Source organism: Exiguobacterium antarcticum DSM 14480 (assembly GCF_000685865.1).
Classification (GTDB): domain Bacteria; phylum Bacillota; class Bacilli; order Exiguobacteriales; family Exiguobacteriaceae; genus Exiguobacterium_A; species Exiguobacterium_A antarcticum.
The window spans coordinates 634,385-692,055 of sequence record NZ_JMKS01000005.1; the positions used below are offsets into that span (position 1 = coordinate 634,385).

56 protein-coding genes and 1 other annotated feature (1 of these 57 cut by a window edge) are annotated in these 57,671 nt (G+C 48.6%); of the genes, 39 read left to right on the plus strand and 17 right to left on the minus strand.

What is annotated here, in order from left to right:
- From P404_RS0114540 to nrdG, 10 genes are all read left to right on the plus strand, one after another.
- A protein-coding gene (locus P404_RS0114540; protein ID WP_026831122.1) for a DNA-3-methyladenine glycosylase family protein crosses the window boundary here: on the plus strand, positions 1-655 show its 3' portion. Its footprint begins 167 nt before the window's first position; 655 of the gene's 822 nt are visible here — the last part of the coding sequence; its start codon lies beyond the left edge, outside the window; it ends in the stop codon at positions 653-655.
- Between the two features lie 121 nt (positions 656-776).
- On the plus strand, positions 777-1,208 hold the full coding sequence (locus tag P404_RS0114545) for a YlbF/YmcA family competence regulator (RefSeq protein WP_014970020.1): 432 nt from the start codon (positions 777-779) through the stop codon (positions 1,206-1,208).
- A 66-nt stretch (positions 1,209-1,274) separates the two neighbouring features.
- A complete protein-coding gene (gene mutS, locus P404_RS0114550) occupies positions 1,275-3,806 on the plus strand; it encodes a DNA mismatch repair protein MutS (RefSeq protein ID WP_026831123.1) in 2,532 nt (843 codons plus the stop codon).
- Positions 3,807-3,820: 14 nt separating this feature from the next.
- Positions 3,821-5,644, plus strand: a complete 1,824-nt coding sequence (gene mutL / locus P404_RS0114555; RefSeq protein WP_026831124.1) for a DNA mismatch repair endonuclease MutL — start codon at positions 3,821-3,823, stop codon at positions 5,642-5,644.
- A 177-nt stretch (positions 5,645-5,821) separates the two neighbouring features.
- Positions 5,822-6,211: a CidA/LrgA family protein gene (locus P404_RS0114560; RefSeq protein ID WP_150111989.1), complete on the plus strand. Its 390-nt coding sequence runs from the start codon at positions 5,822-5,824 to the stop codon at positions 6,209-6,211.
- Positions 6,204-6,884: an LrgB family protein gene (locus tag P404_RS0114565; RefSeq protein WP_014970024.1), complete on the plus strand. Its 681-nt coding sequence runs from the start codon at positions 6,204-6,206 to the stop codon at positions 6,882-6,884. The genes P404_RS0114560 and P404_RS0114565 overlap by 8 nt, the downstream gene beginning before the upstream one ends.
- 44 nt (positions 6,885-6,928) lie before the next feature.
- Positions 6,929-7,444, plus strand: a complete 516-nt coding sequence (locus P404_RS0114570) for an AAA family ATPase (protein ID WP_026831126.1) — start codon at positions 6,929-6,931, stop codon at positions 7,442-7,444.
- Positions 7,445-7,567: 123 nt separating this feature from the next.
- A complete protein-coding gene (locus P404_RS0114575) occupies positions 7,568-9,607 on the plus strand; it encodes an ATP-binding protein (RefSeq protein WP_026831127.1) in 2,040 nt (679 codons plus the stop codon).
- 276 nt (positions 9,608-9,883) lie between these two features.
- A complete protein-coding gene (locus P404_RS0114580; protein ID WP_026831128.1) occupies positions 9,884-11,725 on the plus strand; it encodes an anaerobic ribonucleoside triphosphate reductase in 1,842 nt (613 codons plus the stop codon).
- Positions 11,700-12,158 (plus strand): anaerobic ribonucleoside-triphosphate reductase activating protein, encoded by a 459-nt coding sequence (gene nrdG, locus P404_RS0114585; protein ID WP_014970028.1) that lies wholly within the window; start codon positions 11,700-11,702, stop codon positions 12,156-12,158. The genes P404_RS0114580 and nrdG overlap by 26 nt, the downstream gene beginning before the upstream one ends.
- A 52-nt stretch (positions 12,159-12,210) precedes the next feature.
- Here the strand turns inward: nrdG and P404_RS0114590 are convergent, their stop codons facing one another.
- The gene (locus tag P404_RS0114590) at positions 12,211-13,686 is read right to left on the minus strand and encodes a DHA2 family efflux MFS transporter permease subunit (RefSeq protein ID WP_026831129.1); all 1,476 of its coding nucleotides are present in this window, start codon (positions 13,684-13,686) and stop codon (positions 12,211-12,213) included.
- Positions 13,687-13,998: 312 nt separating this feature from the next.
- Here P404_RS0114590 and P404_RS0114595 point away from each other — a divergent pair, with 312 nt between their 5' ends.
- The 9 genes from P404_RS0114595 (at position 13,999) to P404_RS0114635 (ending at position 25,037) form a co-directional block, all read left to right on the plus strand.
- Positions 13,999-14,907: a TetR/AcrR family transcriptional regulator gene (locus tag P404_RS0114595; RefSeq protein WP_026831130.1), complete on the plus strand. Its 909-nt coding sequence runs from the start codon at positions 13,999-14,001 to the stop codon at positions 14,905-14,907.
- A gap of 79 nt (positions 14,908-14,986) precedes the next feature.
- A complete protein-coding gene (locus P404_RS0114600) occupies positions 14,987-16,432 on the plus strand; it encodes a SulP family inorganic anion transporter (protein WP_026831131.1) in 1,446 nt (481 codons plus the stop codon).
- 102 nt (positions 16,433-16,534) lie between these two features.
- Positions 16,535-17,362 carry a fumarylacetoacetate hydrolase family protein gene (locus tag P404_RS0114605; RefSeq protein WP_026831132.1) on the plus strand — a complete coding sequence of 276 codons (828 nt, stop codon included), beginning with the start codon at positions 16,535-16,537 and terminating at the stop codon, positions 17,360-17,362.
- 232 nt (positions 17,363-17,594) lie between these two features.
- Positions 17,595-18,341: a DeoR/GlpR family DNA-binding transcription regulator gene (locus P404_RS0114610; RefSeq protein ID WP_014970033.1), complete on the plus strand. Its 747-nt coding sequence runs from the start codon at positions 17,595-17,597 to the stop codon at positions 18,339-18,341.
- Positions 18,338-19,258 carry a 1-phosphofructokinase gene (pfkB, locus tag P404_RS0114615; RefSeq protein WP_026831133.1) on the plus strand — a complete coding sequence of 307 codons (921 nt, stop codon included), beginning with the start codon at positions 18,338-18,340 and terminating at the stop codon, positions 19,256-19,258. Before P404_RS0114610 ends, pfkB begins: the two co-directional genes overlap by 4 nt.
- A gap of 17 nt (positions 19,259-19,275) precedes the next feature.
- A complete protein-coding gene (locus P404_RS0114620; RefSeq protein WP_014970035.1) occupies positions 19,276-21,210 on the plus strand; it encodes a PTS fructose transporter subunit IIABC in 1,935 nt (644 codons plus the stop codon).
- A gap of 117 nt (positions 21,211-21,327) precedes the next feature.
- Entirely contained in the window at positions 21,328-22,473 is a 1,146-nt protein-coding gene (locus P404_RS0114625) for an FUSC family protein (RefSeq protein WP_014970036.1), read from the plus strand.
- Positions 22,474-22,537: 64 nt separating this feature from the next.
- Positions 22,538-22,741, plus strand: a binding site (T-box leader).
- 60 nt (positions 22,742-22,801) lie between these two features.
- Entirely contained in the window at positions 22,802-24,448 is a 1,647-nt protein-coding gene (locus tag P404_RS0114630) for an aromatic amino acid hydroxylase (protein ID WP_026831134.1), read from the plus strand.
- A 67-nt stretch (positions 24,449-24,515) separates the two neighbouring features.
- Positions 24,516-25,037 (plus strand): pyrophosphohydrolase domain-containing protein, encoded by a 522-nt coding sequence (locus P404_RS0114635; protein WP_420864600.1) that lies wholly within the window; start codon positions 24,516-24,518, stop codon positions 25,035-25,037.
- A 36-nt stretch (positions 25,038-25,073) separates the two neighbouring features.
- Here the strand turns inward: P404_RS0114635 and P404_RS0114640 are convergent, their stop codons facing one another.
- The 4 genes from P404_RS0114640 to P404_RS0114655 form a co-directional block, all read right to left on the minus strand.
- Positions 25,074-26,228, minus strand: coding sequence for an ISL3 family transposase (locus P404_RS0114640; RefSeq protein WP_034774026.1), 1,155 nt, complete (start codon positions 26,226-26,228; stop codon positions 25,074-25,076).
- A 173-nt stretch (positions 26,229-26,401) separates the two neighbouring features.
- Positions 26,402-26,698, minus strand: a complete 297-nt coding sequence (locus P404_RS0114645; RefSeq protein ID WP_026831136.1) for an MGMT family protein — start codon at positions 26,696-26,698, stop codon at positions 26,402-26,404.
- Positions 26,695-27,666, minus strand: a complete 972-nt coding sequence (locus P404_RS0114650) for a cation diffusion facilitator family transporter (protein ID WP_026831137.1) — start codon at positions 27,664-27,666, stop codon at positions 26,695-26,697. Before P404_RS0114650 ends, P404_RS0114645 begins: the two co-directional genes overlap by 4 nt.
- 130 nt (positions 27,667-27,796) lie before the next feature.
- On the minus strand, positions 27,797-28,285 hold the full coding sequence (locus tag P404_RS0114655; RefSeq protein ID WP_026831138.1) for a pyridoxamine 5'-phosphate oxidase family protein: 489 nt from the start codon (positions 28,283-28,285) through the stop codon (positions 27,797-27,799).
- Between the two features lie 166 nt (positions 28,286-28,451).
- Between P404_RS0114655 and P404_RS0114660 the strand changes: the two genes are divergently transcribed.
- Positions 28,452-29,462 (plus strand): LLM class flavin-dependent oxidoreductase, encoded by a 1,011-nt coding sequence (locus P404_RS0114660; RefSeq protein WP_026831139.1) that lies wholly within the window; start codon positions 28,452-28,454, stop codon positions 29,460-29,462.
- 99 nt (positions 29,463-29,561) lie between these two features.
- Here the strand turns inward: P404_RS0114660 and P404_RS0114665 are convergent, their stop codons facing one another.
- Positions 29,562-30,992, minus strand: coding sequence for a C40 family peptidase (locus tag P404_RS0114665; protein ID WP_026831140.1), 1,431 nt, complete (start codon positions 30,990-30,992; stop codon positions 29,562-29,564).
- Between the two features lie 215 nt (positions 30,993-31,207).
- Between P404_RS0114665 and P404_RS0114670 the strand changes: the two genes are divergently transcribed.
- Both P404_RS0114670 and P404_RS0114675 read left to right on the plus strand, forming a co-directional pair.
- Positions 31,208-32,920 carry an ABC transporter ATP-binding protein gene (locus P404_RS0114670; RefSeq protein ID WP_026831141.1) on the plus strand — a complete coding sequence of 571 codons (1,713 nt, stop codon included), beginning with the start codon at positions 31,208-31,210 and terminating at the stop codon, positions 32,918-32,920.
- Between the two features lie 135 nt (positions 32,921-33,055).
- Complete coding sequence (locus tag P404_RS0114675; protein WP_026831142.1) at positions 33,056-33,919, plus strand: DUF4003 family protein; 864 nt, start codon at positions 33,056-33,058, stop codon at positions 33,917-33,919.
- 74 nt (positions 33,920-33,993) lie between these two features.
- On the opposite strand, the gene P404_RS0114680 is transcribed toward P404_RS0114675, so the two are convergent.
- The 3 genes from P404_RS0114680 to P404_RS0114690 all read right to left on the minus strand — a co-directional run bounded on the left by P404_RS0114680 (position 33,994) and on the right by P404_RS0114690 (position 37,659).
- Positions 33,994-35,241, minus strand: a complete 1,248-nt coding sequence (locus tag P404_RS0114680) for a lysine N(6)-hydroxylase/L-ornithine N(5)-oxygenase family protein (RefSeq protein ID WP_026831143.1) — start codon at positions 35,239-35,241, stop codon at positions 33,994-33,996.
- 77 nt (positions 35,242-35,318) lie between these two features.
- Positions 35,319-36,449, minus strand: a complete 1,131-nt coding sequence (locus P404_RS0114685; RefSeq protein ID WP_026831144.1) for a S1C family serine protease — start codon at positions 36,447-36,449, stop codon at positions 35,319-35,321.
- A 55-nt stretch (positions 36,450-36,504) separates the two neighbouring features.
- A complete protein-coding gene (locus P404_RS0114690; protein WP_034774026.1) occupies positions 36,505-37,659 on the minus strand; it encodes an ISL3 family transposase in 1,155 nt (384 codons plus the stop codon).
- A 320-nt stretch (positions 37,660-37,979) separates the two neighbouring features.
- Between P404_RS0114690 and P404_RS0114695 the strand changes: the two genes are divergently transcribed.
- Positions 37,980-38,336 carry a DoxX family protein gene (locus P404_RS0114695; protein WP_026831145.1) on the plus strand — a complete coding sequence of 119 codons (357 nt, stop codon included), beginning with the start codon at positions 37,980-37,982 and terminating at the stop codon, positions 38,334-38,336.
- 77 nt (positions 38,337-38,413) lie between these two features.
- Here the strand turns inward: P404_RS0114695 and P404_RS0114700 are convergent, their stop codons facing one another.
- Positions 38,414-39,178, minus strand: coding sequence for an SGNH/GDSL hydrolase family protein (locus P404_RS0114700; protein WP_026831146.1), 765 nt, complete (start codon positions 39,176-39,178; stop codon positions 38,414-38,416).
- 126 nt (positions 39,179-39,304) lie between these two features.
- Here P404_RS0114700 and P404_RS0114705 point away from each other — a divergent pair, with 126 nt between their 5' ends.
- The 4 genes from P404_RS0114705 (at position 39,305) to hfq (ending at position 42,894) form a co-directional block, all read left to right on the plus strand.
- Positions 39,305-40,225 carry an ABC transporter ATP-binding protein gene (locus tag P404_RS0114705; RefSeq protein WP_026831147.1) on the plus strand — a complete coding sequence of 307 codons (921 nt, stop codon included), beginning with the start codon at positions 39,305-39,307 and terminating at the stop codon, positions 40,223-40,225.
- Positions 40,218-41,216, plus strand: a complete 999-nt coding sequence (locus P404_RS0114710) for an ABC transporter permease (protein WP_014970054.1) — start codon at positions 40,218-40,220, stop codon at positions 41,214-41,216. Before P404_RS0114705 ends, P404_RS0114710 begins: the two co-directional genes overlap by 8 nt.
- Positions 41,217-41,666: 450 nt before the next feature.
- Positions 41,667-42,599 carry a tRNA (adenosine(37)-N6)-dimethylallyltransferase MiaA gene (miaA, locus tag P404_RS0114720; RefSeq protein WP_026831149.1) on the plus strand — a complete coding sequence of 311 codons (933 nt, stop codon included), beginning with the start codon at positions 41,667-41,669 and terminating at the stop codon, positions 42,597-42,599.
- A 43-nt stretch (positions 42,600-42,642) separates the two neighbouring features.
- Positions 42,643-42,894 (plus strand): RNA chaperone Hfq, encoded by a 252-nt coding sequence (gene hfq / locus P404_RS0114725; protein ID WP_014970056.1) that lies wholly within the window; start codon positions 42,643-42,645, stop codon positions 42,892-42,894.
- A gap of 64 nt (positions 42,895-42,958) precedes the next feature.
- On the opposite strand, the gene P404_RS0114730 is transcribed toward hfq, so the two are convergent.
- A complete protein-coding gene (locus tag P404_RS0114730; protein WP_026831150.1) occupies positions 42,959-43,933 on the minus strand; it encodes a tyrosine-type recombinase/integrase in 975 nt (324 codons plus the stop codon).
- Positions 43,934-44,068: 135 nt separating this feature from the next.
- Here P404_RS0114730 and hflX point away from each other — a divergent pair, with 135 nt between their 5' ends.
- The 6 genes from hflX to P404_RS0114760 all read left to right on the plus strand — a co-directional run bounded on the left by hflX (position 44,069) and on the right by P404_RS0114760 (position 49,103).
- Positions 44,069-45,310, plus strand: coding sequence for a GTPase HflX (hflX, locus tag P404_RS0114735; protein ID WP_026831151.1), 1,242 nt, complete (start codon positions 44,069-44,071; stop codon positions 45,308-45,310).
- Between the two features lie 7 nt (positions 45,311-45,317).
- The gene (locus tag P404_RS0114740) at positions 45,318-46,595 is read left to right on the plus strand and encodes a methionine gamma-lyase family protein (protein ID WP_014970059.1); all 1,278 of its coding nucleotides are present in this window, start codon (positions 45,318-45,320) and stop codon (positions 46,593-46,595) included.
- Positions 46,596-46,736: 141 nt separating this feature from the next.
- On the plus strand, positions 46,737-47,135 hold the full coding sequence (locus tag P404_RS0114745; protein ID WP_014970060.1) for a MerR family transcriptional regulator: 399 nt from the start codon (positions 46,737-46,739) through the stop codon (positions 47,133-47,135).
- Between the two features lie 45 nt (positions 47,136-47,180).
- On the plus strand, positions 47,181-48,527 hold the full coding sequence (gene glnA / locus P404_RS0114750) for a type I glutamate--ammonia ligase (protein ID WP_026831152.1): 1,347 nt from the start codon (positions 47,181-47,183) through the stop codon (positions 48,525-48,527).
- Positions 48,528-48,618: 91 nt separating this feature from the next.
- Positions 48,619-48,831, plus strand: a complete 213-nt coding sequence (locus tag P404_RS0114755; protein ID WP_026831153.1) for a (4Fe-4S)-binding protein — start codon at positions 48,619-48,621, stop codon at positions 48,829-48,831.
- Positions 48,831-49,103 (plus strand): GNAT family N-acetyltransferase, encoded by a 273-nt coding sequence (locus P404_RS0114760; protein ID WP_026831154.1) that lies wholly within the window; start codon positions 48,831-48,833, stop codon positions 49,101-49,103. The genes P404_RS0114755 and P404_RS0114760 overlap by 1 nt, the downstream gene beginning before the upstream one ends.
- A gap of 97 nt (positions 49,104-49,200) precedes the next feature.
- Here P404_RS0114760 and P404_RS0114765 read toward each other — a convergent pair whose 3' ends face one another.
- Together P404_RS0114765 and P404_RS0114770 are read right to left on the minus strand one after the other, a co-directional pair.
- Positions 49,201-49,527 (minus strand): AzlD domain-containing protein, encoded by a 327-nt coding sequence (locus P404_RS0114765; RefSeq protein ID WP_026831155.1) that lies wholly within the window; start codon positions 49,525-49,527, stop codon positions 49,201-49,203.
- Positions 49,512-50,207 (minus strand): AzlC family ABC transporter permease, encoded by a 696-nt coding sequence (locus P404_RS0114770; RefSeq protein WP_026831156.1) that lies wholly within the window; start codon positions 50,205-50,207, stop codon positions 49,512-49,514. The genes P404_RS0114765 and P404_RS0114770 overlap by 16 nt, the downstream gene beginning before the upstream one ends.
- A 167-nt stretch (positions 50,208-50,374) precedes the next feature.
- On the opposite strand from P404_RS0114770, the gene dhaK reads away from it, so the two are divergent.
- Genes dhaK through dhaM form a run of 3 tightly spaced genes read left to right on the plus strand, consistent with a single transcriptional unit; the run spans position 50,375 to position 52,323 of the window.
- Complete coding sequence (gene dhaK / locus P404_RS0114775; RefSeq protein ID WP_014970065.1) at positions 50,375-51,343, plus strand: dihydroxyacetone kinase subunit DhaK; 969 nt, start codon at positions 50,375-50,377, stop codon at positions 51,341-51,343.
- An 18-nt stretch (positions 51,344-51,361) separates the two neighbouring features.
- Complete coding sequence (dhaL, locus tag P404_RS0114780; RefSeq protein ID WP_026831157.1) at positions 51,362-51,961, plus strand: dihydroxyacetone kinase subunit DhaL; 600 nt, start codon at positions 51,362-51,364, stop codon at positions 51,959-51,961.
- Positions 51,958-52,323, plus strand: coding sequence for a dihydroxyacetone kinase phosphoryl donor subunit DhaM (dhaM, locus tag P404_RS0114785; RefSeq protein WP_014970067.1), 366 nt, complete (start codon positions 51,958-51,960; stop codon positions 52,321-52,323). The genes dhaL and dhaM overlap by 4 nt, the downstream gene beginning before the upstream one ends.
- 105 nt (positions 52,324-52,428) lie before the next feature.
- Here dhaM and glpK read toward each other — a convergent pair whose 3' ends face one another.
- From glpK to lexA, 4 genes are all read right to left on the minus strand, one after another.
- A complete protein-coding gene (gene glpK, locus P404_RS0114790; RefSeq protein WP_026831158.1) occupies positions 52,429-53,946 on the minus strand; it encodes a glycerol kinase GlpK in 1,518 nt (505 codons plus the stop codon).
- A 43-nt stretch (positions 53,947-53,989) separates the two neighbouring features.
- Positions 53,990-54,691 (minus strand): MIP/aquaporin family protein, encoded by a 702-nt coding sequence (locus tag P404_RS0114795; RefSeq protein WP_014970069.1) that lies wholly within the window; start codon positions 54,689-54,691, stop codon positions 53,990-53,992.
- A gap of 185 nt (positions 54,692-54,876) precedes the next feature.
- Entirely contained in the window at positions 54,877-55,347 is a 471-nt protein-coding gene (locus P404_RS0114800) for a metal-binding protein (protein ID WP_014970070.1), read from the minus strand.
- A gap of 30 nt (positions 55,348-55,377) precedes the next feature.
- A complete protein-coding gene (lexA, locus tag P404_RS0114805; RefSeq protein WP_014970071.1) occupies positions 55,378-55,992 on the minus strand; it encodes a transcriptional repressor LexA in 615 nt (204 codons plus the stop codon).
- 210 nt (positions 55,993-56,202) lie between these two features.
- On the opposite strand from lexA, the gene yneA reads away from it, so the two are divergent.
- The 3 genes from yneA to P404_RS0114820 all read left to right on the plus strand — a co-directional run bounded on the left by yneA (position 56,203) and on the right by P404_RS0114820 (position 57,538).
- Complete coding sequence (gene yneA, locus P404_RS0114810; RefSeq protein WP_014970072.1) at positions 56,203-56,490, plus strand: cell division suppressor protein YneA; 288 nt, start codon at positions 56,203-56,205, stop codon at positions 56,488-56,490.
- A 45-nt stretch (positions 56,491-56,535) separates the two neighbouring features.
- On the plus strand, positions 56,536-57,189 hold the full coding sequence (locus tag P404_RS0114815) for a YneB family resolvase-like protein (protein WP_014970073.1): 654 nt from the start codon (positions 56,536-56,538) through the stop codon (positions 57,187-57,189).
- Between the two features lie 112 nt (positions 57,190-57,301).
- A complete protein-coding gene (locus P404_RS0114820; RefSeq protein WP_014970074.1) occupies positions 57,302-57,538 on the plus strand; it encodes a DUF896 domain-containing protein in 237 nt (78 codons plus the stop codon).
- Positions 57,539-57,671 lie beyond the last annotated feature (133 nt).

The window sequence follows — 57,671 nt, forward strand, 5'->3', positions numbered from 1 at the left end:
ACTGCTGTTAGGTGGCGAAGGACCAAAGGAACCGATGTTGCATCAGTTGCGACATCGGTTTCGTCTCGATGTCAGAAATCCGTCACAAGCGTTCATCGGTACGTCGCTCGACGGGATCGTGTGCCGGTTTGGTGCCGAGCGGCTCGTGCTGGATGTGGATCCATTTACGGCATTGATCCGGTCGATCGTCCATCAACAAGTGAATCTTAGCTTTGCACAAGTCTTGACGGAACGACTGTGCCGGGCGTTTGGAACGGATCAAGACGGGGTGATCTTTCCTCCGACCGCGGAAGAATTACGAGACGTCGAACCGGAACAGCTCCGTGCTTTGCAACTCTCCGGAAGAAAAGTGGAATACCTATTAGGGGCAGCTCAGTCCGGCATTGACTTCCGACAGTTGGCGGACGCGTCTGATGCGACGATTGCCGAGACGCTGATTGCCCTGAAGGGAGTCGGACCATGGACCGTTCAAAACGTCTTGATGTTTGGTTATGGGCGGCAAGATCTGTTTCCGGCGTCCGATATTGGCATCTTGCGGGCATTTGAACGATTGCACGGCAATCGGCCGAGTGTCGAAGAAGCCGTGTCGCTCAGTCAAGAATTTGCCCCATACCGTAGTCATGCCGCCTATCTGTTATGGCGGTCAATTGAATAAGGAACTATTCTTGTCACCCCTTGAAGAGAACGGTATAATGAATGCGATAAGAACGAGTCATCGTTCGTAGATATGATAAGCGTAGCGGGTTTACCGCTTCCGATAGAGGGGACGAATGTAGATGTATACAGATGAACAAATCATCGAAAAAGCCAATGAAATCGCAAAAATGATTTCTGAGACTTCAGAGGTCGAACGGTTTAAAGCTGCTGAAGCGAACATCAACGGGAACGAAAAAGTCCAAAAGATGATGAAACAAATCAAGTTTTTGCAAAAAGAAGCGGTCAACTGCCAACACTACGGGAAAACAGAAGCCCTTGCCCGGGTCGAGGCCAAACTCGATAAATTATTTGCAGAGCTCGATGAGATGCCGGTCGTTCAACAATTCCAGGAATCACAAGAAGAAGTCAACGGACTTCTTCAATACGTCACGGTGACGATTTCAAACGGAATTACGGATCAAATCATCGAAGCGACAGATGGCGATGTCTTGGCGGGAAAAACAGGCAGCGGCATGGAAGCAGAAAATAAAAGCGGCGGTTGCGGCTATTAATCAATGAATTGAATTGGAAAAGCCGACGGATTCCCGTCGGCTTTTTACGCGAATGAGGTGAATAACATGGAAGCAGTCCACAATACACCAATGATGAAACAATATTTTTCGATTAAGGCCGACTATCCGGATGCCTTTTTGTTTTATCGGCTAGGTGATTTTTACGAATTATTTTTTGAGGATGCGAAACAAGTCGCACATGAACTGGAATTGACACTGACGGCGAAAAACGGGAAAAACGCCGAACATCCGATTCCAATGTGTGGTGTCCCGCATCACGCAGCGAACGGCTACATCGAGCAATTGATCGAACGGGGATATAAGGTCGCCCTTTGTGATCAAGTCGAAGACCCGAAATTGACGAAGGGACTCGTCAAACGGGAAGTCGTCCAAGTCATTACACCGGGAACGTTGATGTCGTCCTTGACGGAAAAAGAAAACCGCTATCTCGTCGCAGTCGTTGAACAGGACGGACGATTCGGCATCGCCCGCGGCGATGTCTCGACCGGCGAAAGTGCCTTGACGAGTGTTCGGACGCTTGACGCCGTGGCAAAAGAATTAAGCATCATCCTGCCGCGTGAAATCATCGTTACGACAAGCGAACACCGGGCAGCACTCAGCCACTTGCAGATTCCATTGACGGAAAGTACACGCCGGGAAAATCACCCGCATGGTGACCGGGCGATTGATTCGGCACAAGCGGATGCCTTTGCTGTTTTGTATGCCTATATGCACGACACGCAAAAACGTTCATTGGCCCACCTGCAACCGGCGCTTGTCTATGAAGCGGCGGACTTCATGCAACTCGAACCGAATACGGTCAAAAATCTGGAGCTGGTCCGCTCTGCCCGAACCGGGGATAAAAAGGGATCGTTACTTGGTCTGCTCGACGTCACGGGAACAGCGATGGGAGGACGGATGCTCAAGCGTTGGCTGGAAAAACCGCTGTTGTCGAAACAGACGATTTCCGAACGACTTGATGCTGTCGAAGAACTGTTGGCCCATTATTTTGAGCGCCAGCAATTAAAAGAAACGCTGCGGGAAGTCTACGATTTGGAACGTCTCGTCGCTAAGGTGGGGTATGGCACGGCATCGGCGCGTGATCTGGTCCAATTGAAGTCCACGTTACGACTAATTCCGCGGATTCAGGCAGCCCTCGACGAATTATTAAGTGAGCGGCTTGGACAACTGGCGATTGGACTCGATCCGCATGATGCTTTAACTGACTTACTCGACCGGGCCTTCGTTGAGGCACCACCGATTTCTACGAAAGACGGCGGGATGATCCGGACCGGATTTGATCCGGCGCTCGACGAATTATTGGCGGCGTCAAAAGACGGTAAGACGTGGCTTGCGACGCTTGAAGCGAGCGAACGGCAGGCGACCGGTATTAAGACGTTGAAGATCGGTTATAACCGGGTTTTTGGATACTACATCGAAGTGTCGCGGGCCAATGCCAAACTGTTGCCGGAAGGGCGTTATGAACGGAAACAGACGCTTGCGAATGCGGAACGGTACGTGACACCGGAACTGAAAGAGAAGGAAGCATTGATTCTCGGCGCCGAAGAGAAAAGCATCACGCTGGAGTATGAGCTGTTCTGTCAGGTCCGCGATCAAGTCAAAACACAGATTGAAAGTCTGCAACGGGTCAGTCGGCGGATTGCGGAACTCGATGTCCTTGTCGCCTTGGCAGAAATTGCCGAACGGTATGACTACGTCCGTCCTGTCACACTGACCGGTCGGGACGTGACGATTGAAAACGGACGTCATCCGGTCATCGAGACGGTCTTGCCGCGCGGGGAATATGTCGCGAACGGGATCACTCTGAATGAAGACCGGGAAATGCTGTTGATCACGGGACCCAACATGTCCGGTAAGTCGACCTATATGCGTCAGTTCGCCTTGATTGCCTTGTTGCATCAAATCGGGTCGTTTGTCCCGGCAAGTCGGGCCGAGCTACCGGTCTTTGATCAAATTTTCACCCGGATCGGGGCAGCCGACGATCTAGTCAGCGGTCAATCGACCTTCATGGTCGAGATGGTCGAGACCCAGGAAGCATTGACGCGGGCAACGGACCAATCGTTGATTCTCCTTGATGAGATTGGACGAGGGACGTCGACGTATGACGGCATGGCGCTCGCGCAGGCCATCGTCGAACACATCGCGGAGCACGTCGGGGCGAAAACCTTGTTCTCGACCCATTACCATGAATTAACGGTCCTTGAGGACTCGATGCCGCGTCTTGCGAATGTTCATGTCCGGGCCGTCGAACAGGATGGACGGGTCGTCTTCTTACACGAAGTCCGGGACGGAAAAGCCGATCAATCATACGGGATTCATGTCGCGCGACTGGCAGATTTACCGGATGCCTTGATTGCCCGGGCGGAAGTCCTGTTATCTGAATTCGAACAAGCCGATGAACGGATGGTCGTATCACCTAAACAAACGACGGTTCAGGCGGAACCCGTTGATCAACTGAGTCTTTTTGCTGAGCCGGATCCGGTCCGAGAAACCGTCCAGACACTTGATTTAATCAATATGACACCACTTGAAGCATTAAACACGCTGTACCGTCTGCAGGCGGAAGCGAGAAAATAAGGAGGACGTCAGGCATGGGAATCATTCGGGAACTATCCGATTCGCTTGCGAACCGGATTGCGGCAGGTGAGGTCGTCGAACGCCCTGCCTCCGTCGTTAAGGAACTGGTTGAAAATGCACTCGATGCCGGGGCGACACAAATCGATGTCGAACTCGAAGAAGCGGGGATGAAGCGGATGACGATCCGCGACAACGGGCACGGTTTTTATCCGGAAGACGCGGAACTGGCTTTTGTCCGGCACGCGACAAGCAAAATCAAGGATGAACACGATTTGTTCCGAATTAAAACGCTTGGATTCCGGGGCGAAGCCTTGGCTTCGATTGCGTCGGTCAGTAAAGTCACCTTAAAGACGAAACGGGAAGATCAGGAAGGGATTCAGCTGACGCTTGATTGCGGACGCCTGACAGACCGCTCGGCCATCGCCATGAACCGTGGGACGGAACTGACGGTCGAACAATTGTTCTTCAATACACCGGCCCGGCTGAAGTATCTCAAGACGACACATACGGAACTTGCCGCCATCACGGACATTTTGAACCGGGTCGCTTTTGCCCACCCGGACGTCAAATTGTATGCGGTCCATGAAGGGAAAGTCTTGATCCAGACCAATGGTTCGGGTGACGTCCGGCAGGCGCTTGCCAGTGTCTATGGTCATCAGACGATTCAAGGAACACTCGTCGCAACCGGTGCGACGGCCGATTATCAATTGACGTGTCATCTCGTAAAGCCGGAAGTGACACGCGCGTCTAAAAATTACATCACCTTGATCTTAAACGGACGATCGGTCAAAAACTTTGCCCTGACACAAGCGGTTTTGAATGGGTATCATACACTGTTGCCGATTGGTCGTTTTCCGATTGTGGTCATCGAAGTAACGATGGATCCGTTGTTGATTGATGTCAACGTCCACCCGGCGAAGCGAGAAGTCCGTTTGTCGAAGGAAGCGGAACTCTGTCAACTGATTCAGGAAACGATTCGCTTGACGCTCAGTCGGCAGACGTTGATTCCGAAAGTGACGCCGCCGAAACCGAAAAAAGACCCGAGCGCGCAGGGAAAATTAGAATTTTCCTACGTGGCGGAGCCGGTCGAGGAACTGTCTTCCCGGTCGGTCTGGAACTATCCGATCCCGAAACGGACGGAAGCCGGGGATGAGCATGTTCCGTCATCCAACCGGATTCAAAAACCGGACCAATCGATCGAAGTGTCGAACGAGCCGGGACCGGAACAATCAGACGAGCCGGCCGCGACCGGTCCGAAATTTCCGCATCTCGATGTCATCGGACAGCTCCATTCGTCGTATATCGTCTGTGCAGGAGCGGACGGGATGTACCTGATTGATCAGCATGCCGCTCAGGAACGGATTAAATACGAGACGTATAAAGTCATGTTCGGCCGCCCGCTCGAACAGAAGCAACAGCTATTGTTGCCGTACACGTTTGAAATCGCAAGCGATGACATGCGACGGATGGATGAAGTCCTGCCGCTGTTGCGTGATGTCGGGATCGACCTGGAGTCGTTTGGCCCACAAAGTTTCATCGTCCGGGAAGTTCCGACCTGGTTCCCGTCGCATCGGCAGGAAGAAACGATACAGGAATTGATGGATGAAGCCTTGATGAAACGGAAGGTGGATCTCGAAAGTTACCGCGAGGACGCGGCAATCATGATGGCATGTAAAAAATCAATCAAAGCCAATCACCCGCTTAATCATGACATGATGCGGCAGTTGATTGCCGATCTTGCGAAAACCGAGATGCCGTTCACCTGTCCGCATGGCCGACCGGTCATCATCGAATGGACGACGTATGAGCTCGAAAAACTCTTTAAACGAATCATGTGACGAAAGAAGGTTCATCTGTCTTATGACAGGTGTTTCTTCTTTTTTTTGTGGTAGAACAGAAAAAGAAGGCAAGATGGGTGAAAACGATTACTTCAATGAATGTAGCTCATTTCATTGATTGTTCACAAAGTGAGGCGGATAATGAATCCCGAATACGTTAAACAAGGGGAAATCATTATGCGTTCAAAACTATTGTTAAGTGTGACGATTTTACTGCAGATTGTCCTCATCTCCTGTTTCGCCATGATCGGGGACGTTGTGAGTACAGGACTGCAGTTGCCGTTACCGGGAAATATCATCGGATTGATTTTATTGTATCTGGCATTAAAAAGCCGTCTGCTCAAAGTCAGCTACGTGGAGCAGGGGGGACGGTTGCTGTTGCTCGTCATGCCGTTATTTTTTGTGCCGGCATTATCCGGCATTATGGATTACACCGTCTTCATGCGTCAATCCGGTCTTCAAGTACTGGTCATCTTGATCATCAGCAGTCTGTTGACGTTAACGGGCTCGGCTTTCCTCGTCGATCGATTGGCTCGCCGAAAAGAGGAGGTCGATATCCATGAGTGAAGGACTGTTTTGGCTGATATTGACGATTCTGTTGTTTGGCGGCGCTTTTTGGTTGTACCGGACGTTTCCGTTTGTCTGGACGTTACCGATTCTGACGGTGACGGCAGCCGTGATTGTGATTTTATCGCTGAGTGATACGACGCATGCGCGCTACATGTCCGGTGGTCAGTACTTGTCACGGATGTTAGGTCCGGCGATTACGGCGTTTGCGATTCCGTTGTATCAGGTCCGGCATCAGGTCCGGCGGTTTTTACCCGAGATTGCACTGGGGGTCGGCATCGGAACGTTGATTGCACTGACATCCGACTTACTGCTGGGTCTATTGCTACATCTCGAACGGACGACGAACTTGGCGTTGTTACCGAAATCCGTCACTTTACCCGTTGCATTGGCTATTTCGGAACAATCGGGTGGGACGCTCGCTTTGACGGCGACGTTTGTTCTCGTGACAGGATTAGTCGGATCGATTGTCGGACCACGTCTGATGACGGGACTCCGGATTCATCATTTTGTCGGACGTGGCGTCGGTTTGGCCTCGATTGCCCATGTCATGGGCGCGACGAAATCGATGAGTCTCGATCAACGCGAAGGGGCGGTCGGTCTGTTGACGATGATTTTAACGGCAATTCTCGCCAGTGTACTTGCACCCTGGATTATTCAAATTGTATATTAAAGGAAACTCTTTCTGAAAACATTTAAAGGTGGAGAATCCGGACGATGATTATTTGGATCAATGGAACATTTGGTGTCGGTAAAACGACGGCTGCCCGTGGATTACAGAAGCGAATTAAAGGATCACATCTGTTTGACCCTGAGTTGACAGGTCAACTGTTGCGGCGGCAGCTTCCGCAGGAGAACCGAACAGACGATTTTCAAGATGAGCCGCTCTGGCGCCGGTTGAATCTGCTGTTGCTCGAACAATTAGATCAGACAGCGACCGTCGTGATTGTACCGATGACGTTGACGAATCCCGATTATTTTGAGGAAATCGTGGGGATTTTAAGAACAAAGGGACATCAAGTACGTCACGTGACGTTGATGGCGAGTCCGGAAACCGTCAGACGCCGGTTGCGAAGCCGCTTCGAGCGCGGACAGTCATGGGGCGGTAAACAAGTCGAGACCCGGTTACGTGAATTGAAACATCCGTTTTTCTTAAACCACGTTGATACGGACGGTATGTCAAAACATCAAATCGTTGATGTCATCGGATTATTATGCGATATCCGATTATAGCCGCCTCGCAGGCCGAGACAGGATTGAAACTACCGGATTGAGGGAAATAAAGGTGTGATGCGAAACGTTTGTCTCGCCTCAGATCTTTATTTTTTTAGATTTAAGTAGGAGGGCTTCATGAACATGAAACAATGGATGACTGAAAAACTAGGGAGACAGCTGATGGCCGTTTTTTACAGCGTGTTTGCCTGGAGTGTACTCACATCCGTCGCCAGTTATCTGTACATCGACAATTCGGCTGGTCAGACGAAGGAACAAGTACTTGCTCAATTGCAACAAACCCAATGGTTCTGGTTTTTGAACTTATTGATTTTTCTTTTATGTTTATTATTCATCGTCCGTCCACTGATTGGTCGGTTGACGATGCAGTTACACGAACTGAACATCAAAAGTCAACGTCTAGCAGAAGGGAAATCGATTTCGCTTGAACATGATATTCCAGTCGAAAATGAAGTCGGTCAATTGACGGCGTCCTTTTATCAGATGGCACGTTCGATTTCGTCACAACATACGGAACTGTCGCGAAAAAATCAGTTGATGGAACATAATCAAGATGCGCTTAAAAGTAAACAAACGGAACTTGAACAGGCACTTGAAGTCACCCGTTCGAATGAACTGCATTTACAAGATCGAAACGAACTGATTGAAACGCTTGCTTCGAAGGAAAGCTTGTTCGATTATTCTTCGGTCATCAGTACGATCGTCCGACTGACGAAAACGGAGTTCGGTGCCTTGTTGTTAATTAAAAACAATGAGATTTCCTCCGTCGTCCCTAAGGAAATGACTGCAGAGCAACAAGAAAGCTTGAAAACAGAATCGTTGTTACTCAAACGGGTCATGATTTCAAAAGAGATGGCAAACTCTTCGAAAAAGGTAGCAAATGATGAGTTGATCGGTTTTCCGTACTATATTTATGAAGCTGTCATTCCCATCATGGACCCGGCGAAGGAAGAATTGATTGCGTGTCTGTATTTAGCCCGGTTCGATCAAGCGTTTAAAGAAAAAGAATTGATTGAACTGGAGTCCTTCTCCAAACAAATTGCCATTTCGCTGATGCGGATGTCGTTGTATGAACAGATGGAATACGAGCGCAAGGAAACAGCGCAGTTACTCAATTCCGTCCGGGAAGCCATTTTGTATATCAAACATGACGAAAAAACGATTCTTGGGAATCAAGCTTTGTTTGACATCTTTGAGTCGCTTCAGATCGAAGAAGAAAATGATTCGATGACGTTTCTTGAAGTAAGACCGGAAACGATGTTTGAGCAGGTCGACCAAAAAGAAGCGTTCGAAGCCTACTTTGAAGAAGTGTTGTCGGGGAAGATTCCGGAGGGGATGTTCTCCTTATCGATTGATCAAGGTCAATATTTCATTCAAGTCTATGCGGAAGAAATCATGCTTAGTCAAGAAGCGAAAGGAACGATTCTCGTTTTCCGTGATGTCACGGCAGAGACGGAAGTCGACCGGATGAAATCGGAACTCGTCTCGACGGTGTCGCATGAATTACGGACGCCACTCTCGTCGATTTATGGGTTCACGGAACTGATGCTGAAACGAAAACTCGATCCCGAACGAAACAAACGGTATTTGCAGACGATTCATGATGAATCCAAACGCCTGACGGATCTTGTCAGTGATTTTTTGAATGTCCAACGGATGGAGTCAGGCAAACAGTCGTATGATAAAGAAGTGTTTGATCTCGTCGATACGGTCAAAGAACAGACCCGTTTTTATCAGGTCGCGACGGAACAACATCGTCTCCAACTGGATATCGATGAGAGCCATGAATTTTTAGTCAATGCCGATAAAAACAGTATGAAACAATTGATCGGGAACTTAGTCAGTAATGCGATCAAATATTCACCGGATGGTGGAGATGTCGTCATTTCCTTGACGCACCATCACAATCAGATTGAGTTGAGTATTCGTGATTTCGGGTTAGGGATTCCAAGTAGTGCGATGCCACACCTGTTCAGTAAATTTTACCGTGTCGACAATTCCGACAGTCGTAAAATCGGCGGAACAGGCTTAGGTCTATCGATCTGTAAGGAAATCGTCCGGGCGCACGATGGGAACATCGATGTCGAGTCGATCTTAGGGGAAGGAACGGTCTTTAAGGTTCTCTTACCAAGCGTGTCCGATACATTGATTGAAATGGATTAAACGGTTAAACAAGATGGAACAGGCAGACAGGGAGGAATCGTCCCGTCGCCTGTTCCTTTTTTTATTCTGAACGAGTAAAGTGACCCTTCTCATAGGGAACAGCTGATCAAGAAAAGGCGTCTTAATCCGATTTAATCCGATTTCTCGAAACATTTCGTGACGAATCGACGGTTTTCCTTGCAAAACGTTTCAGATATGCAGGGATTGTTGGTCATAAATGACTCTAGATATAGTGGGATTATAGAAAAACACCACAAGATTTAGGGAGAGATGAAGATGCAATTGCAGACGTTATACGAACAGGTCATTCAACATCCGTCATCCGATGAAATCCAGGAAAATGCCAATGTCGACGGGAAAACACCTCTTGCGAAACTAAATCGGATTGCAAGTACAGCAGCAAAGCAGATGATGCAGGACCTGTTGCTGTCAGCGGAGGTGAAACAAGCAGTAGACGACAACCTCATTTATATTCACGACGCCGATTATTATGTAACCGGGACGACGACTTGTGTCCAATTACCACTCGGGCGTTTGTTGACGACAGGATTTGACATGGCCCACGGGACGATCCGTCCGGCGCAAGACATTCGGTCCGCTTTAGCGCTCGCCGCAATCATCATGCAGGCGAACCAAAACATGCAGCATGGGGGACAATCCTATCCGATGTTTGACTATGATCTAGCACCATTCGTCGAAAAAACGTTTCAGCGTCAGCTCAAAAAAATCCGTGTTTTAGTTCCGAAATGGTCGAATCGTCAAAAACGGGCGTATGCGATGTCGGAAACGTATGAGATGACCTATCAAGCGTGCGAAGCGTTTATTCATAATACGAATTCGATGCATTCACGAGGCGGTGGACAAGTCCCGTTCATCTCCATCAACTACGGGACCGATACGTCCGTCTTTGGGCGATTGTTGATCCGGGCATTACTGGAAGCGACGAAAGCCGGACTTGGGAAAGGCGAAACACCGATTTTTCCGATCCAAATCTTTAAGGTCAAAGCCGGTGTCACGTTCCATCCGACTGATCCGAACTATGATTTGTTTCAACTCGCGACAGAAGTGACGGGGAAACGGCTGTTTCCGAATTTTGCTTTTTTAGATGCGCCCTTTAATCGATCGTCCAGTGGCGCACCGGAAGAAGAAGTAGCATATATGGGGTGTCGGACCCGAGTCTTTGAAAACCGTCAAGGTCCAGCATCCGTCGTTGGGCGTGGGAATCTTTCCTTTACGAGCTTGAATCTCGTTCGGTTGGCATTGATGACGCAAAGTCTGGACCGGATGTTCGCCCTTGTATCGACCTACACACATTTGATCTGTGAACAATTACTCGAACGGTATCAATATCAAGCAGATCGGACAGCAGAGGAATTTACTTTTTTATATCAACATGTTTGGCTGGATGGGCAGACGTTAGCACCATCTGATCGCGTCGAACCGGTATTGCGGCAAGGGACGTTATCGGTTGGGTTCATTGGTTTGGCGGAGGCCTTGATCGTCCTGACCGGTCACCATCACGGAGAAGCGGAGCTTGCTCACCGGATTGGTCAAGCCTTGATTGAGACGATGCGTACGGTCGTCGATCAATATGGCGAAAAAACCGGGCTGAATTTTTCATTACTCGCGACACCAGCGGAAGGATTATCAGGAAAGTTCACAGCGCAGGATTTGAAGACGTTTGGGTCCATCGACCGGGTGACCGATAAACCGTATTATACGAACTCGTTCCATCTCCCGGTCGACGCACCGGTCACCATCCGCGAGAAAATCCGGCTGGAAGCACCTTTTCACGCGTTATGTAACGGTGGTCATATTACCTATGTCGAGACGGACGGTGCGTTAGCGGGAAATCGAGAGGCAATCGAAGAAATCGTCCGACTAATGGCAGCGTCGGGAATGGGGTATGGTTCGATCAATCATCCCATCGACCGGTGTCTGACCTGCCGGACGGAACAAACGATCGAGCTGAAGTGCCCCGTTTGCGGTGGTGAAGAGATTGAACGAATTCGCCGGATCACCGGCTACTTGGTCGGAACGATGGATCGTTGGAATGAAGCGAAACGGGCAGAAGAACAGGACCGGGTGCGCCATGCGACTGCTACAGATTCTCGCTGACTCGGTCGTCGATGGTCCGGGATTACGCACGGTCGTCTTTTTTGCAGGGTGTCCCCATCACTGTCCGGGCTGCCACAATCCCGATTCTTGGCTCGTCGAAGGGGGAGCTGACTACTCGGTCGCTGAAGTCGTCGAACAGATTCATATGCTCGGATCACGGCGGATTACGATTTCAGGTGGGGAGCCGTTCCTGCAACGTTCGGCTCTAGTCGAGTTGATTGCAGCGTTAGCCGGTTATGAAATCTATCTTTTTACGGGCTACACCATTGAACAGCTGCTTCGACAGGAACAGACGCAGTGGATTTTGTCACGGATCGACTGCCTGATCGACGGGCGTTATGTCCGGTCGCTCCATGATCCTTCGTTGTCGATCCGGGGCAGCACCAATCAACGGATCATTCTAAAGAACGAGCTTCGAGCATTCCTCAGCTAAAACAATCGGTCGTTTCTTCTCTAAACAACGAGAGGAAACGACCGATTGTAGGTTAAGCGTATTTTTTTTCACGTGCGGGTTCGACATGAACGACGTCTTGTTCGATCGGACGTTTCTTAATGAAGAACGATAGACCGAGCGCGAGGAGCGCAAGCAGCGTCGCGACGAAAAACGTATCGTTGATCCCTTCGACCATTGACTGGGTGATGATCGTTTGCGGGTTCGTACCCGGTGTTGCATTTGCCGTTAATTCTTTTGCATAATCGGCTGTCCGTGACGTCATGACAGAGACGAGTAATCCAGAACCAATCGCACCGGAGACTTGTGACAACGTATTGTTGAGGGCGGTCCCGTGTGGTGTCAAGTGTTGCGGAATATGGTTCAGTCCGTTCGTCATGACGGGCATCATGACCATTGAGATTCCTAAGAAGCGCAACGTATACATGATGACGAGGAATGAATAAGCGGTATCGGCTGTCAGACGACTGAAGAAGAACGTCGTCAAGACGGTCAACGACAATCCGATCATCGCGAGGATTCGGGCACCGAAACGGTCAAACAGACGACCGGTAATCGGCGACATGAACGCCATGACGAGCGCGCCGGGCAACATCAACAACCCGGAATGAAACGGGGAGATTCCCCGAATCGTCTGGACGTAGATTGGCATCAGAATCATCGCCGAGAACATCGACATGTTCAGGACCATCGAGATGCCTTGCGATAAGGCGAACATCGGATACTTAAAAATCCGGAATTCAAGCATCGGCTCATCCAACCGGAATTGGCGTATAATAAACGAGGTCAGACTGATGACGCCGATTGCGAGTGTTCCGATGACCGTCAGAGAGCCCCAACCAGCTGATCCGGCAGAACTGAAGCCGTAAAGCAAACCACCAAAACCAAAGCTTGATAAGACAAGTGACAATTGGTCGAGACGGAGTGTGCTCGTGATCGTTTCTTTTTTTAATAAGAAGAAGCCGATGACAAGGACGAGTAGGGAAATCGGTGTGACGATATGGAACAGCATCCGCCATTCGTAATGCTCAAGAACCCATCCGGATAAAGTCGGACCGATTGCGGGTGCAAACGTGATGACAAGACCAAAAATCCCCATGGCTTGCCCCCGTTTTTCGATTGGAAAACCATTTAAGAGGACATTCATCAATAAAGGCATCATGATGGCTGAACCGGAGGCCTGTAACATTCGGGAACCGAGTAAGGTCGGAAACAGGTCGGCCTGTCCGGCAAGAATCGTCCCGATTGAAAAAAGTCCCATCGCCGTCAAGAATAATTGACGGGTCGAAAATTTTTGGACGAGGTAGGCTGACGTCGGAATCATGATTCCGTTGACCAACATATAACCGGTCGTCAGCCATTGTGCGGTGCTCGCTTCGATATTAAAGGATTGCATGATGGAGGGTAAGGCAATGTTCAATAGCGTCGAGTTGAGGACGGCGACGAATGCACCGGCCATTAAGACGGCTAAGATTAAATAAAGGCGAGATGATTGCTTGGTTGATTGCATTTCGTTATGCTCCTTTTGTACAGTAAGTCTACTTTGTTATACACTGATTCTACAACTTAGTCATTCTATCGTCTGAAGCAACTGATTACAAATTATTTGCTTTGTGAAATAGTCGAGAACACTCGTGAATTCAGTCGTGAGATGAATCGGCTTCGAACAAAAGATGGCTTTAGCCGTCCCGATTATTCGACATTTCCAACCCCTTGCGGATCAACTCATAAACTGCTCCGGCAAAGGATGGAATCTATTTTTCTACACTAAAATAATATGTGACCGCTGAAAATGAGGTCACTTCAAGAAAAGGACACGATTATGAACCCAAAAAAGAAACAACTCTTAGATGCCGCCTATCAATTATTCGTCTCAAAAGGGTACCAGTCGACTTCGATTCAAGACATACTCGATCAAAGTGTCGTCTCAAAAGGAACCTTTTATAATTATTTTTCCTCGAAAAATGAACTGTTCATCGATGTTTTCAACACGGTGTTCGAAAAGATGCGCACTGCGCGGAAGGAAATTTTAGTCGGACGGGATGTCTCGGATTACGAGACCTTTATCCAACAAGGGAATTGTTACCTTGAACTGATGCAAAAATACAAACTGTATACGCTGTTTGAAGAGGCGATTGCTTCGAATGAAAAAGAATTAAAAGCGTTCATGGAAAATAATCGTCTGCTCGAAATCGAATGGACGTACCATCGTCTCCGTGACTTGTTTGGTGAAGCGAAGACCCCGTATCTCCTCGATCTTGCCGTCATCTACACCGGAATGTTGCAATATGCGATGTATTTCTTCCGCCAATCCGAACGAAACACCCAGCCGGAACGCGTCGTCCGGTACGTCTTCAATCGCCTGACCCATCTTGTCGAAGATGTCAGTCGCACGGAGGAACAATTGATTCCGCCCCGCTTTTTATCAGTCTGGCTCGACCGCCCGCAAGATGAGGTCGTCATCCGGAAAGACCTGTTTGAGAAGACGAATGCGCACATGAAACGTCTGATCACGTTGTCTCCGATTTCAGAAGCATCAAAAGTAGCCCATGATGAAGTGCTCGATTTCATTTATGAAGAGTTACTCGAACGCAAGAAACCAAAAATACACTTGTTACGGCGCGCACTGGAGACGCTGGCGGAAGATCCGATCTTCCACGGACAGGAAATCATGGTCCGCTACCAAGACATGGTCGATGAGATCGTTCAAATTCGGATTCTGACCCAATAAGTGTTGCCGCAGTCAGGAAATCAGATTATGATAACCAAATGTATCTTACACGAATCAATTAGAAGAAATGAGGAATTCAATGTTTTCACAATGGAGAAAAGAATGGGTCTTACAACCAAAAGCCGATATGTTGTCTGGCATCGTAGTTGCGTTAGCACTCGTTCCGGAAGCAATCGCCTTCTCATTAATCGCGGGTGTGAATCCGATGGTCGGTTTGTATGCTTCGGTCATCATTGCCATCATCATCTCGATTGCGGGTGGACGACCAGGGATGATCTCAGCCGCGACGGGAGCGATGGCACTTGTCGTCGTTCAACTCGTCAAAGATCATGGGGTCGATTATTTATTGGCGGCGGGAATTCTTGCAGGTGTGTTCCAAATCCTGTTAGGCGTTTTAGGCGTCGCGAAATTACTCCGGTTCATACCGCGTGCCGTCATGGTCGGATTCGTCAATGCGTTAGCGATCTTGATTTTTTCCGCCCAGTTGCCCCAGTTTGAAGGGCAAAACTGGATTATGTACGCGATGGTTGCGGCGTCCCTTGCCATCATCTTGATTTTTCCCCGGTTTACGAAAGTGATTCCGGCACCACTCGTCGCGATTACGATCATGACCGTCTTGACGGTCTTCTTGTCACTTGATACACGTGTCATCGGTGATATGGGACAGATTTCGGCTTCATTACCAAGCTTTTTCTTACCGAATGTACCGTTTTCGCTCGAAACGCTTCAAATCATTTTCCCTTATGCGTTATCACTGGCCTTTGTTGGTTTGATTGAATCGTTACTAACGGCTCGGATCGTCGATGAGATGACGGATACGACGTCAAACAAAGCGACGGAGTCACGTGGACAAGGAATCGCCAACATCGTGGCGGGATTCTTTGGCGGGATGCCAGGCTGTGCGATGATCGGTCAATCGGTCATCAATGTCACATCAGGTGGCCGGGGACGACTATCGACGTTTACAGCAGGTGCCTTTTTAATGCTGTTGATGGTGACGATGAATGATTTACTGATGACGATCCCAATGGGGGCACTCGTCGGTGTGATGTTCTTCGTGTCGTACGCGACGTTTGACTGGGGATCCTTTAAGATGTTGAAGAACTCACCGAAAAGTGATTCTGCCGTCATGCTGGCGACGGTTCTCGTGACGGTGCTGACGGATGATTTATCAATCGGCGTACTCGTCGGAATTTTACTTGCCGCCATTTTATTTGCATCAAAAATCTCACGAATCGATGTCAAACGACAGATCGACGATTCAACCGTCGTCTATGCCATCAACGGTCCGATTTTCTTTGCTTCGACGACGACGTTCGTCGAACAGTTTGATCTAATAGCGGACCAAGCGTACGAACAGGTTGTTCTTGATTTCACGAAAGCCCATCTGTTTGACGATTCGGCGACGGAAGCGATTGAGACCATTGTTCTCAAGTATCAGGCAGCAGGCATCAAAACAGAACTCGTCGCATTAAATGAAGAATCGCAGGCGTTGGTTGACCGGTTAGCCCGTCGTATTGCCTGACCGAGAGCCGTTCCGAACATGAATTCGGACGGCTCTTTTTTTCGTGAAAGCAGACTCGGCAGAAGACTTTTCGGTATACTGGAAAAAAAGGGGGAAATGATCATGAAATGGTTTCGATTTGAGCAAGACGGCCGGGCACGTATCGGGGTGGAGGAGGCAGGACATCGGTATGACGTGACGCCGCAAGTCTATACGGATTCATTACTCGAAGTCATCGTTCGCGGATTCGAGATGGATGTGGATTTAGATGTAGCTCCACGCTTAACGGATCATGTCCGTTTGCTCGCACCTTACTTACCACCACGTAACGTGATTTGTGTCGGAAAAAACTATGCCGATCATATCAAGGAGATGGATACGGCAGGGGCAGGGAAGTTCGTCTTATTCACAAAAGCACCAAGTTCAATCGTCGGTCCATTTGACCCGATCGAACGCCATGCTGATCTGACGCAACAACTTGATTATGAGGGGGAACTTGCGATCATCATCGGGACGACGGGACGTGATTTGACACCGGAAAATGCGCTTGAGCATGTATTTGGCTACAGTATCATCAATGATGTGACGGCACGGGATCTGCAAAAAGAACATGTGCAATTTTTCCGTGGTAAATCACTCGACGGTTTTTGTCCGTTTGGTCCGGTCATCGTGACGGAAGATGCTTTTGATCCGGCAGACGTATTAGTCGAGACACGGGTGAACGGTGAACTCCGTCAGTCGGGTTCGACGAAATTGATGCTGCGAGATGTCGTCACGATTCTGACCGAAGTGTCGCGCGGGATGACTCTTGAAGCAGGAGATGTCATCGCAACGGGGACACCGGCCGGCGTCGGACACGGAATGAAGCCTCCGGTCTATCTTCAAGACGGAGATGTCATCGATGTATCAATCGAAGGAATCGGACATCTGCAAAATCAAGTCAAAGCCTGAAAATGAATACCGGGTGACCATCTTGTTTAAAACCGCTCAGGGGATGAGCGGTTTTTTTTGTGTAAACGGTCATCATATGACCGTTTTTGGTGTATAATAGACGTATAAGAGGACATTATTGTCGAAAAAAGTCACATTTTGAAGGTTTTTTGACGAAAAACATAAAAAGTTGAACGATTTTGATTGATTTTTAAATGTAAACGCTTTATATTAAAGATGCGGAGGGAAACCAATGTTAACGAAAAAACGCCATCAACTGATTCTTGAGTTATTGGCTCGAGAAGAAGTCGTCAAAATGCAGACGATCGTCGATCAGACGGGAGCCAGTGAATCCACGATTCGCCGAGATTTATCACAGCTGGAAGCAGCGGGACATCTTCGACGGGTTCATGGCGGGGCGACCGCCAATCACTTGCAAATTGATGAACCGAGTTATTTCGAGAAAAGTGATCGTTTCGTTGAAGAAAAGGACCGGATTGCCCAAGCAGCTGCCGACTTGATCGAAGACGGAATGTACGTTTATCTCGATGCGGGAACGACGACACTTGCCATCGTTCCTTACCTCGAACAAAAGGCGATTACAGTCGTAACGAACAGTCTTCCTCTAGCGAATACATTACTCTATCACCGTATCCCGACGTTCGTCGTCGGAGGGCAACTCAAGCATTCGACGCAAGCACTGGTTGGTTACAACGCACGTGAAGGAATGTTGATTTACCATTTTGATGTCGCATTTCTTGGGATGAACGGTGTTCATCCGACCCAAGGATTCACGACGCCGGATCCGGAAGAGGCACTCGTAAAGAAGACAGCGATTGAGTTGGCAAAAAAGTCTTACGTATTAGTCGATGAGACGAAGTTGGATGAAATCAGTTTTAGTCGGGTCGCTTCATTGCGAGCGGCGACGATCATCACGACGACATCGAGCGAACAAGAAGCGAAATACAGTCAATATACAGAGGTGGTGAACGCGAAATGATTTATACACTGACATTGAACCCATCGATCGATTATTATGTCACGTTGCCGGTATTTGAAGCCGGTCAGGTCAACCGTGTCGAACAAGCCGAAAAAGTGGCGGGTGGAAAAGGGATCAACGTCTCACTCGTCCTGAAGAATTATGAGGTCGAAACAGAGGCACTCGGATTTTTAGGAGGAAGCACCGGGCAGTTCATTCGCAATGAACTGGAAAAACAAGGTGTCTTGACAGCCTTTACGCCGATTGCTGATGAGACACGGATTAACGTTAAAATCCGTGCTGATCAGGAATCAGAACTCAATGCAGCGGGACCAAAAATTCAAGAAGATGAATTAAACGCGTTACTGGCAGCATTCGAGACGATGCAGGCAGGCGACATCGTCGTCTTTGCCGGCAGCATCCCAAGCAGCTTACCGCAAGATTTATATCGAAAGATTGCCGAAGTCTTGACCAAACGTGGTGTCAAGTTCGCCGTCGATACGACAAAAGAAGCGATGCTTGAAGTATTGCCGCTTGGTCCATTCATGATCAAACCGAACCATCACGAATTAGGAGAGATTTTTGATGTCGAGATTACGTCAAAAGAAATGGCGGTCCCTTATGCCCAACAACTCGTTGAGCGGGGCGCAGAAAACGTCATCATCTCCTTTGCAGGGGACGGCGCGTTACTCGTCAATAAACAAGGAGCTTACACGGCGAACACACCAGCCGGAAAGCTGATCAACTCTGTCGGTGCAGGGGATTCCCTTGTCGCAGGCTTCGTTGCCAGTCACGCGCTCGGCCGACCGCCGGAAGAAGCTTTCCGGTACGCTGTCACGACAGGCAGTGCGTCCGCTTATGCATTCGGATTATGCACGAAAGAAGATATCGATCGTTTACTGACAGACGTCCAAGTCGTTGAACTCATTCAATCATAAAAAGGAGTGACTCACTCATGAAAATTACAGATCTTTTGACACGTGACACGATCAAACTCGATTTACGTTCATCTACGAAAGCAACCGTCATCGACGAGCTTGTCGATGTCCTCGATCGGGCCGGGAAATTAAATGACCGTTCGGCTTACCGCGAAGCCATCTTGGCACGGGAAGCACAAAGCACGACTGGACTCGGCGAAGGAATCGCCATTCCTCACGCGAAGACGGCAGCTGTTAAATCACCAGCCATCGCCTTCGGTCGTTCAACGGGAATCGATTACGAAGCACTCGACGGACAACCAAGTCGCCTGTTCTTCATGATTGCAGCTGGTGAAAATGCGGATAACGCTCACCTCGAGACATTATCGAAACTGTCCGTCTACCTGATGGACATGAAGTTCCGCGACACGCTTCTCTCCGCCCGTTCGGAAGATGAAGTCATCGCCGCAATCGAAGCAAAAGAACGAGAAGAAGAAGGCCCGGTCGATGTCTCTTCACCAGCCGTCGCCAAAGACGCGCCGTATATCCTTGCCGTAACAGCATGTCCGACCGGCATCGCCCATACGTACATGGCAGCCGATGCCCTCCGTCAAAAAGCGGAAGAGATGGGTGTGCGGATCAAAGTCGAGACAAACGGTTCGACCGGGGTTAAAAACGGTCTAACAAGTCAAGACATCCAGGACGCAACAGCAATCATCGTCGCTGCGGATAAAGCCGTCGAGATGGATCGCTTCAACGGAAAACACGTCGTCGAAGTTCCCGTCGCTCAAGGAATCCGTAAACCAAAAGAATTGATTGACCGCGCCGTCAAACAAGATGCGCCGATCTATAAAGGCAGTGGTTCAAGTGACAGTTCAAAACCGGCGCGTGGCGGTTTCTACAAACATTTGATGAGTGGGGTTTCCGCGATGTTGCCACTCGTCGTCGCCGGTGGTCTGTTGATCGCGATCAGCTTCTTCTGGGGCATCAACTCTGCTAATCCGGATGATCCATCGTACAACGAATTTGCCGCCCAACTGATGTCGATCGGTCAGGCTGCATTTGGTCTCTTGATTCCGATTCTTGCCGGATTCATCGCGATGTCGATTGCCGATAAACCAGGTCTTGCACCAGGTTTGATTGCCGGTTTCCTCGCAAGCCAAGGGAACGCTGGTTTCCTCGGTGGATTGATCGCTGGTTTCCTTGCTGGTTACGTTGTCCTTGTGCTTGTTAAAGTCTTACAAGGTCTTCCAAAAGCACTCGAAGGTATCAAACCGGTCTTACTTTACCCATTACTTGGATCGTTCATCACGGGAATGATCATGTTGCTTGTCATCAACGAACCAATCGCTGCCTTCATGACGTGGTTGACGGATTCGCTCAACGGTCTCAGTGGTGGAAACGCCATCCTGCTCGGTATGCTCGTCGCTGCGATGATGGCGATCGACATGGGTGGTCCAATCAACAAAACAGCTTACGTTTTCGGTACAGCCGCTCTGACAGCAGGAAACACGGAAGTCATGGCAGCCGTCATGGCAGGTGGTATGGTTCCACCACTTCTCGTGGCCTTCTCTTCAACATTATTCGCACGTAAGAAATTCACACCACAAGAACGTGAAGCGGGTATCGCAGCGTACGCAATGGGTGCTTCATTCGTCACGGAAGGTGCAATTCCATTCGCAGCAGCCGATCCACTTCGGGTTATCCCGGCAAGCGTCATCGGTTCAGCCATCGCCGGTGCGCTCACAATCGTCTTCGGTGTGTTGCTTCCGGCACCACACGGCGGTGTATTCGTCTTCCCACTACTTGACGGACCATCCGGCACACTGATGGCTGTTCTCAGCTACGCTGGTGCAATCCTTATCGGAGCACTCGTCGGTGCCGCAATCCTCTCGATCTTGAAAAAACCGCTTGTCGATCAAGAAGTTGCGAAAAAAGAAATGACTTCAGGTGCGGGCACGAAAGCATCATAATCGATTGTTTTGATCTCAAAATCACTCCAGATTGTCTTGGAGTGATTTTTTAATTGCCTTTTAAGGGTATTAGAGCAAGAATAGGGGACGTATCTACAATATGAAGGAGGTTCGTATATGGGCGGTCAGTCTTTACAAATCGGACCACGTACCATCAAAACAGGCCTGGCAGTCATATTGGCTTTGATTATCAGTGACTTGTTTAATTTAAGCCCAATCCTACCTGCGATTTCAGCAGCGACCACATTATTACCGTCCGTGTATCAAACATGGAAACAATTTCTCGAGGAAGCAGAAGCCAATTTGATTGGTGCCTTCTTGACGCTTGTCTCGCTCTGGATTTTAGGCGATAATCCGGCCAATCCGCTCGCAATCGGCATTGTCATCATGGCAGCGATCTCGATTTTACTGGCTTTTGGCTTCGGACGGACGATTCCCCACGTTGTCTTGATGATCATCGTCATCCTGGAGAGTGTCGAAGGGGCGACCGATCCGTTGTGGCAAATCGTCTTGATTCGTTACTTACTCGTGATGCTCGGAATCAGCTGTGCGCTGGGCGTCAACGCCCTGATCTTCCCACCGCGTTACGGCAATGTCTATTATCAAAAGGCCTCAAAATTGTTTGAAAAATTGCTTGTCGTGACCCGGGCGATTGCCTTTGAAGGAAAAGTCACACCGTATCGTTCAGCCATCGATAAGATGAGTCGCTCGATGCTTGAGACAAAGACACTGTTCAATTTACACCGGGAAGAAATTCGCGGATCGCGGCAACGGCATGTCTCGTTGTTACGCAACTTGATCATCCTGCAACATATGCAATCGTGTCTCGAACGAGGTGTCGCGACGGCAGAACGATTCCGCGAACGGGAGCAGGCGCTCTCCAAAATCGCGGACGATCTCCGGAGCGAATTATTTTACCATGTCATGCATATCGCACAACGTCAGGAAAAAGTTTTGTTGACGTACGATTTGTTACTGACGGAAGAACCACTCGCGATGGAGGATCTTGTCAAAGAAAACATTGCCTTCGTCAAACATTCCTTCTTGGACCGCGATGAGCTTGAGGAAGAACTGATCATGGAAATTCTGCCGATCGTCGTCGCGATGAACGAATGGATCCAGGAACTGGAACTGTTTGAAAAACGGCTTAACGGAGCACTCCGGCGGCACGTCACATCACTTTCAATCGAACAAAAATCCGTTCGGGATAAAACATTTAATCGCTTTAAACGGAAAAAAGCGATTGACGAAAGTAAAAAGTAAGCGTATAGTCCTTCTTAACAGCACTTTAGTTGCTAACAGCATAACAGCATAACAGAATGAAAGAAGTTGGACGAAGACGAAACCGAAGTAGAAACAATCTCCCTGTTTCAGAGAGCACGTGGCGCTGCGAACGTGTACACAGATTGAATCGAATTACAGTTTCCGAGTCTCTTGCCATGCAAGCGGAGAAAACCGTTATCCCGTAATCAAGTGATCTATGTCTACGTAGATTATCAGGGTGGTACCGCGGCCTTTCGTCGTCCCTGTCGAACATCTTTGTTCGGCAGGGACTTTTTGTTGTTCATCTACTAACAAGGGGGAAATTCATATGTCAACACCAATCATTCCAAGTCACTTACGACCACACGTCGCACCACAGCACTACGAGGATTACACGCCAACGGATCATGCGGTCTGGCGTTACGTCATGCGACTCAATTTAAATACATTACAAGATACGGCACATCCGGCATACCTTGAAGGACTAGCCGCATCGGGCATTAGTCCGGAACGGATTCCGGATGTCCGTGATATGACGGCGAAGTTAAGCCGTGGCGGATGGGGGACGGTTGCCGTTGACGGTCTGATTCCGGGTGTCGCCTTCTTTGATTTCCAAGGTCATGGCTTGTTGCCGATCGCAACCGACATCCGGAAGGTCGACAACATTCTCTACACACCAGCACCCGACATCTTACACGAAGCAGCAGGTCATGCGCCGATCCTGATGAATCCAACATACGCGGAATTTGTCCGCCGGTTCGGTGAAATCGGAGCGCATGCCTTTAACCATAAAGCCGAGCATGATGTCTTCAAGGCATTAAAAAAATTAACGATCGTCAAAGAAAGCCCGTTTTCGACAGCAGCAGACGTCGAACAGGCAGAAGTCGCACTCGCTGAAACCCGGACGCATGTCACCGGTATCTCGGAAGCCAATGAAATTTCGCGTCTCTTCTGGTGGACGGTCGAATTTGGTCTCATCGGTGACATCAACAATCCGCAAATCTACGGTGCCGGTCTTCTGTCATCGGTCGGCGAAAGCCGGCATTGTCTGACGGATGCCGTCACAAAACATCCGTTTTCGCTTGAGAAAGCACTGGCAACGAAACACGACGTGACGAGCATGCAAAAGGAACTGTTTGTTTGTGAATCGTTTGAACAGCTCCGTGAGGCGTTAGAAGAATTCGCCCAGACGATGTCATACGTTCGCGGCGGGATTCACGGTCTGACGAAAGCCGTCGAGTCGGGCAACTTGTCGACGTTGGTCTTTGATAGTGGTGTCTCGCTCGTCGGTGTACCGGATACACACGAAATCCATGAATCCCTGCATCTCGTCAAACTGACCGGTCCGACGGCGCTTGCTGCTAAAGGTAAAGTCATGACAGGACAAGGGCTTGCCGATCATCCGGAAGGCTTTACGTTATTACACGGACAGGAACTAAATGAAGTGTTGTTGCAAGTGAAAGTCGGCGAACAGCTGGACTGGAAAGAAGGTTCGGTTCAGGTGACGGGACAAATCTCCGCAATCCAGAACGTCAACGGCCACCGTGCGCTCGTCATCTTGGAAGATGCGCAGGTGACAAAAGATGGAGAAACGGCAACGATGAGCCGGATGGAGTTGATTGTCGGTGAGATCACGTCAGCTTTCCCGGGAACGGAAGTCGAAGCATTGAAACCAATCCCGGAAACGGTCGAATTTGACCGGATCGAGCGACCATTGACGGCAGCAGATCCAATTTTTGAAGCAGTTCGGGAAATACGGGAAGGGCGGGCCGACCGTCAAGTGTTGCCCCAACTAATTGATCAGACCCTTAGCCAACTGCCGGATGCGTGGTTATTGCGCCTCGAGTTACTCGAACTGGCGGATGAAGTCGATCAAACACGTCTGATTGCCGATCTTGACCGTCTGAAACAGACGTCAAAAGAACGCGAGGAATTAATCAGCCGGGGAATCCGATTGGTCGATCGCGTGCGATGAACGTATCGAGAAATCTCCTGAAACCTGTTAGAATGGAAACCGTGTGAAAGTGAAACGGAACAGGGGAGTGATCGATTTGAAACAACCAAATTATTATCAGGACGTCAAACAGTTCCATCAGACGTTTCGTCATCCGGGGGCGGAGCGCCCGACACCGATTCCACTGGAACGTGGAATCAAACGGGCGACGTGGACGGTAGAAGAAGCGGCTGTCGAGTTTCTGCATCAATCGTCGCGCGACGAAAAAGAATTTTTAGCGGCAATTGAAGTATTAAAAGCGGGGATCGATCGAGCCGTTGAAAAGTCCCTGAACGAAACCTATCCAACGAACGAGGTCGAACAGCTTGTTGGTCAGGGAGATGCCTTGACGGACGCACTTTACTTCATCATGGGGAGCTTCGTCGAGGCGGGACTTGAGCCTGGACCACTCTTCGAAATCGTCCAACAAGCGAATATGGCGAAACTTGGTCCAGACGGTCAACCGATCTTCCGGGAATCGGATCAAAAAGTCATGAAACCGGCTGGCTGGTTACCACCGGAACCACAGCTCGAAGCGGAAGTCTTGCGGCAAATGCAGGAAAAAGCATAAAAAAAAGGCTCATCACCATAACACGTGGTTGCTATTTTAACGACCAAGCTCAAGGCGCAATCTCAAAAAGAATCGTTCGAGGTTTCGGTAGCCATAACCACGACGTTTAATGAGCTTAATCTTATTGTTCGTCCCTTCCATTTTCCCATTCGATAGTGTCGATACAATGGTTTGACGCATCGCTTCTTCACGGCCACGAATCGCTTTCGCGATTTTCGCAAGAGGTCCGCATGGATGAAATTGATAACGTTCCAGCCAGTCTTTCAGTCTTCGGCATGCCTGCCCGTCGCACGTTGCTTTCAACACATATCGAATATGTTGGAGTCCTTGATAAAGATCCCGGGTAAACGAGTCTTCTAGAATACAAGAATGGGCGACCTCTCGATCTTCAAGAGCCAATGCTTCCGGACGACAAGCGAGAGCACGATCAATCACACGAACATGATGATGGCGTCTTGCCTCGTTCAAAAAACGACGCCGGCGGCGAAGAGCATCCGTAAAGAACTGGATGAGATGAAAACGATCCAGCACATGCGCTGCATTCGGGAAGACACGAGTAGTTGCCTTCGCCATCGCAGGTGCAAAATCACTGACGACAGAACGAACATCTCCCAGTACACCTTGAAGCGCAGCCGTAATCGCCGATACGTCCCGGCCCGGGACGATAGACAGAAGACGTCCAGTCTTGGCATCAAGAACGATCGTCGCATAGTGGTGTCCTTTTCTCGTGGCGAACTCATCGACGAGGATGTGTGTCGCCTGTCCCACTGTATCCACTGAAGCGTACTGATAAAACCACCGTTCCACAGTCGTATAAGGAAGTTCATATTCATGCGCAACATCTGAAATTGTCCGGCCATGGCACCGTTCTGTGATGCCTTTTCGGAACACTTCGGTAGAAGTACGGACGAGTCCGAGACCGTAGTCATATACGAACGTCAAATCACAAGAGAGGCATCTTTGACGTGGGACATCCAGTTCGATCCACAAGGCACCGACTCCCCACGCATGACCGTGTCGAAAACGACGACGCTTTTTCGAATGCAGGATGGTCTTTTTTTCGCATAGCGGACAAGGGATTTCATGTGTATCAGGAATGACAGGAAATACGTGCGGTTCTTCATCGGACGACATCTGGATTTGAAAAAGGGCTGGAAGCGGAAGAATTAATTTGATAAACTGTTGGGACAAGGCGAAAACTCCAATCGTGGTTTGTCTAGACAACAATTACGATACCGGGGTTTTCGCTTTTTTTCTATGTTCGATTTAAAATCCGATGGATTTTATGTGTCAACCACACCTTATGGTGATGAGCCAAAAAAAAGGAAGCGATTCGCATCGGGAGATGCGGTTCGCTTCCTTTTTTAGTCTGTTTCAACCTGATAACGGGCTAAGGACAATTTACCCCGGCATTCAAAGACGATTCCTTCGGCTTCAAGTACCAATTGCTGTTCCTCACCGTCGAGTGAAATTTCGCCTTTTGCATTCAAGACACGATGCCACGGCAATTGTTCCGTCCGACTGAGGCTGTGAAGAATCCGAGCGACTTGGCGTGCAGCACGTGGATTTCCGGCAAGACGGGCGACCTGGCCGTATGTCATGACCCGCCCCGGCGGAATCGAACGGATGACTTGGACGACCTCCAAGGTAAACGGAATCACGGTGTTTCGTTGGTCGAGGAAATATATTGTTGAATCTTATCGTCCTCATCAAATCCAATCGTCACGTCCGTAATCCCTTGTTGGAGCCGGATTTGTAGTTCGAGCCGATCCTTGATGTCATCGGCTTCAGCAATCGTCAACGATGGATCGACTTCAATCTCGACTTCAACATGGAAATGATCGCCTTCCTTGATGACTTCAAGCTTACTGATGTCACGCACGTCGGCATCTTGCAGGATGAGACCACCAAGCCGTGCCGACATCGTCTCATCGGCTTCTCCGAGTGCACCAGCGGCATTTTGTAAAAAGACGTTACCGACGACGTAAAACATCATTAAACCAATGATGATGGATGCGACGCCTTCTGCCTGGTGGAACGGTGTCAGATGGGAGATGATGACGGCGATCATCGCGACAAGCCCACCTGCTGTTGCGACCAGATCTTCGAGGAAGACGAGTCGGGTCGCCGGTTTTGCTTGTTTCAAGGCACGGAAACTATCGAGGATCAACTTCGGACCTTTCGTCGTCAGGCGGGCATCATGTGCGATTTCTTGCATCGCCTTATAAAAGACACCACTTTCGAGGACGACACCGACGAACAGGACGGATAGTGTAATCCAAAAGCCGGTCGATTCCGTCGGTTCGATGATGTGGGCAATGCCTTCATGAATCGTTTCATATGCCATGATGCCGACGAATAAGATCGCGCCGAGCAAGACCAGATTGACGAGGCGGCCAAAGCCGTTCGGGAACCGTTTTGTCGGTGCTTTCTTACTGAGGGCGGAACCGATGAAGACAAAAAACTGATTAGCAGCGTCACCAATCGTATGCATCATCTCAGCAAACATCGCGACGTTTCCCGTTAAGACGTAAGCGACAGCTTTGATGATGGCGATGACCGTATTGACGATCGCGGCGGTCAGGGCAGAGCGATTGCCCCGTTTTAATAACGTAATGAATTCTCCCATGATGTGTCTCCTTTAGCTAACAAACTTGATTACTAATAGTAGTATGTTACACCAGATGACCTCCTGAAAACCAATTTGAACAAAAAAAGACCATCTCACCCGTGGGTGAGATGGTCCAAATGTCATGGAGTCATGTTAAATCGACTGTTTTGTTGATTTCGTTTGAGTCGTCGTTCCCAACCGCTTTTTTCAACAGTTGTTTGACGGATTTCGTCGTATTTCCTGTCTCCCAGTATTCAGCGCCTTCGGTATTCACCTTGATCAAGACGACTTTTGGATCTTCATAGGTCGTTCCGAGATAGGCTTCGTAACGTGGACTCCAGAGTTCTTTTTTACGATTGATGTCTTCGACGAATTCGGCTTTCCCGCGAATCGAGACGTACGATTTATCGACATAGGCGACGTTGACGTTCGGATTTTTAAGAATTTCATTATATTTACCTGTATCTTTTGATGTAAGGAACCAGAGATCGCCATCGAACTCGATATCCTGAGTCTGCATCGGACGTGAAACGAGTCCCTCATCTGAGACCGTCGTCAGCATCGCTGTTTCGATTTTATCGATCAATTTTTTGACCGTTTCGACGGCTTCTTGGTTTGATGTATGATTCGTTGACATGAAAAACACCTCATCCTTTAAGTTTTTGTTGCGGCTACTTTAAGAATGTTCCCTGATTTATAAATTGAAAACGTCGCCATCCGGTAAACAGGCAGTTTAATTGCATTCGATTATCAGACAGGCGTACAGTTTAGACATGAAGTCAACACTAGAGGAGAGATTACAGATGAGATTAAGTATTTTAGACCAGTCGCCGGTCTCAAAAGGACAGACGCCGTCAGAAGCTTTACATGAAACGGTTGACCTTGCGAAAGTTGCCGATGAACTCGGTTATACACGTTTATGGGTGTCGGAGCACCACTTTGCGAAGACGCTTGCCGGATCAAGTCCGGAAGTCTTAATCGCCTACATGGCAGCCGTCACGAAACAGATTCGTCTTGGTTCAGGCGGAGTGATGTTACCGCATTACAGTCCATATAAAGTCGCCGAGAACTTCCGTGTCTTAGAAGGACTTGCTCCGAACCGGATTGATCTTGGACTCGGTCGCGCACCGGGCGGTATGCCGCTTGCGACACGTGCACTTCAAGAAGGATCGTCGCCGCGATTCGGCGGTGCCGACTACGGTGCGCAACTCGATGACCTCGTCGATTACTTAAAAGACGGGGCACCGGCGGACCATCGTTTCGCGGGACTTGTCGCGACACCGGAAGTCGACACGACACCGGAAGCCTGGTTGCTTGGTTCAAGCGGTGGCAGTGCTTTGAATGCCGCGCAACGTGGATTCGGGTTCGCGTTTGCCCACTTCATCAACGGACAGGGTGGTCAAGACGTGATGGATTATTACCGTCATAATTTCATGGCGACATCGTTCAACGAGACGCCGCAGACACTTGTTTCGATTTTTGTGACGTGTGCTGAAACGACGGAAGAGGCGGAACGTTTGGCTTCGAGTCTTGATCTGTCGTTGCTCCTGCTTGAGAAAGGTGTCTCGTCAACAGGTACACCGACTCCGGAGGAAGCCGCCGCTTACCAGTACTCATTCCAGGATCAGTTCCGGATTGCCGAAAACCGGAAACGGATGATCGTCGGAAACCCGGAAGACGTCGCCCGTCAGTTGCAAAATCTCGCGGACTCTTACGGAACGGATGAAGTGATGATCGCTTCGATGATTGCTGACAAGGAAGCGAAACAACAATCACTCCGTCTGATCATGGACGCAGTCAAAGCAACAGTTTAACCTGATAAGGACGTTCATCTCAGCTTGCCGAGGTGGACGTTTTTTCTGTTTAATCAAAAACAGCCCTGGCGAGATGGGTTCTCGTTGAGGCTGTTTGAATTAAAGTGCTTTAAAACCAAGTAACTTTTGTGTCCAGTATTTTTCAGACAGGCGACTGATGCCGAGTGACGGTGTGTTGGCATGAATGAACTGATCGTTGTTCAACATGATGCCAATGTGAGTCGGGCCGGCTGCGTACGTATTTTCAAAGAAAATGATGTCTCCACGGACCGGTTGGCGTAATTTCGATAACTTTTGACCGAGGTAACCGTCATTGTTCCAGTAGCCGTTGACGTTGGTCCGGGCGACTTTGTAGCCGGCCGTGTTCAATGCATAGTTGATGAAGCCGGAACAATCGAATCCGCCGTTGACCGGACTGCTCGAACCCCAGACGTACGGTGTCCCGAGATACTGTTGTCCGATCGAGATGGCTTTTTCCATGATGCCAGACGCTGGAACCGTCGTCGTTGGCGGTGTGACCGGTGGTGTTACCGGAGCCGTGACGGAACCGGTCGTGATATAGCTTTTCGCGACATAATAATACGTCGCCCCGATTTTAATTTGGTACCAGCCAGCGTTTGTACCAGTCGTTTCACCGGACACTTGGACGCTTGCGCCATGGGCCAGTTGGGTAAAGATTGTGGCTGTCGTTGCAGGAGCCGTCCGGACGTTCAAGCCGGTTGGTGCATTGACTTTATAGGATTTTGATTGATCGACCGGTGTGACAGAGACACCTGGTGCAGGCGGGGTTTCTTTTGCCGTCGCAGAGACATAACTGGATGCGACGTAGACATTTTTCCCATCAAGTTGGATTTGGTACCAGGAATCGACTGCGCCCGTGACTTTCAAGACGGTTTTGTGTGGTAATGTTTTATAAATCTTGCCTGTCGTCGAAGCAGACAGACGGGCGTTTAATCCTTCTTTTGCATTGACTTCATATTGTTTTGACGAGTCGACCGCTTTGACGGCTGTCGAAACCGGGGGTGTGACGGGTGTCGTGACGGGTGGTTTTGAACCGGTCGTCACTGTCGATGTTTTGGCCGTGACGAGTGTCGTATGGACGAATGCCGGCTTGTTTTTGTAGTTGATTTCATACCAGTCGCCTGATTTCTTTTTGACCGTTAAATTGACGTTTTTCGCCAGTTTACCAAGCGATTTTGAAGACGTCGTCGCCTTTTCCCGGACATTGACGGCTGAGGTGTTCGTTATGTAGGTCGTAGTTGTCGGTGCTTTTGCAGGAACCGTTTTGACGTAAGCAGCGGTGATGAATGCTTTTTTCGATTGGTGGCGAATTTCGTACCATGAACCGGTTTTTTTGACTGCTGTGACGGTCGTTCCTTTTTTGAGGGTCGTAATCACAGGAGCGGAAGTAGTGGCAGCAGTCCGGATATTGACGTTGTCTGTCAAGATGAGTGTCGTTGATGCGGCTTCGACGCCTGTTGCTGAGCTGATCAGCGCAAGAGTCGTCAAAGTGAGAAATGTCTTTTTCACGTAGTGTGGCTCCCTTCCAAAATAACGAATCCAGTTCGATCTGAAATCGAATCATTGTTACCATTTTGTCATAAGAAGGATGGGATTCACCTGATTTAAAAATATATTTTTTGAGAAAGATTTTCAGTTCGTTTTCAAAAAAAAGAGGAGTTTTGCAAACGAGAATAATTTTCAATTATCCTGTACACTAAAGGTAATTTGAAAGGAGGACTTGCATGTTAAAACGGTTTTATCACTATTACATACCGCATAAACGATTGTTTTGGCTCGATTTTTCATCTGCCTTGTTCGTTGGACTGCTTGAACTGGCATTCCCACTCGCTGTCAAATGGTTCATCGACACGCTGTTGCCGGAAGGCGAGCTCAACTGGATCATTCTTGTCAGTGTCGGATTACTGGGGTTGTATGTCATCAGTACGTTGATGCAGTTCGTCGTCAACTACTTTGGTCATAAGCTCGGAATCAATATCGAGACCGATATGCGGCGTCAGTTGTTTGGACATGTCCAAAAGCAATCGTTCCGTTTTTTTGACAATACAAAAACGGGACACATCATGAGCCGGATTACGAATGACTTGTTTGATATCGGTGAACTGGCCCACCATGGTCCGGAAGATGCCTTCATCGCGGTCATGACGTTACTCGGTGCCTTTTCGATCATGATGACGATCAACGTTCGACTCGCACTCGTCACGATTATCGCTGTGCCATTTTTGATCTGGTTGATCAGTTATGCCAACGTCCGGATGAACCGGTCGTGGGACCGGATGTACGGCAACATCGCGGAAGTCAATTCCCGGGTCGAGGACAGCGTGTCCGGCATTCGCGTCGTACAATCGTTTACGAACGAGGCCCACGAAGTGGCACGCTTTGAAAAGGACAACGTGACGTTCCGCCAGTCGAAGATCAATGCGTATAAAGTCATGAGTACAAGTCTATCCGGCATCTATTTGACGACCCGATTGATGACGCTGGCCGTCCTCGTCGTTGGTGCCTATCTCAGTTACAACGGAAAACTCACATACGGTGAACTGGTCGGTTTCATTTTGTATATGAATATTCTTCTAAAACCAATCGATAAGATTACGGCACTCCTTGAGTTATACCCTAAAGGAATGGCCGGGTTCAAACGTTTCCTCGAGATGATTGACCATGACGAGGAATTAAAGGACGCACCGGATGCGATTGCAGTCTCGACCTTGCGCGGTGCGATTCGCTTTGATGATGTCAGCTTTGGTTATGAAGCGGATCGTCTGATTCTAAATAACATCCATTTATCGGTCGAACCGGGACAGACGATTGCCTTCGTCGGAACATCCGGTGCAGGGAAAACAACGATTTGTTCCTTAATTCCGCGATTCTATGATGTCACGGACGGCGCAATCACAATCGACGGGATTGATATCCGGCAGATGACAAAAGCATCGCTCCGGCAACAAATCGGGATCGTTCAGCAAGATGTCTTCCTGTTTTCTGGAACGATTGCGGAAAACATTGCCTACGGAGACTTGACGGCAAGTCGAGCGGAAATCATCGAGGCCGCGGAACGGGCGCATCTTGGGCAGATGATTGCCGATTTACCGGACGGATATGACACGCAGATCGGCGAGCGGGGCTTGAAGTTATCCGGCGGACAAAAGCAGCGTCTTGCGATTGCGCGGATGTTTCTCAAGAACCCACCTTTGTTGATCTTAGACGAAGCGACATCGGCGCTCGATACGGAAACAGAAGCAATCATTCAAGAGTCGCTTGCCGAACTGTCTAAAAACCGGACGACGCTGATCATTGCTCACCGTCTGGCGACGATTCGTCAGGCAGACCGGATTTTAGTCGTCACGAAAGATGGAATCGTCGAAGATGGGACACATGAAGAGCTCGTTGAGAACGGTGGTTACTTCTCGCGTCTACTTGAAAAACAACGTGTCTGACATCAGCCGGGAGTCTCCTCATCTGCCAAGATGAAGCAGGCTTCCGGCTTTTTTTGTGAGGCTGGTCAGTCGTCCGAGAAAAGCGGAATGATTTCACAGGAAGCGGGAACATATAAGAGAAGGGAGGACGGGAACATGTACGGATTATTTTGTGAAAATTACAATGAGAGTTATTCGACGTTACATGGAGAATCCTCACATGACTTCCATCGTTTTTTTGCCTTGTCCTATACGATACATGATAGGGCCTTTCACAAAGACGCATATGATCAGATGATGCAGATCGTCAAACGGAAGACGACCCGATTTTCTGCCTTACGGAGTCGCTATACCCCGTTGTTGATTTCACACATTGAGCTCAACAGTACAGAACCGGATCGGTTGCTCGAGAAAGTGATCGAAGCGGAACGACATATCAAACGGCGTTTCATCAAAGAAAAGGCCGTCCGCCCTTTTTTTGCCCTCAGTGAAGTCCTGAACCGTGAGCAAGGCATCGATGCATTTGCCCTCGTCGAACAACTCAAACAGACCCATCCCGTCCTCAATCTGGCGAAACAATATGTCGTGACGTCGACGTTGATGGAGACTAAAGCCTTGCCGGAGTCGTTCCTTGAAACGGTCGAACAAGCAGAGAAATGGCTCGAACAATGGATGAGCCCGTCAAGTGAACGGTTGATGACTGCTCAGATTTTAGGTGCGTTACCGGAACTTGACGCACGAAAAAAGCGGATCCGGATTTGGTGTGAGATGCTGGAAGAAAGGGAAGTTCGGATTTGGGATCGGTTGTTTCCGTTACTGGCGTTACTTGAAACGACGGAACGGGTCGATATGATTTATGTGACGCGGATTGTCGACCGGGAACGGTCCCGCAACCGTTTTTCCGACGAAGTCAACTGGCTGATTGCCTTTCATCTCCTGCTCGCTAAATCAGGCAAAAGCCGCTTACAGTCGGCTTTGCTGATTTTAGCGACGCTTGAACTGACAAAAAAACCGCAATAAACAAGGAAATTCGTTCAGACTAAAAAAAGCCAAACGACCCTCAGCAAACTTGTTGAGGGTCGTTTGGTGTACCGTTAGTTAAATGTGGTGAACGTCGCATGTTGCTCGACCGGATATAACGCTTTCCCGGCCACGTCATTTAAAATCAGTTGATTTCGTGAGACCGACATGCCGAGATTGTCGGCGGCTGGACCATGTGATAACTCGAGATTCGTCGTTGCATACAGATGATGATCGGTTTTGAGTGTCCGACCGATCCGGTAGTTGGCATCGACTTTCCATGCCTGTTCGCCCTCGAACTCGATATCGAGTCGATGGGTGAAGCGGGGAAGCGACGGGACGAACCCGGTTGCCGCGACGACGGCTGCTGTGTTTGAAGTCCGCTGGTCGTTTAGTTCCGTATGACGCATCGAGATCGTAAAGTCATTTTCGTGCGTAATCTGATCAACTTCTAAGTTCGCCCGGATCTTGATACGTTGGACTTCATCACGCGGTAAGTCATACAAATGTTCATAGATGGCTTGTAGCGTCTCCGGACTGATCCCGTTTTGCGAGCGAGCGAATTTTGCGACGGCTTCTTGTCTGGTCGCGAGCGGCAGGCTGTTGAAATACTGGACATAGCTCGGGGAAAAGATTTCTTCACCGAGTTTTCCGGTCTCGAGTGTCTCGAAGATCGTCGACCGGGAAATCCATTCCAGTTCAAATGCCTTCGGGCGGTCACTCGTCAACAAGTCGAGGAAGATTTCAGCGGCGCTTTGACCGGAACCGACGATACTGACTTTAGCTTGTTTCAGTAAATGTTCTTTTTCCATGACATATTGGGTGTTATGAATGACTCCTTCGTCAAAACTAGACGGAATCGAAGGTTTTGCGCCGGTTCCGAGCACGACGTTACGTGTTTCGTATGTCGTCCGTTTCCCGGTCGTGACTTCTTCGACGAGCACTTCATAACTGTCACCCGTATCTTGGATGTCGATCACACGTGTCGAAAAGTGTAGGTCTTCTAGTTGGGTCGAGACCCATTTTAAATAGGCATTGTACTCTTGGCGTGAAATAAGTAATTTTTCATAAAAATAAAACGTATGCAAGCGATTGATGGATCGCAAGTAGTTTAAATACGTAAACGGACTCGTCGGATCAGCGAGCGTGACGAGGTCAGAAATAAAACTTGTCTGCATCATCGAATCCTTGATCATCATTCCCGGATGCCAGGAAAATTGTTCGCTTTCATCAAAAAATAACGTCCGCAGAGGTGTCGGATGAGCAAGGGCACTTAAGCCTAAGTTCATCGGTCCGATTCCTACGCCAATCAAATCATACATAAAAAAGCCTCCCAATCAATATTGTTATAAAACAATACCCGATATAGGAGGGGGTTGAAACGTACCTTGTTAATTGTTTACAGTTGATCCGTCGTCGTCGTTTGAGTCGAGACAGTCAGTTGTTTGCCATCACGGATGATGGTTAAGGTGACATTGCCGTCAGATTTGATGAGGGCTGTTTTAATGTCAACAAAACTTTTGATCGTTTCATCGTTGATTTTAGTGATGACATCACCTGTTTTTAATTTAGCGGAGGCTGCCGGACTGTTTGGTTCAATCGACATGACGACGACACCTGTTTTTTGGGACTCGGGCAGTTTAACTTGTTCGAGCAGGTAGCCGGCCGGGAAAGCCGAAACGTCCTGCAGGGAAACACCAAGTGTCGGGTGTTTGACTTCACCATTTGTCTCAAGCTGTTTGAGGATCGGTAAGGCATCGTCAATCGGGATACTGAAACCAACCCCTTCGACGCCACTCTCGGCAATCTTCATCGAGTTGATCCCGACCAGTTGACCTTGTTCGTTGATCAAGGCGCCACCGGAATTCCCCGGGTTGATGGCGGCATCGGTCTGGATGACCGTCGTATTGAAGTCATCCTGTCCATCTTTGTTCGTATCGACAGGGACGGTCCGGTCGTTGGAACTGACGATTCCCCGTGTGACGGAGTTTTGGAACTCACCAAGCGGATTGCCGATCGCAAGGACGGTTTGTCCGGCTTTTAAGTCAGCCGATTTTCCGAGTGTGATGACGGAAGGGACGTCTTTAGCATCCACCTCAAGGACGGCAAGGTCATACGTCTCGTCACTCCCAAGTAGTTTTGCCGTGAGTGTTTTTCCGTTGTTCAAGGTCACTTCCAGTTTACTTGCCCCATCGACGACATGATGGTTTGTGATGATGTACGCTTGATCGTCTGATTTTTTATAGATGACACCTGAGCCGGAACCACTCGCGGCGTCCTCTTGGTTTATCGAATTCCCAGTCTGATAATTCGTGACCGTCACGACGGATTTTTGCGCAGTAGCGACGGCGTTCGTCACGGGATCACTGGTCGTCGTCGAAACTTGTTTTGGCATGCCGTTTGAAAGTGGAGTATCCGCGACCTGTTGTTCTTGATCCATTAAAATCGGAAAGGCGACCGTTGCGGTAAGTACGGCACCGATGATGCCCCCGGTTAATCCAGGTAAAAGTTGTCTTGTTTTTCCTGCCATCGAAATCCATCCCTTCAAGTGTTGTGGCTCATCACCATAACACGTGGTTGCTATTTTAACGACCAAGCTCAAGGCGCAATCTCAAAAAGAATCGTTCGAGGTTTCGGTAGCCATAACCACGACGTTTAATGAGCTTAATCTTATTGTTCGTCCCTTCCATTTTCCCATTCGATAGTGTCGATACAATGGTTTGACGCATCGCTTCTTCACGGCCACGAATCGCTTTCGCGATTTTCGCAAGAGGTCCGCATGGATGAAATTGATAACGTTCCAGCCAGTCTTTCAGTCTTCGGCATGCCTGCCCGTCGCACGTTGCTTTCAACACATATCGAATATGTTGGAGTCCTTGATAAAGATCCCGGGTAAACGAGTCTTCTAGAATACAAGAATGGGCGACCTCTCGATCTTCAAGAGCCAATGCTTCCGGACGACAAGCGAGAGCACGATCAATCACACGAACATGATGATGGCGTCTTGCCTCGTTCAAAAAACGACGCCGGCGGCGAAGAGCATCCGTAAAGAACTGGATGAGATGAAAACGATCCAGCACATGCGCTGCATTCGGGAAGACACGAGTAGTTGCCTTCGCCATCGCAGGTGCAAAATCACTGACGACAGAACGAACATCTCCCAGTACACCTTGAAGCGCAGCCGTAATCGCCGATACGTCCCGGCCCGGGACGATAGACAGAAGACGTCCAGTCTTGGCATCAAGAACGATCGTCGCATAGTGGTGTCCTTTTCTCGTGGCGAACTCATCGACGAGGATGTGTGTCGCCTGTCCCACTGTATCCACTGAAGCGTACTGATAAAACCACCGTTCCACAGTCGTATAAGGAAGTTCATATTCATGCGCAACATCTGAAATTGTCCGGCCATGGCACCGTTCTGTGATGCCTTTTCGGAACACTTCGGTAGAAGTACGGACGAGTCCGAGACCGTAGTCATATACGAACGTCAAATCACAAGAGAGGCATCTTTGACGTGGGACATCCAGTTCGATCCACAAGGCACCGACTCCCCACGCATGACCGTGTCGAAAACGACGACGCTTTTTCGAATGCAGGATGGTCTTTTTTTCGCATAGCGGACAAGGGATTTCATGTGTATCAGGAATGACAGGAAATACGTGCGGTTCTTCATCGGACGACATCTGGATTTGAAAAAGGGCTGGAAGCGGAAGAATTAATTTGATAAACTGTTGGGACAAGGCGAAAACTCCAATCGTGGTTTGTCTAGACAACAATTACGATACCGGGGTTTTCGCTTTTTTTCTATGTTCGATTTAAAATCCGATGGATTTTATGTGTCAACCACACCTTATGGTGATGAGCCAGTGTTGTTTTTATCTATATGTAATGTATCAGATTTAATTCAAGGAAATGGAATTGCGGTCGTTTTTCCGAAATGCCTCATCATTCCCCACAATTCGTCGACAATCTCAAACAGTTGAGGGAAAAGAGGGAGTTCGGTACACTGAGTGTGTTTCGTACTTAAGTAACACACTTAGTCACAAAGGGAGATGTTCAGATGAAGTATGTACTGCGCGTGCTGTATGGTGGCGGCTTACTGTTTGCCGGGATCGGTCATTTTCGAAACGAAAAGGGATTTGTTAAGATTATGCCCGCTTTCATCCCGTTCAAACGTTTTTTCGTCCAGCTGACCGGGGTCATCGAAGTATTGTATGGTCTGATGTTGCTGTCGGGTCGAGGCGTTGATATCGTTCGTAAGACGTTACCTGCTTTTTTATATGCCGTCTTACCGGCCAACATCAACATGGCGGTCAACCCGAAACCCATCAATGGGAAAAACTTGCCTGCTTGGGGACTGTGGGCCCGTCTTCCACTTCAATGGGTTTTGATTGCTTTTGCAAAACGGTTGAAGTAAATCACTTTTAAAAAATCCGAACGATTCCTGCGTGTGAAAGCCCAGGAACGTTCGGATTTTTCTGTGATGCTATTTTCTTAGAAACGTTTTTCGACAGCCAAAATTGCTGCGTTGGAGATGTCTTCATACGTCGCGTCGTTCGGGTGGAACTGGTCGCTTGAAAGATCACGTTTGACGTCCCGCACGAGATTGAACGTATCGATGACTTCGATGTCATGTTTGATACCGAGTGTCCGTGATTTAGCGTTCCATTCTTGAACGATGCTGTCAAAGGCAGCTCCATTTTCGTTCGCGCGGAACGGGTTATAGAGTCCGACATAGAAAATGACGGCGTCCGGATTTTCTTCGCGTAAGATGCTGAATGTTTTCGTCAGGTTGTCTTGAGCCTTTTCAATCGTAGCTGCGGTTTTTTTGGCATCAAAGTTTGCGACACCTTCACCCCGGTTAAACAAATCGTTTCCGCCAATCGTCACCGAGATGACTTTTGCTTGGGACAACGTACGACGGACTTCTTTTTGTTCCAGTTGTTTTAAGAGATCTTCCGTCCGGGCACCGCTGACGGCTAGATTTTGGAAACGTTCGACACGGTCGTTTTTGACGAGTTCCCGCCCGACGATCGCAGCGTAGCTGTTTCCGTTTGAAGCACCGACACCGCGCGTCAGGGAATCACCAAGCGCGACATATGTCCCGCCTTTTTTGACCGGTTCTTCCTTTGTCGGAGTCAAGACGGCCCGTTTGGGTGGATTGACGACATCGTTATAGGCACTCGCGAAACCGTACCCGAAGACTGCCGTTAGAATAAGAGAAACTACTAAAAAAAGTGGCCAAACATATCGTTTCATGAACCGTTCCTCCTTTTGCTGTTACTATGATTGTAGCAAAACTTTTCGGAATGTGCGGTTTTGAAGTGTTTCGATAAGGTAAATCATTCATTATTCCGCTAGAATGGATACTAAGAGGTGAGAGACGTGAAACCAACTGTAAAATTAGAATCAGTCACAAAAGTCATTGGAAAAAAAACGATCATTGATAACATTTCGTTCGAAATCTTCCCCGGTGAAGTGTTCGGATTCCTCGGACCCAATGGTGCCGGAAAGACGACGACGATCCGGATGCTTGTTGGTCTGATCAAACCGACATCAGGCAAGATCACGGTTTGTGACTTTGATGTCCGCAAACAATTTGTCCAAGCGATGCAACGAATCGGCTCGATTGTTGAAAACCCAGAGCTGTATAAATATTTGACAGGACGCGAAAATCTGCAGGTCTTCTCACGGATGTTGCCGGACGTCGACGAGGCGCGGATTCAGGAAGTCATTGATTTGGTCGACTTGACGGCACGGGTGGACGATCAGGTCCGGACGTATTCCCTTGGGATGCGCCAACGTCTTGGGATTGCACAAGCTTTGCTCGGTCGCCCGGATGTCTTGATTCTGGACGAACCGACCAATGGACTCGATCCGATGGGAATCCGGGATTTACGTCAATTCATTCGGAAATTAGTTGACGAGACCGGTTTGTCCGTTTTGGTGTCGAGCCATATCCTGGCCGAAATCGAAATGCTTGCGGATCGTGTCGCGATCATGAGTTACGGGAAAATCGTTCAAGTCGGGACAGTCAAGGAATTGGTCGAGTCACTGGCACCGGGAGTCGATTGGCGTGTCGATGATGCGTTCAAGGCAAACGAGATTTTGTCGGCGTCTCCTGACGTCCAAGTCTCGGAAATCGTTGATGCCAACACCGTTCATACCTTGATGGATGCCAGTAAGACACCATCGCTCAATAAACAATTGTTTGAAGCAGGTGTAGAAGTCTGGACGATTGAACGAAAAGTCCAGACGCTGGAAGATCTCTTCATTACATTAACAGGAGGAGATCATATTGCGTAACCCGAACATGATTGGATTGGTTCAAAACGAAGTGATGAAGATTGCTTCCAAAAAACGGTTTGCCGTCGTTGCCATTATTTTAGTAGTCCTTGTCTCGATGTTTACGTATGCCCAGTACCGGGACATTCAAGAACAGATCAAGAAACAGGGGACACTCGACTGGCGGGTCGAACTGCAACAAGATATCGTCGACACGCAAAACCGGTTAGCTTCAAGCAGTATCCAAGATGAATTTCGACAGTTTCTGGAGTTTGACTTAAAACAAAATCAGTACTATCTCGATAATGACATCAATCCGAACTATCCGGGAGCACCGACCTTCATCCGGATTTTCTTCTCCCAAGGATTGACCCTGATTCTGCCGCTCTTCATCATCGTCATCATGGCGGACATCGTCAGCGGGGAACAAAATGATGGGACGATTAAAACCTTGCTGTCCCGTCCTGTTAGACGTTGGAAAATTTTGATGGCGAAATGGCTGACGACGCTGTTGTATACGTCAATGCTGATGGCGCTGACTGCCGCCGTCTGTTATGCGATTTCCGGTATCGTCCTCGGATATGACGGATGGACCGCGCCGATTCTGACCGGTTTCCAGGCCTCGCCAAGCGGAACGTTTTCGACCGAATTCGTGCATACGATTCCGATGTGGGAATACTTGTTGATGGCTGTGGGACTCGCCTGGATCGTCACGGCAGTCGTCGCGACGATCGCCTTGATGGTCTCCGTACTCGTCAAAAACACTGCGACCGGTATCGGAATCATGATGGCAGTCTTGATTTCAGGGACGCTGTTGACGACACTTGGTTCAAGTTGGACGAGTTCGAAGTACCTCGTCAACGTCAACTTCGGTTTAATCAACTACCTCGATGGACAAGCGCCACCGATTGAAGGGATGACGTTGCCGTTCTCTCTCGCCGTCTTACTTTGTTGGACGGTTGGGGCGTTGATTGTCGCCTTCTGGAACTTCACGCAAAAAGATATGTACTGACACACGACAAGAAAGCCCCTTCTCCGGTATGGAAAAGGGGCTTTTTGGCATATGTCAAGCATATGCCTGGAATCAAGAAGGGAATCCTTCTTAGAGAAGCTGATGCAGGTCAGCTTCTGCGCTACGTAACAATCGTACTTTTATCATAGCGATTCCAGTAATTGGTGTCAAACCTGCTTGAAAGGGTTTACGAAGTCAAAGAATTGTCAAAAGGTATCTAAAGACAACAGAGGAGGTGCCAAAAATGGCGGATTGGGGAATTATGCTGACAGGTTTAGTCATTTGTGGATGGTGTGTGTTTAGTGCGGTATACGATGACTTCATTCGCCGCGTGTAATAGAACTCATCGAACCGTCTTCTTTACAGGAGACGGTTTTTTTGTCGTGTCTGTGATTTAGGCAGATATGATACACTGACTACAAACACGTATAAGCTAGGAATGGTGATTTCATGAGTAAACAACCCGTCATTGTCATCGTTGGACCGACCGCCGTCGGAAAAACCAAGACAGGCATTGAATTAGCGAAAAAATTAAACGGCGAAATCATTTCAGGTGACTCCGTTCAAGTCTACAAACAGATGGACATCGGGTCAGCGAAGGTGACGCACGAAGAAATGGAAGGAATTCCGCATCATTTGCTCGATCTGGTTGATCCGGACGACGAGATGAGTGTCGCGCGTTTTCAGACGTTGGCCCGAGCGGCAATCGATCAGATTGCGGCAAAAGGCAAGTTACCGATCATCGTCGGTGGCACGGGGCTCTATATCCGGGCGATTTTGTATGATTATCAATTTACTGTCCAGGCAGAAGATAAAGCGTTACGGCAGGAATTAGAACAGTTTGCGCAAATCGAAGGAGCGCAGGCGCTCCATGATCGCTTGCGGCAGCTTGATGCAGAGCGGGCGGAAGCGATCCACCCGAACAATATCCAACGGGTCGTCCGGGCGATTGAAGTCGCCATGAGCGGGCAAACGCAAGTCTCCGGCAGTGAACCGAGTCTTTATGAGAGCTTGTTGTTTGTCTTACATATGGATGACCGGGAGCAGTTGTATGCGCGGATCGATCAACGGGTCGACTTGATGGTCGAACAAGGACTGGTCAAAGAAGTCAATCAGTTGGTTGCTTCAGGTTACGGTGAGACAAAAGCGATGCAGGCGATCGGCTACAAGGAAATGATGCCCGTTTTAGAAGGAGCGCCACTCGAACCGGCTGTCGATTTGCTTAAACGAAATACACGACGGTTCGCAAAACGGCAATTAACCTGGTTCCGGCATCAATTTGACGGCATTTGGATTGAAATGGGAAGGCTTTCATTTGAAGAAAACTTCAAAATTATCTATGATAGAACAGTAGGGTTTCTGAAAGCGGTTAAATCGGAGTAGCCTGAAGAGAAAAACAGATAAAATAGAGGGGGCACGGGGTCTTATGAAAGCGACGTATAACATTCAAGACTATTTTTTAAATCAATTACGAAAAGATTCGGTTCCAACGACAGTGTTTTTAATCAGTGGGTATCAGTTACGGGGATTGGTCAAATCGTTTGATAACTTTACCGTCATTTTGGAATCGGAAGGCAAACAACAATTGATTTACAAACATGCCATCTCGACATTTGCACCGGCACGCAACGTGACGTTGTATGAACAAGAGACGGAAACGGAAGAAGTCACACGTTAAAAAAAGACGGCCGGGGGGCCGTCTACTCGACGGAACAACGCTGCGGCGTTGTTCCTTTTTTTTGTTAGAGTAACTCTTTTAATTCGTCAAACGCGTCGGCATACCGTCTCAGTGAGACGTCTTTATAGAGGCACGTCTTCGTCAAGCGTTCTTCTTTTGTTAACTCTTCCAAATAGGTCCCGAGAATAAAGCTGTTGCGTAACATCGACGGGGTGATGATCCGTTTGTTGTCCGAGCGTTCATTTAACTGGCGCATCATCTTCGTGATCATGACGATCGACAATTGTTTCGGGGCATTTTTGCTGTAGACCCAGCGAAACGTCATCCGTGAGAAATCAAAGGCGACGAAAAACGGATCGGCCGAATGATACCGCGGACGGACCGGTTCCGGAATCGTCTTTAAATACGCGAGCATCAGATCCTGATCGTCACGCTCCAGGTACAGGAGGTATGCATTGCCGAGCCGGTCGTGGACGGTCATTTCACGTTGCGCGAAATTCAAGTCCTGCATCTTCAGACCGATGATGTGATGAACCCGGAGGCCGTAGCGGTAGAAGAGGCGTAAAATCAACTCGTTCCGGTCAATCAAGTAAGGCCTTGCGACGAGTTGGTGATCGGTCAATCCCCGGTCGGACCGGTTCGTCCGGATTAGTTGTTCGTATTCAGCCAGCGAGGCGACGTGTCCCGGTGTCAATTCGTGGGACGGTTGGGCGTACTCGATCAGCTTTGTCTTCGTCTGACGGATTTGATAGTTGACTTGGTTGAGGACGCTGACAATTCGGGCGACGGTCGCCTGCTGATACAGTTTTTCTTCGATCAAGTACTCATTGATGAACGTTTTCCACGTCTCAAGCGGAATCGCCTTGAAGTCGTCGATCGTCTCGAGCGGTTGATCGACTTCCGTCATGTACCGGTGAATTTCAATCAAATCGTAGCGGTAACGACGGATCGTCGAGTCTTGTCTGCCGCTCGCGCTCAGAAAAAATAAATACCGTTCGATGAATTCCGGCAAGGTGTAGTCGAGTCGTTCTCGTGCCATAACGGACCTCCTGTAGGATGACTTTCTTTCATCATAAACCGAACGAATGTTTCCTGTCCAAAAAAGTTCAGACGATAGGGTGCATGTGGTATGATTAGGGGCGCAGAATGTCTTTATTTTGAAAGGAATGATTTTATGTCAGAACGCGTCATCGTCGTCGGTTGTCAGCTCCCCGGTGTACCAGATCATATCTATGCAGAATCGGTCGCGGAGCTTGAAGCACTCGTTACGACTGCGCACGCCGTCGTGGTAGGACGACTCGATCAGAAACGTCAATCGATCGATCGCCGTACGTTTATCGGAAAAGGGAAGGTCGAGGAACTTGTTGCGTTAGCAGAGGAACTCGAACCGGATTTAATCATTTTTAATGCTGAAGTCACACCGGGACAGATGAAAAATATCCGGATTGCGCTCGAAGATCCGGAATCGATCAAACTGATTGACCGGACGCAGCTGATCTTAGATATCTTCGCTGGTCGCGCCCAGTCTCGGGAAGGGAAATTACAAGTCGAGCTCGCCCAAATGAGTTACTTGTTACCCCGTCTGAGTGGACAAGGGACCCAGTTATCGCGACTCGGTGGAGGAATCGGGACACGTGGTCCCGGTGAATCGAAACTTGAGACCGACCGCCGGCACATCCGTCGTCGTGTCGACGAAATCAAGAAACAACTCGAAACATCGGTCGCCCACCGCGCCCGTTACCGGGAACGCCGGAAGGAAAACCAGACGTTCCAAATCGCGCTCGTCGGGTATACGAATGCCGGGAAGTCAACGATTTTCAATCGGTTGACCAATGCTGACACATACGAGAAAAACGAATTGTTCGCGACGCTTGATCCGTTGACACGTCAGTTTGATTTGCCGGAAGGCGGTCAGATTCTTCTGACGGATACCGTCGGATTCATTCAAGATCTGCCGACGAAACTGATTGCTGCATTCCGTTCGACACTTGAAGAAGTCCTCGAAGCGGACTTGATCATCCATGTCATCGATGCGTCAAGTGAACATTATCTCAATCAGATGCAGACGACAAACGATGTCCTGGATGAGCTCGGTGCCGGTGACATTCCGCAACTCGAGGTCTTTAATAAAAAAGACCGGTTGACGGACTTGTTCACAGGTGGGAAATTATTGATTTCAGCACTGGATCCGGCAGATATCGAACGTCTGACGGTCGAAATCGAAAAAGCAATCAGTGAGATTCTCGAATACCTCGAGATCCGGATCCCGGTCGAGGCGTTTGTCCATTACAATCCGGCAAAAGAAGTGATGATGAATTTAAAAGAAGAGTATGAAGAGGACGGGTCCGTGGTCTTAAAAGGATTTTTACGTAAAGACACACGACTGTACTCGACATTGAAAAAATACGAGGTGTAATCTAATCATGTTTTCGGAGTTAACGTATTATGAAACGATTCGTCCGTTCGTCGAACGGGCGGAAGAAAAAATCGCACCAGGAATCAAACAGGCGCAACAAGTCGCGGAACAGAATCAGTTCCGCGTCTTAAACGCGTTTCGTCAGCATAAAGTCAGTGATTTCCACTTCATGCCGTCGACCGGTTATGGCTACAACGATGAAGGGCGCGACAATCTCGAACGGATCTATGCATCAGTCTTTGGGGCGGAAGCCGGGCTGTGTCGGGCACAAATCATCAGCGGCACCCATGCAATCGGGATTGCGTTATTCGGTCTCTTGTTGCCGGGCGACGAACTACTTTATATCACGGGGAAACCATACGATACGTTAGAAGAAATCGTCGGGATCCGGGGAGACGGTCGTGGGTCGTTAAAGGAACTCGGTGTGACCTATGACGTCGTCGAGATGAAACAGGCAGAGACGATTGATCTTGAGGCCGTCCTCGCCCGGATCACGGACAAGACGAAGGTCGTCGGCATCCAGCGTTCAAAAGGGTATGCGACACGCCGGAGTCTGCCGGTCGCAGAGATTGGTCAAGCCATCGCAGCGATCAAAGCACAGCATCCCCATGTCATCGTCTTCGTCGACAATTGTTACGGCGAATTCGTCGAGACGATTGAACCGACCCACGTCGGTGCCGATATCATGGCAGGTTCGTTGATTAAAAATCCGGGTGGTGGTCTCGCGAAGACCGGCGGGTACCTCGTCGGTCGCCGCGATTTGATCGAACGGGCGTCGTTCCGAATGACGACACCTGGTATCGGTGCGGAAGCCGGTCCATCGCTTTATTCGCTTCAAGACATGTATCAAGGGTTCTTCATGGCACCGCATACGGTCAGTCAGGCATTGATGGGGGCGATGTTCACCTCAAGCATGATGGAACAGTTTGGATTTGAGACGGCACCGCATTACGCCGCTGAACGGACAGATTTGATTCAATCGGTTTCCTTCCATGCACCGGAGCCGATGATTGCTTTTTGTCAGGCGATTCAGGCGGCATCACCGGTCAATGCCCACGCCTTGCCGATTCCTGATTATATGCCGGGATACGCGGATGATGTCATCATGGCAGCGGGGACGTTCATTCAAGGTTCATCGATCGAGTTATCAGCAGACGGTCCGATCCGGGCGCCGTATACGGCATATGTCCAAGGTGGATTGACTTACAGCCACGTCAAGATTGCCATCGTCTCGGCCGTCAATCAACTGATGGAACAACAATTGATTCAAACGCAACAGGTTTAAAATAAGGGCTTGATGTGAAAATACCTCTGTTACCCCAAGTCGTCTGACTTGTAAGAAAGTCATGTTAACTTTCCTTACATCTCTTGACAACTTGCCTTACAGAGGTTTATTCTCATGAAGTAAGGAAAAAGGAGGAACGAAATGGCAGACTTATCACGACAGTCCAAGCCACTATTTCCCATCGGAGTCGTTCAAGAGTTGACCGCGTTATCTGCCCGACAAATCCGATATTATGAAGAACAGGGATTGATCAAGCCGGAGCGGACAGAGACGAAACGTCGCCTCTATTCGTTTAACGATGTCGATCGTTTGCTGTCGATCAAGGAATATTTGGATCAGGGACTAAATATCGCAGGGATCAAAATGATTTTTGATAATGATCTCGTCAAACGGGAACGTGTTGCGGAAACCGTCGTTAAGACGCGTCCGGAATTATCTGATGGCGAACTATATAAACTCCTGAAAAATGAATTGAAGGAAGCAGGGCGACATGGAAAAACGTCACTCATCCAAGGTGAGCTCGGACGCTTTTTCAAGTAAGTGCCTGTTACCATATAAAAAAGAACCGGAGAGGGGATTTGTCACATGACACGTCGCAACATTACACGAGAAGACATTATGAAAATCGCTAAAGCTGAGGATGTACGTTTTATTCGTTTACAGTTCACAGATATCCTCGGTACGATCAAGAACGTTGAAATTCCAGTCAGTCAATTGGAAAAAGCACTTGATAATAAAATGATGTTCGATGGTTCGTCAATCGAAGGATTCGTCCGGATTGAAGAATCAGATATGTATCTCTTCCCAGACCTCAACACATGGGTTGTCTTCCCATGGACAGAAGACGGAACGGGTAAAGTCGCACGTCTCATCTGTGACATCTATAATCCGGATGGCACGCCGTTTGCAGGAGATCCGCGTGGTCAACTCAAACGGGTACTTAAAGAAATGGAAGAGCTTGGTTTCTCTTCATTCAACGTTGGTCCTGAGCCGGAATTCTTCTTGTTCAAGAAGGATGCAAACGGTCGCCCGACGCTTGAATTAAACGACCAAGGTGGTTACTTCGACCTCGCACCGGTCGATCTCGGCGAAAACTGCCGTAAGGAAATCGTTATCGAACTTGAGAACATGGGCTTTGAAATCGAAGCATCTCACCATGAAGTCGCACCGGGACAACATGAGATTGACTTCAAATATGCCGATGCGATCACGACTGCGGATAACATCCAAACGTTTAAGCTCGTCGTTAAGACGATTGCAGCGAAACATAACCTTCACGCAACATTCATGCCGAAACCACTTTACGGTGTCAACGGTTCAGGGATGCATGCCAACATGTCCCTCTTCAAAGGAAACGAAAACGTCTTCTTCGATGAAGGAAACAGCAACATGCAACTGTCTGACGATGCCCGTGCTTTCACAGCAGGTATCTTGAAGCACGCCCGTGCCTTCACAGCAGTCTGTAACCCGACAGTCAACTCGTACAAACGTCTCGTTCCGGGTTACGAAGCACCTTGCTACGTCGCGTGGTCAGCCCGTAACCGTTCACCACTCGTCCGCGTACCGGCAGCACGTGGTCTCTCAACACGGATCGAAGTCCGTTCGGTTGACCCGGCAGCAAACCCGTACTTGGCACTCGCGACATTGCTCGCTTCAGGTCTTGACGGTATTAAAAACAACCTGAAAGCACCTGAACCAATCGACCGTAACATCTATGTGATGGACAAACCAGAACGTGTCGCAAACGGCATTGACGATCTTCCGTCAACGCTCAGCCACGCACTTGAAGTTCTGAAAGCGGATGACGTCGTCATGAACGCACTTGGCGAGCACATCGCAGAGCACTTCGTGGAACTCAAAGAAATCGAATGGGATATGTTCCGGACGCAAGTCACGGAATGGGAACGCGATCAGTACATGGTCTTGTTCTAATCTCTTGGAACGTCCGAACTTGGTTCGGGCGTTTTTTTGTAGAGGAAATCTGGTCTTGGACAACGAATTCTGTACCAAGGAGGCGTTTTAAATGAAAAAGGCGTATGAAGGAAAAGAGATCACGGTCTATTTTGATGCTGAAGTCTGTATCCATTCCGGTCACTGTGTGAAGAATCTGCCGACCGTCTTTGATGTCAAAAAACGTCCATGGATTGAAGCGGACGGAGCACCGGTCGAAGACGTCATGCGGGTCGTCGACGGATGTCCGAGCGGGGCCTTATCTTACGAACGGAGGGAAGCTTAATGGAATTGAAACGAGGAGATCAAAAGATTGAAGCCTATCTCGACAATCAAGCTGTCGGAGAGATCACATACAGTGATACAAAAGGCGGTAAATGGATCATTGACCACACGTATGTTGATCCGAAGCACCGGAATCAACAGATTGGTGAACAACTGGTCAAAGCGATTGTCGAATGGGCGCGGGAAGAAAACGTCAAGCTGTTGCCGCTTTGTCCATTTGCGAAACGGGAATTTGAGCAGACGCCGGATTATGCGGATGTATCGGCTCAATAAAGAAATTGATACGAATGTTCATTTATAGAAAGACGAGGGCAGTGGGTTTACATCCACTGCCCTCGTCTTGTTTAAAAAGTATCGTTCGCTTCTACTCCTACAGGAAAAAGCGGATCAGCGCCATCGACATGACTCCGGTAATGACCGTGAAGGAAAGACTTTTGCTGGTCAGTGCGACAAGGACTGTCGGTACTGATGCTGCGAGATGAAGAGAAGACAGCGTTGGATAATCATCGCTTTGAGCAAGCAACAAGTTTTGAAAAAACAAAGCACTGAGCAGGCAAATCGGGATGAACGACAACCACTCGGTCAACAGGCGGGGCAACGTCAATCCATGCATCAGCAGAAACGGCAAAATTCGTGGAATCAATGTGACAAGACCACAGGCGGCGAACAGGATTAAAAGCTCTAAGTGGATGTCCATCGTGAGATCACTACTCCTATGCTGGCGGCTACCATCGTCGCAAACAAAACAGCAAGTTCCGGTGAGAGGTAGCGCATCGATATGTATAACAACAAGAAAACGAGTACCAGTAAAATTCCGTTCAAGGCAACACGTGACCGTTCACTTTCAAGCTGCAAGTACAACAAGCCGATGAACATTGCTGTCAAGGCAAAGTCCAGTCCGAACCGTTCCGGATCCGGGAACCAACTGCCGACGAGTGCTCCTAGGACAGTCGAAGCAATCCAACTGAAGTAGGCGGTCAGATTCAACCCATGCATGAATTTGGCATCGATCGTTTGTTTCAGTGACGTATTCATGGCGACAGCAAACGATTCATCCGTCAGCAGGGCGCCGATTCCGAACTGGTCGAACCGGTTACGGCTTGCGACGCGAGGCGCAAGTGTCATGCTCATCAGAAGATGCCGGGAATTGACGATGAAGGTCGTTAAGATGATGGCAGAAAAAGGGCTGTTTAGTAACAGTAGACTTGTAATGATGAATTGAGCAGCACCGGCATAAATCAGGATCGACATCAATCCGATTTCGAGTGGGCTGAGTCCGGCAGCGCGTCCGACGATACCGGCAGAAAAACCGATTCCGAGATAACCTAGAACGGTAGGCAAACAAGCTTTGACACCTGCTTGAAATGAACTTGCCATGTAAGGTACCCCCTCTCATTATGATGTGTTATCAGCATAGCATCAACGAAACCGCTTGGAAATAAACTGGTCAATATTTTCATATGTTTCCTTGACATAAGTCGTGTCCATTGGTGGTAAAGAGTAAGTGGTACGGCAAAAATTCGTTAGACGAAGGAGCGTTCAAGATGGATAAATTAATGCAAGATGCGAACCGGTTTGTGTCAGATATGGTCGATGGTCTCGTTTTAGCACATCCCGATCTTTATGCAAAAGTCGACGGAGTTAATGTCATTAAACGAAAAGAACCACTGAACGGGAAAGTCGCTCTGGTGTCTGGTGGGGGGAGCGGTCATGAACCGGCCCATGCAGGATTCATTGGAGACGGGATGCTCGCAGCAGCAGTCTGCGGAGAAGTCTTCACTTCACCGACACCGGATATGGTACTAGAAGGAATCAAAGCGGCAGACGGCGGAAAAGGGGTTTTGCTTGTCGTCAAAAACTATTCCGGTGACGTCATGAACTTCGATATGGCAAAAGAATTAGCCGAGCTGGAAGACATCGAAGTCGAGACGGTCATCGTCAATGATGATATCGCCATCAAAAAAGAGGAAGATCGACGGGGTGTCGCGGGGACGATTTTTGTCCACAAGATTGCGGGAGCTGCGGCAGCAGAAGGCAAGTCGTTAGCAGAAGTCAAAGTGATCGCAGAAAAAGTCATTGCCGGTGTCCGTTCGATCGGGATGGCCTTATCTCCCTGTTATATGCCAGAAAGCGGGAAACCTGGTTTTGATCTGCATGAAGACGAGATGGAGATCGGAATTGGGATTCATGGAGAAAAAGGGCTTGAGCGGAAACCGATTGCTTCCGTCGAAGCAATCGTCACAGAGTTACTCGATCGACTGACAGCGGAAGTATCAGACAAAAAAGTCGCGGTGATGGTGAACGGGATGGGTGGAACGCCGGTATCGGAATTGTATATCACCTATAAGTATGTTGCGGAACAACTCCAGGCCAAAGGGTACGAAATCGTTCGCCCGTTCGTCGGCAATTATATGACATCCCTTGAGATGCATGGTTTTTCGATCACCCTGCTCCCGGTTGACGATGAACTGATCGGCTATTTGGATGCAAAAACGAATGCGATTGGATTCTAACTAGAAGAGGTGCAGACAATGAAGTTATCAACGGAAACATTTCGTGACGCGTTGCTCGAAGCAGCAAAACAAATCGAACAACATAAAGATGAACTGACGGATCTCGACCGGGAAATCGGTGACGGTGACCACGGCATCAACATGTCTCGCGGCTTCCAAGCGGTTCAGAAGGAACTTGAGGCGCAGACAGAATATGAAGATCTCGGCGCTTTATCCAAGCAGGTCGGGATGACGTTGATCAAGACGGTCGGAGGTGCTTCCGGACCGCTCTATGGGACGGCATTCGTCAAGTTTGCAGGAGCCTTCAAAGGAAAAACCGAAGCGGAAGGGGATGAGTTGGCAGCCGCCTTCAAAGAAGCGACGGACGGAATTAAAATGCGTGGGAAATCGGAATTCGGGCAAAAAACGATGGTCGATATCTGGACGCCGTTTTATGAAGCGCTCGAGCAAAAAACTGATTTAAACCAAGCGCTCGATCAAGCGTTGGTCGATACAAAAGAACGTGTGGCGACAAAAGGACGGGCTTCGTATTTTGGAGAGGCGACGATCGGCGTTCAAGATCCCGGTTCCCTGTCCAGTGCCTTGCTGTTACGTGCGATCGTGGAGGTGCTTCGATGATTAACTTGATTTTGGTCTCGCACAGCGAAAAGTTAGCGGCAGGACTCAAGGAATTGTTAGCCGAGATGGCGCCCGATACACCGGTGTTACTCGCAGCCGGGCTTGCGGACGGCAGTATCGGTACCGATGCGTCCCGCATCGAAGAAACGATGAATGAGCTGACCGATGACGGATTGATTTTAACGGATATCGGTTCAGCGACGATGAACGCAGAACTTGCCCTCGAGTTATATAGTGGGGACCGGAGCGTTCAGTTCGTCGAGGCTCCGCTTGTCGAGGGTGCCTTTTTAGCAGCTGTCTTAAGTGGTCAATCCAAGTCGTTAGATGAAATCGTCACCGGCTTGAAGTCCGAATTTGAATAAATGATTACGATAACAAACAAGCGCGCTCCAGAACGATGGAGCGCGCTTGTTTCGTGAAGGCTAAAAAAACCTGACGTTCCGATGGGGAACGTCAGGAAAATCGAGTTAAGCGTTGACTTCTTTTTTACTTGGTTTAAACGCCATCGTCGCTTCCACCGCTTTTTGCCAACCGGCATAACGCTGTTCACGATCGTCTTCTTTCATCTCTGGTTTGAACTGACGATTAAGTTTCCATTGTTTTTTGATTTCTGCTTTGTCTTTCCAGTAACCAACTGCTAAGCCGGCAAGGTAAGCGGCACCGAGGGCAGTCGTTTCGTTGATTTCTGGACGATCGACCGGGACACCTAAAATGTCCGCTTGGAACTGCATCAAGAAGTCATTCGAAACGGCACCACCGTCGACGCGTAACGTTTTCAGCTCGATGCCCGAATCTTTTTCCATTGCCGTTAAGACGTCACGTGTCTGGTAAGCGAGTGATTCGAGTGTCGCCCGGACGAAATGTTCTTTTTCCGTTCCGCGCGTTAAGCCGAAGATCGCTCCGCGGACATCACTATCCCAGTAAGGAGCGCCGAGTCCGACGAACGCAGGGACGACATAGACGCCTTCTGTTGAATCCACTTTCAATGCATAGCCTTCCGAATCCTTGGCGTTTTTCAGCATCCGTAACCCGTCACGTAACCACTGAACCGCTGACCCGGCAACGAAGATGGATCCTTCAAGTGCATATTCGACTTTACCGTCGACGCCCCAAGCGATTGTCGTCAACAGACCGTGGTCCGAAGAAACAGCTTTTTCACCGGTGTTCATCAACATGAAGCAACCTGTTCCGTATGTGTTCTTTCCTTCACCTGGTTCGAAGCACGTTTGGCCAAACAAGGCAGCTTGCTGGTCACCGGCGATACCGGCGATGGGAACTTCAAAACCGAAGAAGTGGTATGGAACGGTGTTATCGTACACTTCACTCGATTGACGGACTTCTGGCAACATTGATTTCGGAACCGTGAGGATTTCGAGTAATTCATCATCCCATTTTTGTTCGTAAATGTTATACATCAATGTTCGTGAAGCGTTCGTATAGTCCGTGATATGCGTTTTTCCGCCGGACAGTTTCCAGACGAGCCACGTATCGATCGTTCCAAACAGCAGTTCACCGTTTTCAGCCTGCTCGCGCGCTCCTTCGACATTATCTAAAATCCATTTGACTTTCGTACCGGAGAAGTAGGCATCAATCAGCAGACCTGTTTTATCACGGAATTTTTGATTAAGTCCTCGGGCATTCAACTCATCGCAGATACCGGATGTTTGACGAGATTGCCAGACGAGTGCGTGATAGACTGGTTTACCCGTCTCTTTGTTCCAGACGACCGTCGTTTCACGTTGGTTCGTGATTCCGATACTTGCGATTTCACTAGGTTTGATATCCGCTGTTCCGAGAGCATCCGCCATGACAGCAAGAATGGATCCCCAAATTTCGTTGGCATCATGTTCGACCCAACCTGGTTGTGGGAAATATTGTTTGAATTCACGTTGTGCGGAGTTGACGATATGACCATCATGATCAAAGATGATGGCGCGTGAGCTTGTTGTACCTTGGTCGAGTGCTAAGATATACTTGTTTTCCATTCTGAAATCCCCCTTGAAATGTGAGTTGAAATCCGTCAGTTAATTAAAAGAGCATTTGATGAAGGAAGACGGCAATCGCGCCACCGATGAATGGTCCGACGACCGGAATCCAAGAATAACCCCAATCCGATGAACCTTTTCCTTTGATTGGTAAGATGGCGTGCGCAATCCGTGGACCGAGGTCACGAGCTGGGTTGATGGCATAACCTGTCGTACCACCAAGCGATAGACCGATGACGACAACAAGTAGACCAACGATTAACGGGTTTAACCCATCGGCGAACGAGTTTGCGCCAAACGCTAGAATTCCGAAAACCAAGACGAACGTTCCGATAATCTCAGAAACAAGATTTGATCCGGTATGACGGATAGCTGGTCCTGTTGCAAAGACACCTAATTTTGCAGCTTGGTCATCTGTCGCTTCAAAATGTTTCATGTAATGAAGCCAAACGAGTACCGCACCGATAAAGGCTCCGATTAACTGAGCAGCGATGTAGACGGGTACATCTGCCCATGGTAAATCAGAGTTTAACGCTAGCGACAAAGTGACCGCTGGATTAAGGTGGGCACCACTGGCGGCTGCAACATAAACTGCAGTCATGACGGCGAGACCCCAAGCAAATGTGATGACGATCCAGCCGCTGTTCTCAGATTTCGTCTTTTTCAAGACAACCCCTGCAACGACCCCATCACCGAGCAAAATCAGAATCATCGTTCCAATCAGCTCACTAGTAAAGTTACTCATGCAAAAACCCTCCCTTTGGATTGAAGCAAATATTGGCCTTTCCATTTAAACCTACATCTAAATGATAACGTTTTCAATACAATTAATTGCAATTCGGAAATGAAATTTCCTTAATTTATGTTTAAAAATATGAAAAATGGATATTAAAAAACCCTTTGTTCATTTTTACGATGAACGAAGGGTTTTCAGCGACGCTTTTTTCGCTTCTTTTTTGTTCGAAAGAAGCTGCTAGAGTGATCGAGAACGATATGTATCGTACTGGCGGCGATGATGCCGATGATGAAAGCGGGCATCGCTTCAAACCAAAGATCGACCGTCTCCGAGGCGATGATTTTGGTATACAGCGCCAAAAACAGCAAAGGAATGACGAAAGCAGCACTGTATAACAGTCGGATGATATCACCGATGATCAAACCATGTGACCAGATCGAGCGATGCGGCATGATTTTGACGTACGGCATCCAAAGCACTCGAAACGGTCCGAGACGATAATAGGGCTCCGATTTTAAGTCCAAGTCAGGAGAGAGCCAAAGTGTGCCGACAGTAATGCCGACAGCAGTAGGTAACCAATCCGTCTGCTGTGTTGCGACCGAATACGCAACGTAACCTGCCAAGGCGACGGTATTGACCGTATCATGTACGTTTCCAGAAGGCATAAAAAAAGACCAGCTGAGCTGGTCCCTCACTTAGTGGATCGTCCGGTATACGCCAATGACCTTGCCAAGAATCGAGACATTATCGAAATACATCGGGTCCATCGAATCGTTTTCTGGTTGGAGACGCACTTGTTGATCTTCTAAGAAGAACCGTTTAACTGTCGCTTCGCTATCTTCGGTCATAGCAACGACGATTTCACCGTTTTCTGCCGTGTTCTGTTGACGTACGATGACACGGTCACCGTCAAGAATCCCTGCGTTAATCATCGATTCACCGTCGATTGTCAACATGAAGACGTTTTCGTTCCCGACGTAGTGAGCCGGAAGCGGGAAATGTTCTTCGATGTTTTCGATTGCTGTAATCGGAAATCCAGCGGTTACTTTCCCGATGACGGGAATGTGCACGATCGCTTCGTGATCATCTTCAGGTTTATCAACCAATATCTCAATCGCACGTGGTTTTGTCGGGTCACGGCGAATCAGTCCGCGTTTTTCTAGACGATCCAAATGACCGTGTACCGTTGAGCTTGAAGCAAGACCAACAGCTTCACCGATTTCACGAACTGAAGGTGGATACCCTTTCAGTTTCACTTGAGCGACGATATAATCAAGGATTTCTTGTTGTCGTTTCGACATTTTCCGCATATGAATTGCCACCTCTTTTCGGAATGGTTTTTTGAAGGATAATAAGAATACATGTTTCTAAAATCACTATAACATAGAACAAATGAGCGTACAAACAATTGTTCGACATTTTGTGTTGACCGAACACTGGTTCTTGGTTTATGATGAGTTATGCGAACAATTGTTCCGGGAACATCTATTCTAAATCATTTTAATTTGGAGGGATTCATCATGATGCATACGATTCGTACCCATGCCTTTTCCATTGTTTTTTATACGCTCAGCCTTGCTTTCATTCTTTTCCTTTTAACACCTCGACCGGACGAAAAGGTCGATCAACTCCTGACTGCTTCTGTCACTGTCGATCAAAATGCGACAGTCGAACAAGTTGCCGAAGTTTACAATGACGGTTCGATGACGGATCAAGAATATGTCGAGTGGTTGATTGAGAATAATGAACTGAAGACGACTCATGTCATTTCGAAAAACAAAATCGTTGTACCAATCGCGCAACAGTGACAAACTGTAAAAGTTGTTATTGAACGAACAGGGGTGTGAAGTAGTATGAGAGTCGTAATCTACTGTCGCGTCTCGACGGAAAAAGAAGCACAGGATAGCTCGCTTGAGCGGCAAAGATCAGAACTGTCGGGACTCGCTGCAACAAAAGAATTTGAAGTCGTGGATATCATCACGGAAAAAGAAAGTGGTTATGACGTCGATCGGGAAGGGATGTTAACTGTTCTTGACTACGTGACGCGTCAAACGGTCGACGCTGTTCTTGTGACGGACGATACACGAATTGGACGTGGGAATGCGAAGATTGCGATTTTGCATACGTTTCGAAAACATCATGTCCAACTGATGACGATGGAATCAGACGGCGAGTATAAATTGGCCGATGCCGAAGCGATGGTTCTTGAGATCGTCTCGCTTGTCGAAGAGTACCAACGCAAATTGCATAATGCAAAAATTGCTCGTGGTATGCGACGGGCGGTCGAAAATGGATTCCGTCCCGAACAGAACCTCAATCGCCAAGGTGAGAATGCAGGCCGGAGCCGAAAAGAAGTACCGATTGAAGAAATCGTCCGATTACGTGACTTAGGACTGACGTTTGCCGATATTGCCGTCACGCTAAGAGGCATGGGGCATGACATCTCAAAAGCCACCGTTAACCGTCGTTATCTGGAATATAAAGAAGTCGTCAATTCTTACGAATGAGAAAGCAGGTGGATGCGCGAACGACGCATCAAACTTGCTTTTTTTTTTCGTCTCTTTTACAGTAAGATTACTATTGAATGCTCGATGTCGAGTCAACAGAAAGAGGGATATCATGTTATCACAAGAACAACTAGACCGGATTAATGAATTAGCCAATAAATCAAAAGTCGAGCCGTTGACGGATGCGGAGACGGCAGAACAAAAAGAACTACGAACAGCGTATTTGAAAGCTTTCCGTGGTTCATTCAAAAATCAGATGATGGGTATCAAAATCGTCGATGAAGAAGGAACGGACGTTACGCCGGGAAAATTAAAGCAAGCACAAGAAGAAGAACGGAACAAACAGTAATCAGACAAAAGCTATGTCGCTCAATGGATGAGCGGGGTAGCTTTTTTTGATGAAAATCAGGTAATGTGTCTTCCGAAAGTACTCGAAAAACGGCAATAGAGAGCGCATTCATTTTAATGTGACATACTATTTA

Excerpts from the sequence above, each read along its gene's own strand:
- P404_RS0114545 (WP_014970020.1), top strand. The coding sequence starts at position 777 with ATGTATACAGATGAACAAATCATCGAAAAAGCCAATGAAATCGCAAAA.
- mutS (WP_026831123.1), top strand. The coding sequence starts at position 1,275 with ATGGAAGCAGTCCACAATACACCAATGATGAAACAATATTTTTCGATT.
- mutL (WP_026831124.1), top strand. The coding sequence starts at position 3,821 with ATGGGAATCATTCGGGAACTATCCGATTCGCTTGCGAACCGGATTGCG.
- P404_RS0114560 (WP_150111989.1), top strand. The coding sequence starts at position 5,822 with ATGCGTTCAAAACTATTGTTAAGTGTGACGATTTTACTGCAGATTGTC.
- P404_RS0114565 (WP_014970024.1), top strand. The coding sequence starts at position 6,204 with ATGAGTGAAGGACTGTTTTGGCTGATATTGACGATTCTGTTGTTTGGC.
- P404_RS0114570 (WP_026831126.1), top strand. The coding sequence starts at position 6,929 with ATGATTATTTGGATCAATGGAACATTTGGTGTCGGTAAAACGACGGCT.
- P404_RS0114575 (WP_026831127.1), top strand. The coding sequence starts at position 7,568 with ATGAAACAATGGATGACTGAAAAACTAGGGAGACAGCTGATGGCCGTT.
- P404_RS0114580 (WP_026831128.1), top strand. The coding sequence starts at position 9,884 with ATGCAATTGCAGACGTTATACGAACAGGTCATTCAACATCCGTCATCC.
- nrdG (WP_014970028.1), top strand. The coding sequence starts at position 11,700 with ATGCGACTGCTACAGATTCTCGCTGACTCGGTCGTCGATGGTCCGGGA.
- P404_RS0114590 (WP_026831129.1), bottom strand. The coding sequence starts at position 13,686 with ATGCAATCAACCAAGCAATCATCTCGCCTTTATTTAATCTTAGCCGTC.
- P404_RS0114595 (WP_026831130.1), top strand. The coding sequence starts at position 13,999 with ATGAACCCAAAAAAGAAACAACTCTTAGATGCCGCCTATCAATTATTC.
- P404_RS0114600 (WP_026831131.1), top strand. The coding sequence starts at position 14,987 with ATGTTTTCACAATGGAGAAAAGAATGGGTCTTACAACCAAAAGCCGAT.
- P404_RS0114605 (WP_026831132.1), top strand. The coding sequence starts at position 16,535 with ATGAAATGGTTTCGATTTGAGCAAGACGGCCGGGCACGTATCGGGGTG.
- P404_RS0114610 (WP_014970033.1), top strand. The coding sequence starts at position 17,595 with ATGTTAACGAAAAAACGCCATCAACTGATTCTTGAGTTATTGGCTCGA.
- pfkB (WP_026831133.1), top strand. The coding sequence starts at position 18,338 with ATGATTTATACACTGACATTGAACCCATCGATCGATTATTATGTCACG.
- P404_RS0114620 (WP_014970035.1), top strand. The coding sequence starts at position 19,276 with ATGAAAATTACAGATCTTTTGACACGTGACACGATCAAACTCGATTTA.
- P404_RS0114625 (WP_014970036.1), top strand. The coding sequence starts at position 21,328 with ATGGGCGGTCAGTCTTTACAAATCGGACCACGTACCATCAAAACAGGC.
- P404_RS0114630 (WP_026831134.1), top strand. The coding sequence starts at position 22,802 with ATGTCAACACCAATCATTCCAAGTCACTTACGACCACACGTCGCACCA.
- P404_RS0114650 (WP_026831137.1), bottom strand. The coding sequence starts at position 27,666 with ATGGGAGAATTCATTACGTTATTAAAACGGGGCAATCGCTCTGCCCTG.
- P404_RS0114655 (WP_026831138.1), bottom strand. The coding sequence starts at position 28,285 with ATGTCAACGAATCATACATCAAACCAAGAAGCCGTCGAAACGGTCAAA.
- P404_RS0114660 (WP_026831139.1), top strand. The coding sequence starts at position 28,452 with ATGAGATTAAGTATTTTAGACCAGTCGCCGGTCTCAAAAGGACAGACG.
- P404_RS0114670 (WP_026831141.1), top strand. The coding sequence starts at position 31,208 with ATGTTAAAACGGTTTTATCACTATTACATACCGCATAAACGATTGTTT.
- P404_RS0114675 (WP_026831142.1), top strand. The coding sequence starts at position 33,056 with ATGTACGGATTATTTTGTGAAAATTACAATGAGAGTTATTCGACGTTA.
- P404_RS0114680 (WP_026831143.1), bottom strand. The coding sequence starts at position 35,241 with ATGTATGATTTGATTGGCGTAGGAATCGGACCGATGAACTTAGGCTTA.
- P404_RS0114685 (WP_026831144.1), bottom strand. The coding sequence starts at position 36,449 with ATGGCAGGAAAAACAAGACAACTTTTACCTGGATTAACCGGGGGCATC.
- P404_RS0114695 (WP_026831145.1), top strand. The coding sequence starts at position 37,980 with ATGAAGTATGTACTGCGCGTGCTGTATGGTGGCGGCTTACTGTTTGCC.
- P404_RS0114700 (WP_026831146.1), bottom strand. The coding sequence starts at position 39,178 with ATGAAACGATATGTTTGGCCACTTTTTTTAGTAGTTTCTCTTATTCTA.
- miaA (WP_026831149.1), top strand. The coding sequence starts at position 41,667 with ATGAGTAAACAACCCGTCATTGTCATCGTTGGACCGACCGCCGTCGGA.
- hfq (WP_014970056.1), top strand. The coding sequence starts at position 42,643 with ATGAAAGCGACGTATAACATTCAAGACTATTTTTTAAATCAATTACGA.
- P404_RS0114730 (WP_026831150.1), bottom strand. The coding sequence starts at position 43,933 with ATGGCACGAGAACGACTCGACTACACCTTGCCGGAATTCATCGAACGG.
- hflX (WP_026831151.1), top strand. The coding sequence starts at position 44,069 with ATGTCAGAACGCGTCATCGTCGTCGGTTGTCAGCTCCCCGGTGTACCA.
- P404_RS0114740 (WP_014970059.1), top strand. The coding sequence starts at position 45,318 with ATGTTTTCGGAGTTAACGTATTATGAAACGATTCGTCCGTTCGTCGAA.
- P404_RS0114745 (WP_014970060.1), top strand. The coding sequence starts at position 46,737 with ATGGCAGACTTATCACGACAGTCCAAGCCACTATTTCCCATCGGAGTC.
- glnA (WP_026831152.1), top strand. The coding sequence starts at position 47,181 with ATGACACGTCGCAACATTACACGAGAAGACATTATGAAAATCGCTAAA.
- P404_RS0114755 (WP_026831153.1), top strand. The coding sequence starts at position 48,619 with ATGAAAAAGGCGTATGAAGGAAAAGAGATCACGGTCTATTTTGATGCT.
- P404_RS0114760 (WP_026831154.1), top strand. The coding sequence starts at position 48,831 with ATGGAATTGAAACGAGGAGATCAAAAGATTGAAGCCTATCTCGACAAT.
- P404_RS0114765 (WP_026831155.1), bottom strand. The coding sequence starts at position 49,527 with ATGGACATCCACTTAGAGCTTTTAATCCTGTTCGCCGCCTGTGGTCTT.
- P404_RS0114770 (WP_026831156.1), bottom strand. The coding sequence starts at position 50,207 with ATGGCAAGTTCATTTCAAGCAGGTGTCAAAGCTTGTTTGCCTACCGTT.
- dhaK (WP_014970065.1), top strand. The coding sequence starts at position 50,375 with ATGGATAAATTAATGCAAGATGCGAACCGGTTTGTGTCAGATATGGTC.
- dhaL (WP_026831157.1), top strand. The coding sequence starts at position 51,362 with ATGAAGTTATCAACGGAAACATTTCGTGACGCGTTGCTCGAAGCAGCA.
- dhaM (WP_014970067.1), top strand. The coding sequence starts at position 51,958 with ATGATTAACTTGATTTTGGTCTCGCACAGCGAAAAGTTAGCGGCAGGA.
- glpK (WP_026831158.1), bottom strand. The coding sequence starts at position 53,946 with ATGGAAAACAAGTATATCTTAGCACTCGACCAAGGTACAACAAGCTCA.
- P404_RS0114795 (WP_014970069.1), bottom strand. The coding sequence starts at position 54,691 with ATGAGTAACTTTACTAGTGAGCTGATTGGAACGATGATTCTGATTTTG.
- P404_RS0114800 (WP_014970070.1), bottom strand. The coding sequence starts at position 55,347 with ATGCCTTCTGGAAACGTACATGATACGGTCAATACCGTCGCCTTGGCA.
- lexA (WP_014970071.1), bottom strand. The coding sequence starts at position 55,992 with ATGCGGAAAATGTCGAAACGACAACAAGAAATCCTTGATTATATCGTC.
- yneA (WP_014970072.1), top strand. The coding sequence starts at position 56,203 with ATGATGCATACGATTCGTACCCATGCCTTTTCCATTGTTTTTTATACG.
- P404_RS0114815 (WP_014970073.1), top strand. The coding sequence starts at position 56,536 with ATGAGAGTCGTAATCTACTGTCGCGTCTCGACGGAAAAAGAAGCACAG.
- P404_RS0114820 (WP_014970074.1), top strand. The coding sequence starts at position 57,302 with ATGTTATCACAAGAACAACTAGACCGGATTAATGAATTAGCCAATAAA.